Source organism: Parvibaculum sp., from assembly GCF_019635935.1.
Lineage (GTDB): Bacteria > Pseudomonadota > Alphaproteobacteria > Parvibaculales > Parvibaculaceae > Parvibaculum.
The window spans coordinates 1066544-1118383 of record NZ_JAHBYN010000001.1 but is presented as its reverse complement, the minus strand read 5'-3'; the positions used below and the strand labels follow the sequence as shown (position 1 = coordinate 1118383).

Below are 51840 nucleotides of genomic sequence, written 5' to 3'. Positions count from 1 at the left end.
CGGCCTGGCGCTGCCGCTGCTGCAGCGCGAGCGCGCGACGCTGGTCGAGTGTCACTCGACCTTGCGCGGGCGCCGGGACGGCACCATCGAGCCCATTCCCGGCACGCTGGACGAGGACGTCGTCGATGAGGTCGCCGCCTACGACGCCGCGATCGCGGCCGTGGCGGCGGCGCAGGGGGAAGGGCGGGAAGGCGATCTTTCCCTCCGCGAGGCGGACACAAACAACGGAGAACGCGATGAAAGTCTTTGACGAAACCGCACCGGGTGTTTTCGAGGAAACGGCCGAAACCATCACGCTGCACGGGCTCGGCTTTCTGCAGGTGAAGCTCGGCGGCGGGCAGCGCCTGCATGTCTGGCATCCGGCGCTGCCGCGCCGAAGGTGCTTCCAGCATTCCTCGATCCACGATCATCGCTTCAGCTTCGAGAGCCGGGTGATCGTCGGCACGGCGATCAATCATCTCTACGGCGCGCGCGAAGCCGACGCCGGCGAACCGCCGACGCATATCGGCTATCTGCATGAAGGCCCGCGCACGGCATTCGGCAACCGGCCCTGGCTGCCCGACCTCAAGCTGGTGGTCGAGAAGATCGGCGCTATGAACGTCCCGGCCGGTGCGGGCTACCGGATGCTCGCCTATCGCTATCACGCGACCGAGCCCGGCGGCGACGGCCGCGTCGCCACGATCATGCGCAAGACCGGCGAAAGCATGGCCGGCGCGCATTCGCTGTGCGAGGCCGGCGTGACGCCCGACGCGGATTTCGACCGCAAGCAATGGCTGGAGGATCGGCTGTGGGCGATCGTCCGCGACGTGCTGGGCGGCGCCGCATGAGCGGGCTGATCTCGCCCGTTTACGGCTTCGGGCCGGGCAACCGCCGCGATGAGGGCGGCGGCGAACGGCGCCGGCTGCGGCCGGTGCCGGTGCCGGTCGATGTGCTGGAAGGCCTGCTGGCGGCGGCGCGCGAGCGCGGCATATCGGCGCCGGAGCTGGCGCGGCTGCTGCTGGAGACGATTGTCGCCGAGAAGATGGTGACGGCGGTGCTGGACGATGCGGCGGAGCTGGCGGCGCGGGCGAAACGGACGGATCGGTAAAAAGGCAGATTGTTCAAAGAGTTGGGGCCGGGTTTGACAGATCGAGCAAATCGCAGCATCGTCCGGGGCAGGGCTCGTAACCCTGTTCAGGCGGATGGCTGCTCCGTTAATGCGGCCATTTGCATGCCCGGATGCCGGGCGTGTGCCCCTTTGGCGGGGGCGCGGCGAAATAAGGCGCGCAAGCGCACGAATAAGCCCGCCTGTCCTGAACAGGTTACGAACCCCCGCCACCCGGTGGGCCTCGTAAGCCGTCCGTGTGGCGATCATGAACGCCATTCAGGAGGGCTTTGCGATGCTTCCCACCGATCAATACAGCGTGCCGCGCGACACTGCCGAACGCCTCAACCCGCTGATCTCCTCGTCCTGCGTCGACACGCTCGGCCTTGTCGCCGACGTGCTGGTGTTCTGTGCCGAGGGCGCGCCGGGCCTTGCGAGCCCAGAGGGGCAGCAGGGTCTCGGGCTGGTGCTCGAGGCGGTGCGGCAGGCTGTCAAATACGAGGCCTTCGCGCTCGAGGCACTGGCCGAAGAGCGCCGCGCGGCGCGCGCGGGGCGCTAAACTCGTTTTCCCCAACCATGGCGAAAGGGAAAACAGGATGACGCGGCCTATCGACCTCGACGAAAGAATGCCTGTCAGACATGCGCTTTTCACGACGGCGTCCTGCGCGCTGTGCGGGGCGGAAATTCATGTCCAGTTCGAATATCAGCAGCGCGGGCTTTGCGGCTTCTGCGCCGATGCGGCGGCCAATCTGTTCATGCTGGCCCATGCCGGGGAGCCGCTGACCTGGCGGGAACAACGGGCGAGCGGCAAGCCCAAGCCCGTGCCGGAGCCGATGCGCTGGATCGTGTGGCAGCGCGACGGCTTCAAATGCGGCCGTTGCGGCTCGTCCGACATGCTGCGGGCGGTGCCGAAGGAACGCGGCGCCGACGGCGACAAGCTGCCGCCGGAGGCAATCGAGACTGTCTGCAATCGCTGTCTCAGCGGGCGCGGACACCGGAAGAGGAGGCGCGGCGGGGGTGAGTGAGGATCGGTCAGTTTACGGACGATTTTGCCGTGTGCCGCCGCGGGCGCGGCACGACGCCCGGCTTGTGGCGGGCGATTTCCGCCTGCTGCTCGAATGCGCCTTCCGGACGAAACCCGACGGGCAGTTCGTGCTCGCCCAGGGCAAACTCGCCGCCGAGTGGAACGTGACGCGGCAATATATCAGCCGCTGCATGATGCGGCTGGTCGGCTTCGGCTATCTGCGCCGGGGGGCTCCGCGCGAGGGCACACGCGGCGTCTGGGCCTATGAAATGATCTTCGACGAGGACGCCGATCCGGTCGACTTTCCGGCGGCGACTGTCAACGCGGGGGTTGCGGGTACTGACAACCCCGAGGTTGACAAAGAGGGCACGACTGACAACCCCGAGGTTGACAAACATCCGGCCACTGACAACCCCGGCGTTGACAAAGAGGCATCGACTGTCAACGCGGGGGTTGCGGGTACTGACAACCCCGAGGTTGACAAACATCCGGCCACTGACAACCCCGGCGTTGACAAAGAGGCATCGACTGTCAACGCGGGGGTTGCGGGTACTGACAACCCCGAGGTTGACAAACATCCGACGACTGACAACCCCGGCGTTGACAAACCGGCGCGACTGTCAACCTCGGGGGTTGACAGTACTGTCAACCTAGTGGGTTGCACAAAACAGCTAAGTCTAACAGCCAAGAATCTGAATTCTGAGCCGCGCGCGCGTACGCGAGGCACGGCGGCGCTTGAGGCCCTGCAAGCCGAGATCGGGCCGGCGGCGTTCAATTCGTGGTTCGCCAAAGCGCGGCTCGACGTACCGGACGATCCGGACGATCCGGCACAGCTGAGCGTGCCGACGCGCTTCCTCGCGAACTACATCCGCCAGAACTTTGCCGACAGGCTCGAAAGATTGCTCGGCAGACGGATCGAGTTCGCGGCGCACGGCGTGCGTTCCCCGGGTGAGGCGGCGGGCGAGGACGGGTCGGCAACCAAGGGGAGGCGGCGCTCATGAAAACCGAGATCATCGACTGGACGGGCGTGGTGGCGCCGTCGGGCTTTCCGTTGCCGGTGTGGATCGACCTGCTGACATCGGGCGAGCGCGGCGCGGTCGAGCGGCGGGGCGCGGCGGCGGTGCGCATGGGCTTCGTCAAGGTTTCGGAGGCGCGGTTGATGAACGCGGCGCCGGCCTTTCCGGGGTTTCAGGCGGGGCGGCCTCCGAAGCGGCGCGGCCGCAATGCGCACAAGGTCGCGGCGGCGGTGGATCGCGGCACGCCCGAAACGAGGGCCAAGCTCCGGGCCGATGTCGTCGCCGGTTTGTTCCGCCGCGCGGCGCTCGACGCGGTGCATGTGACGGCGGCGAACCGCATCGCCTCGGTGCGCGAGGCGCTGGGGCGCGGGCTGACGCCGGGCGCGGTGCAGCTCGGCGAGCGCGTCGATGGCGGCGGCGGACAGTTCCGCGATCCGATGGCGCGGATGAGCGCCAGCGAGGGGCGATGGTGGCTCGGCGAATACCGGCCCTGGCTGCTCGATCTCGTCGGCGATCCGCCGGTGCGCGTGACGGCGCGCAAGCGGCAGGTGATGCTCTGCGCGATCGGACTGACGATGGCGGTGGTCGTCGACAACTGGGGCGTGCAGGAGGCGGAAGAATTCTGCGGGCTGCCGAGGAAGATGGGCGTTGGGCAGGCGTTGCTGCGCGTCGCGCTCGACCGCTACGCGCTGATCGCGGGCTTGCGGTCGGGCGCCAAGATCACCGAATTCGCGGGCTTGTCCGACGCCGCTTGACCCGCCGCACGAATCGGTCGCAAATTGCCACACTGCAATCGAAGCGCCTCGACGGGAAACCGCCGGGGCGTTTTCGTTTCCGGCGGCGTGTTGCGCCGCGCAACTTCGACGGGTCCTTCCCGGCCCAAAGCGCAACACGGGCGGCGAGGGCGCGCGGGTTTGCTAGTGCGAGGCTTGTTTTTTGATGCAACATCCTCACCCCCCTGCAACTGACGGCCGCAACGGGGCGCAACGGCGCAACATCGTCGATGGTGCCGAGGCGGCACGCGTCCTCGGCCTTCACCGCTCGACGATCACGCGGTACCTCAACACGCATCCGGAGCTGAACCACGCGCGGGAGCCGGGCCGCATTGCGCTCGACCTCGAAGAGTTCCGCCGCCACCGCGACGAAAACGTCAACCGGCTGATGACCGGCAATCACGCCGGCCGGCTGTTCGACGAAGCGCGCCCGCCGCTTCGGCCGGCCGCGCGCGACGATACGGAAGACGACGACACCGCCGAGGCGGAACCGGCCGGGCCGCAGGATCAGACGGTGGCGCGCCTCCGGGCGCGCGCCGAGCTGATCAAACTCAACCGGCTCGAGCGCGAGGAAGCCGTCGAACTGGGCGCGCTGACGCCGGTGGCCGAAGTCGACCAGGCGACGGGCGAGGCGCTGACCAAGCTGCGCGACGCGCTGATGTCGCCCGATCTCGACCTTTGCGAAAAGCTCGCCGCGACGACGGACGCGGGTGAGGTGGCGACGATACTGCGCGATGCCAACCGCGCGGCGCTGACAAAGCTCGCCGAGGACTTCGAGAACGATGCTGAACGCGGAGACCCTGCATAGGCAGTTTCCCGGCCTCGCGCATGGCCGTGAGATCGTCGCCCGCAGCTTCGCGACTTCCCTGCGCCCCCCGCCCGATCGCAGCGTCGCCGGCTGGTCCGAGGCCAAGCGCCATGTCGCCGCCGAAAGCGGCTCGCCCTTCCCGGGGAAATGGTCGAACGACCTGGCGCCGTATCTGAGCGAACCGATGGCCTGCCTGTCGCCGTCGCATCCCGCGACCGACGTCACGCTGAAATGGTCGGCGCAGACCGGCAAGACATCGGTGGGCGAGAACTTCTTCGGCTTCACCGCCGACGAAGACCCCGCGCCGATGCTGATCGTGCTGCCCTCGCTGGATGAGGCCAAGAAGTTCGTCCGCCTCAAACTGCAACCGGCGATCGACGCGACGCCGGCGCTGCGGCACAAGGTGGCCGAGCAGAAGAGCCGCGACGAGGCCGGCTCGACCTCGTCCTTCAAGCGCTTTCGCGGCGGCTTCGCGCAGATCACCGGCGCGACGTCGTCGAAGGGCTTGCAGATGATTTCGGTCCGTCGCCTCTGGGGCGACGAGATATCGGAATGGCCGGCCGATGTCGACAAGCGCGGCGACCCGCTGGACCTCGCCATCGCGCGCACCAAGGCCTGGGCCCGGCGCGGCGTCAAGCGGCTCTGGTCATCGACGCCGGGCATGGCCGGCGAGTGCCGCATCAGCGATCGCTTTGATGCCTCGGACCAGCGGCGCTATTACGTGCCGTGCCCGCATTGCGGTCACCGGCAATTGCTGCGCTTCGAGAACCTGAAGCCGGGCCCGGACGGCAGCGGGCGCGGCGCGCATTTCGTCTGCGCCGCCAATGGCTGCGTCATTGAGCACAGCGACAAGCGCGGCATGGTCGCGCTCGGTCGCTGGATCAAGTGTTATCCGGGGACGGAGGATAATCCGGCGCCGCCGCCGCATTTCGCGCCCGAAGAGACCGAGCGCTGGCTGGCGCGCCGGTCGGGTGGCCGCCAGCCCGGCTTCCATTTATGGCAGGCCTATTCGCCCTTCGTCGCCTGGGAAGAGGCGATCGACGCGCATCTGGCGGCCAAGGGCAAGCCGCTGAAGGAACGCGTCTTCTCGCAGCAGGTACTGGGCGAGGCACATGAGGAAAAGGGCGAAGCGCCCGATCACGACAAGCTGCTGAAGGCGGTGCTGCCCTACCGGCTGCAGTCGATCCCGCTGGGTGGCCTTGTGCTCACCATGGGCGCGGACGTCCAGGTCAACCGGCTCGAATGGGCGGTCTATGCCTGGGGCGTCGGGCTTTCCTACTGGCTGGTCGATTTCGGGATCATCGAAGGCGACCCGGACACGGATGGACCGTGGCGCGCGCTCGACACGATCCGCGCCCGAACCTACGAAAATGTCTTCGGCCGCGCCTGGGGGATCGAAGCCGCCGGCGTCGACAGCGGCTACAAGTCGCAGCGCGTCTACAATTACGCCCGCGCCCGGCCGAACGTGCTGGCGACCGACGGCCGCGATGGCTGGAACAAGCCGGTCCTCGGCCTGCCGAAACGCGTCGATGTCAAGCAATCCGGAAAGAGCGAGAAACACGGCGCGATGCTCTGGCCGGTCGGCACCTTCACCGCGAAGAGCGAACTTTACGGCAGCTTGCGCAAGACGATCGGCGGGCCCGACGACAGCGGCATGTTGCCGCTTGGCGCCGGGCACTTCCCGGACGTCTGCGACGAGAATTTCTTCAAGCAGCTGACGGCGGAATCGTTGGTTCTGCGCGAAAAGCGCGATGGCGGTTCGCGGCGCGAATGGGTCAAGCCCAAGGATCAGCCCAACGAGCAGCTCGACATCTGGGTGATCGCTCGGGCGATGGCCTATCACATGGGCCTCGATCACTACACGCGCGATCAATGGCAGCGGCTGATCGCCAAGCGCATGGACGCGCCGGAAGAGTTGCAGGCGGATCTGGCGCGCTTCTGGTCGCCGAAGCCCGGCGACGATGCCGGCGGCAAGGCGGCGCGCGAAAAATATCTCGAGACGATGCGGCGCGCGGCGCAAGCGCTGAATTCCTGATCTGTGGGGTGGAGCAGCGGTAGCTCGCCGGTCTCATAAGCCGGAGGTCGCCAGTTCGAACCTGGCCCCCGCAACCAATCAATGGCGCACGCCGTGCGCCGTCCCGAACCGAACGGAGCCCCCATGGCGACGAATGCGGAATTGCTGGCGGAGGCCGAGGCCGCCCGTCATCGCCTGCTGACCGGCACGCTCGAGGCCGAGATCCGCACGGCGGATGGCGAGAGCGTCAAATATGCCGCCGCCGACGTGACGCGCCTCGACGCCTATATCGCGCAGCTGCGGTCGAAAATCGCGCCGCGGGCGCGCAGCATCCGGGTGCTCTACTGATGGCGCGCCTCTCCTCGATCACAGATCGTCACGGCCGGCCGATGCGGCTGCCGCGCGCTGCGGCGACCGGCGCCCAGGGCTGGCCGTTGAGCGCCTATACGGCGGCCTCGACAACGGACGTCTCGGTCGAGCAATGGATGCCGCGCCTCGAAAGCGCCGACAGCGCCAACAGCATCGAGCGCGAGCGCATCGCGGCGCGCGTTCACGACCTGGCGCGCAATGACGGCTGGGCGTCGTCGGGCGTGCAGAAGCTGGTCGACGCGGCGATCGGGGGCGGCTGGCGTCTGTCGTCGAAGCCGGACTGGTTCGCGCTCGGCCAGACAAAGGAATGGGCGCGCGAATTTGCCGAGCGCGTCGAGTCCTTGTGGCGCGGCCACGCCCACGACCCGCGGCGCTATGTCGATCTCGAACGCAAGCTCGACTTCGCCGGGCTGCTGGCGCTGAAGTTCCGGCATCGCGTGATCGACGGCGAGAGCCTGTCGGTCATGCGCTGGCGCGAGCGCGGCGGCATGTTCGCGACCTGCGAGCAGGTGATCGATCCCGACCGCCTGTCCAATCCGAACTGGCGCAGCGACACGGAATTTCTGCGCGGCGGCGTCGAACTCGACAGCGACGGCGCGGCGATCGCCTATCACATCCGCTCGGCGCATCCGGGCGAGATGTGGCGCGGCGCCTCGGCCGCGCGCTGGGACGCGGTGGAGCGCGAGACCGATTGGGGCCGGCCGATCGTCATTCACGATTTCGAGCCCTCCCGTGCCGGCGAGACGCGGCCCGTGTCACCGCTCGCGCCGGTGCTGGCGAAGTTCCGCATGCTCTCGCGCTACGACGTTGCCGAGCTGCAGGCCGCGATCCTCAATGCGGTGCTGGCGGCGTTCCTCGAAACGCCCTTCTCGGCCGATGAAGTGCTCGAGTCGATGAACCTCGACAAGCTCGAGCAGTACCAGCTGCTGCGCACCGAAACGCACAAGGCAACCGGCCTGCGTCTCGACGGCGTGCGCCTCAACACGCTGGCGCCCGGCGAGACGGTGACGATGCCGCAGGCGACGCGCCCGTCCGTCGCCTTCGCCGCTTTCGAAACGGCCTGCCTGCGCAACATCGCCGGCGCCATGGGGCTCTCCTATGAGCAGCTCGCCATGGACTGGAGCAAAACAAACTATTCCTCGGCGCGCGCGGCGCTGGTCGAGGTCTGGCGTTTCATCGTTGCGCGGCGTTCGCGCTTCGCGGCCGGCGCGGTGATGCCGCATTACATGGCCTGGATGGAAGAGGCCTTCGAGCGCGGCTATCTCGAGACGCCGCCGGGCGCGCCGTCCTTTGAAGAGATGCCGTTCGCCTATCTCGACTGCAAATGGATCGGCCCGCCGCGCGGCTGGGTCGACCCGGTCAAAGAGGCCCAGGGCGCGCAGCTGCGCATGGAGGCCGGCTTCTCGACGCTCGAGCACGAGAACGCCGAACAGGGCCTCGACTGGGAAGAGACGCTGGAGCAGCGCCAGCGGGAGCTGGCGGTGATGAAGGAACTCGACCTGCCGATTCCGGAATGGGGCCAGGCGGTGGCGCTGCAATCGGGCGGCGACGACGAGACCCGCGAACGCGAAAGCGAGGCGACACAATGAAATCCGGATTGCTGCCGATGATGATGCCGCAGCGCTTCGCACGCTCGCTGCCGGCGGCGCTGGCGGTCGCCGCTGACCCCGCCGGACACAAGCTGATGCAGATCGGCGACGCCGGGGGCGAAGCGCGGCCTTATGCGCTGGCCGAGGGCATTGCCATCATCGGCGTGCAGGGCGCACTGATCGACAAGCTCGGATGGTGGGGCAGCTCTTACGTCACTGGTTATGACGCCCTGCGCTGGCAGCTCGCCGGCGCACATCAAGACGCCGATGTCCGTGGCATTGCGCTCGATGTCGATTCCTATGGCGGCATGGTCGCCGGCTGTTTCGATCTCTGCGACTTCGCCCTTGCGGCCAAAAAGGCATCGGGCAAGCCCGTCGTCGCCATCCTCTCCGAGGAAGCCTACAGCGCAGGTTATGCGGTCGCCTCGACGGCGGACAGCATCGCCGTGCCGCGCACCGGCGGCCTCGGCTCGATCGGCGTCGTGACGATGCATGTCGACATGTCGGGCTGGCTCGAGAAGGTCGGCGACAAGATCACACTGCTGAAAGCCGGCGAGCACAAGACGGACGGCAATCCCTATGAAGCGCTGCCCGACGATGTGCGCGTGCGCGTCGAAGCCGAGCTGGAGGATCTGCGGCAGCTCTTTGCCGCGACGGTGGTGCGTAACCGCGCCGGCGCGCCCAGGGCGCCGTCGCTCGACCAGGTGCTGGCGACCGAAGCCCGCACCTATTCAGGCCCGGCGCAGCTTGCCGAGGCTCTCACCCTCGGCCTGGCGGACGCGGTCCTGTCGCCCGCCGATGCCTTCGCGGCCTTCGCCGCTCATGTCAACGCCGCGTAGCGGCTTTCCCGAAAGGAACGATCCGATGAAATTCAATTTCGCGCATCTCTTCGGCGGCGCCGAGGCCGGCAAGAAGCCGAAGAAGCCGGCCGCCGGCAAGGTCAAGGCCGAAGAGGAAGACGAAGACAAGGACACCGGCGCCGAAACGGATGACGACGATCCGGACGCCGAGGGCGACGACGACGAAGACGCCGAGGGCGACGACAAGGAGAAGGACGCCGAGGGCGACGACGACGAAGAGGACGCCGAGGGCGACGACAAGGAGAAGGACGCGAAAGCGGCCAAGCCCAAAAGCGTCAAGCAGCGCGTTGCCGCCGCCCGCGCGGCCGGCGCCAAGGCCGAACGCGCGCGCATCGCCGGCATTCTCGGCGACAAGGCCGCCACCGGCCGGGGCGAGCTGGCACTGTCGCTGGCGATGAACACCGACATGAGTGTCGAGGCGGCCGTCAAGGCGCTGGCGGCATCGCCGAAAGGCGCCGGCCGCCTCGCCGGCATGGCGGCGCGCGATCCCGAAATCGGCCCCGCCGCGCCGGCGGCGGCGGACAAGCGCGTCGCCGCCGTCTCCAGCACCTATCGCGCCTCGCGCGGCCTCAAGGACTGAGGCTTGTTTGCGGCCCGGTCGCGGACGAACGCTCGCGACCGCGCCGGCTTTCTCCCCATCGAAACCCCTGACTGAAAGGAGAGCGCCATGGAAGGCCTCACCGAATCCGCGACCCTGACAAGGGACAATCTGATCACCGGCGACTTTCCGCTGGTCCACAAGCCCTTCAACATCCTCGCCGGCAATCTGAAGCGGGGCACGGTGCTCGGCCTGGTGCTGCTCGGCGCCGTGGCTTCGGCGGCGAAGGATGGCGGCAACACCGGCAACGGCACGCTGGTCGTCGACGCGACGACGCCGCGCCTCGCCAACTGCCAGGCGGGCGTCTATACCGCGCGCTGCGTCGCGGCCGACACCCATGAAGCGACGTTCCAGGTACGCGACCCGCGCGGCCGCGACATCGGCACCGTGTCCTTTTCGGGCTCCGGCGCTTCCGGGACTTTCGCCAACGAGATCAAGTTCGCCGTCACCGACGGCAGCACCGATTTCATCGTCGGCGACGGTTTCGACATCACGGTGGCCGCCGGCTCGGGCGGCGCCGTCAAGTCGCTGACGACCGCCAGCGACGGCTCGCAGAATCCGGTGGCGATCCTCGCCGCGCCGGCCGATGCCACCGCGGGCGCCATCGATGCGCCCGGCTATATCTCGGGCCAGTTCGATCCGAACCTGCTCGACCTCGCCGATACCGGCCACACCGAAGCGACACTCGCATCGGCCTGGCTGGGCACGCCGATCTTCCTGCGCGCCGCCGCCTGACGGCCGCGCGTTTTCCTTTTCATCACTTGCCTTTCAACTGTCGGCCTCCGCTGCGGCGGCGCGCGCGACCATGGAGACTGCCATGACCGATGTGTTCACAACGCGACAGCTTGTGAAGCTTGTCGAGGATCTGCGCCGCCCGCGGAGCTTTCTTCTCGACCGCTTCTTCCCCGAAATCCAGACCTTCGACACCGAGGTGATCGACTTCGACGTGCTGACCGGCGGGCGCAAGCTGGCGCCCTTCGTCTCGCCCTATGTCGCCGGCAAGCCGCGCAAGGAAAGGGGCTTCGTCACCAAGACGTTCAAACCCGCCTATGTGAAGCCGAAGACGCCGATCAAGATCACCGGCGCCTTCCGCCGCCGCCCCGGCGAGCGCTATGCCGGCGAGCTGACGCCGGACATGCGGCACGATCTCGCCGTCATGGAGGCGCTGGAGGATCATGCCGAGGAAGTGCTGCGGCGCAAGGAATGGATGGCGGCGGGCGCGCTTGACGCCGGCAAATACGATGTCGAGGGCGAGGACTATCCCAAGGTCGAGGTCGATTTCGGCCGGCACACCGATCTGACGGTGGCACTGACCTCGGGCGACCGCTGGGGCGAAACCGGCGTCAAGGTCATGGACACGATCGAGAGCTGGGCCGAGACGGTGCAGGGCCATTCCGGCGCCGTCGTCACGGATGTCGTGATGGACCCCAAGGCCTGGAAGCTCGCCCGCAAGGATGAGGACTTCCAGAAGCTGCTCGACAACCGGCGCCAGGCCAGCGGCAACGTCGAACTCGGGCCGATCTCGCTGTCGAGGGAAGGCGCGCGTTATGTCGGCAATGTCGGCGACTTCGATTTCTTCGTCTATCAGGAGATCTACGAAGACGAAGCCGGTGCGCCGCAAAAGCTGCTGGCCGATCATACGGTGCTGATGGGCGGCAGCGACATCGAGGGCGTGCAGGCGCATGGGGCGATCCAGGACCCGCAGGCCGGCCTCGCGGCGATGGAACTCTTCCCCAAGAACTGGGTCGAGAACGATCCGCCGCTGGAATTCGCCATGACGCAGTCGGCGCCGCTGGTGATCCCGTCGCGGCCCAATGCGAGCTTCCGCGCCCGCGTCCGCTGACGCCAGCCCGCCCGTCGATCGACACCCGGCGCACGCCGTGCGCCGGGTGCGGTGACGCCCTCTTTCCCTCTTCACAGGAGTGTCCGTCATGGACAAGAACAGAAAAGGCGCGGCGGTCGAGCTTGTCGCGCGCGAGACGCTGCATCGCGACGGCAAGAAGATCGCGCCGGGCGAAAGCTTTGGGGCTTCCCGCGCCGAAGCCGAGGATCTGGTCGGCCGCCGCATCGCGGCCTGGCCCGAGGACGGCGCCGCCCCTGTTCTCGAAGCGGCACCACTCGACGATGCCGCGCGGGAGGCGGCGATCCGCGCCGCCTTGCGGGCGGCGGCCTCGGAGAGTGTCGACAACGAAGCCTTCACGCCGGACGGCCGGCCGTCGATCTACTGGCTCGCGCATCGTCTCGGTTTTCCGGTGCCGGTCGCGGAGCGCGACGCGGCGCTCGAGGCGCTCTTCGATGACGCGCCGGAAGACGATCTTTTCACCCGCTTCGCTGACGAAGAGCCGCAGGAATCGGCCCCGCATGATTTCGGCGATCCGCTGCTCAACGCGATCCGCGATCTCGCACCCGGCGAAGTCGGGAACTGGACGCGCGATGGCCGCCCCTCGGCGACGGTGCTCAGTGAAATCCTGAAGCGCAACGTTGCGGCCGAGGAGCGCGACGCGGCCTGGGCGCGCTTCCAGTATCTGCAGAAGGACCTGGCGGCAAAGTGAGCGACGCCCGCACCCAGGCCGCGCTCGACGCCGCTTTCCGGCATCACGGGCGCGATGCGCTCTACACGCCGGCCGGCGGTGCGGCGCGGACGGTGCGTGTGCGGGTGACGTCGCCCGATCAGGTCTATTCGCCGATGGGTGCGCCTTCCGTCGCCGAAAATCCTGTCGTCGAGCTGCGCTATGCGGAAGTGCCGGAGCTGAAGGACGGCGACATTCTGAATTTCGCGCTGCCCGAAAGCGATGCCCCGCGCAACTGGCGCATCCATGGCGCGATCCGTGCCGATGGACGGCGGCTGAAATGGAAAGCCGAGCTGCGGAGAGTCTAGAAGTGGCGTCTCGGTCAGGGACATTTTGAGAAGTGGCGGCTCGGTCGCGGACTGGCGCTCGCGCCCTCGCCGCTGGAGGATGTCATGCGCCTGAAACTCGCGGTCGACGGCGATCTGGTCGCCACCATGGACGACTGGAAGCAGAAGCTTCGCGTCGCCGTCACCGACAGCATCGACGAAGTGGCCGAGGAAGCGCGGCAAAAGCTGAAGGCGCAGACCGACAGCGCCGGTCTCGGCAAGGTGTCCCGCACCTGGCGCAAGAAGCGCTATCCGTCGCGGCCTTCGCTCGGCGCGGCGGCGATGATCTGGTCGAAAGCGCCCGAAATCGTTGCCGCTTTCGACGCCGGCATCACCATCGTGCCGAAAATGGGGCGCTATCTCGCGATCCCGACCGGCTTCAACCGGCAAGGCGGGCGTCGCGCGTCGCGCGGCCAGCGCGGGCAAGGCGGCTGGGCCGGCGTGCGCGTCACGCCGCAGGAAATGATCGCCTCGGGGCTCGCTTTCGTCCGCCCGCGCGGCAATGGCAAGCCGGGCCTGATCTGGTTTCTGAAGGTTGCGCGCGCCCAGCGCCGCTCGAAGGCCGGGCGCGTCTCCGATCTCGCCTATGCCGGCGGGCTGGTGCAGGTCGGCGGGCGTTCGCGGCGCCGGATCAAGGGCGCGCTCGAGGCCGGCGCCGTGCCGATGTTCGTGCTCGTCCCGCGCGTGCGTCTCGACAAGCGCCTTTCGGTCGCGCGGGTCGCGCATGAGGCCTCGGCGCGGTTGCCGCGTGTGTTGAGACATCGCATCGCCAAGATTGGCGATGCTGTTTAGGGGAGTGGCGTCTTGGTCAGGGACTGCGCGGCCTTCTTGAAGAAGCGGGCGCTCGGTCGCGGACTGCGCTCGCGACCTCGCGCCTGTCAAGGAACCCGCCATGCCCGACCCGGCGCTGAGTAAAAAGGAAACCGCGCTGCGGGCGCTGCTCGCGGCGCTGGAGACGCTGCCGGCACTGTTCGAAGACGACGACTGGTCGCTCGCCGTGGCGCGCAACGCGACAGCGCTGCTCGATTTCCGCGAGGGCGGCGCCGAGGCGCATCTGGTGCTGCGCGACGGCGATACCGGCGAACCGGTCGAAAGCGAATTGTCGCCGGTGCTGCATCACTACGAGCATGTCGCGAAACTCGTGCTGCAGGTGGCGAAGCATCGCGCCGATGCCGACGCGATTTTCGACCGCGTGCAGCTGGCGGTCGCACATCTGTTCGACGCGGAAGCCGATTCGGCGGGCGATCCGACGATCGGCGGCGCGGTCGACTATGCCGAGCTGGGCGGGCTCAACACCGAAGAGATCGACGAGGCTTTCGAGATCGACTGGAAGGCCGCGATCCTGCCCCTGACGCTTTTCTATTCATCGCCGGTGCGGCTGGGTTGATTTTTTCAAATATATCCCCTTCGAACATGGACCCGCCGGACTCCCGGAATCGGGAGGGTCGGCTATGATCTCTAGCGCCAACCTGTTACTTGTGACGCAAACAGGCTGTTCAAAACCACATGTAAATGCTGTCATGTTTCTCCGAAATACTTGGGGGGACGTGAAATGCCAGAGGTTGTCGAAGTGAGTAGGCACCAGTTTTCAATTGCCTACACGGGAGATGAGCGCGGCGCGGATCACTCAATCAGCGTGGAGGCGTTGGCCCCGGCGTTGCTGGCCTTTGGCAAGCTCTTGCGCGAAGCCAATTCAGAACTTAATGGGCCGAAAGCAAAGGCGAACGTCTATGTCGTCTCTGATTTCGAGCATAAATGTTTCAACATCAATTTTGATCTAGCTCTCGGATTCTACGAGCAAGTCAAAAGCCTCGTTCAAACGACAGAAATAAAAGACGCTAAGGAAATATTGGAATGGATAGGGATTCTGAGCGCTCCGGTGGTGATCCCTTTATCTTTTCTTGGGTACCTGCGGTGGAAAAAGGGGCGCAAAACAACACAGGTAGTTCAGCTCACTGACAAGAGTCAGCTTGGGAATGTTGTTGTTAGTGTCGAGGGTGACGGAAATTCAGTTACGATAAATCAAAACGTTTACAATTTATCTCAGAATGCCAATGCTTTGAAGGCAACCCGCGACGCATTCTTGCCGATTGGGCAGGACGGCTTTGATAAGGTGGAAGTAAGACAGGGCGAAAGTGTTGTTGCCACTATTGAACCTTCCGAAGTCGAAGATATCGTCGCGTCCTGCACTACAGCCCTAGCTGAAACAAAAGAAAAAAAGCCAGAGGTCGATACAACGACCGCTTGGCTGAGTGTTTACTCCCCTGTCTACGATGAAAAAGCAGAGAACTGGCGCTTCCGCCTCGGCACTGAGGTGATTTATGCCGACATCTCCGAGACATCAATTTCACACGATGCACTGGAACGCGGCGGTGCGCTTACAGACGACACGTATCAAGTGAGGCTTGAAATCACTGTTGGGGTGGACGAGAAGGGAAATCGCACTAAGCCTCACTACAGGGTTCTTGAGGTCATTAAATTTTTTCCCGCCAGCCCGAGAATGAGGCAGCAGTCGTTGTTGCCTACACCGCCCGTAGAGTCAGGAAATGATGAGCCAAGCGCATAAGGGGTTTGATCTTCTGTTATCCAAGATGCTCAAGGGCGAGGAAAAGCCTGCAACAGACGCTCGAACATCAACTCGGGACGCTTCCGCAGGTTATGACGGAACTCGAACTCGCCAAGGTAAGAAGGCAGATGCTTCCGTGCTTATCCGTTTATCACCCACAGGAGCTAGATGTTGATGTCAGATATCAATGAATTGTCCGACGCGGCCGTCGTGTCGCCACTCACTGCGCTGGTTGAAAGCGAGTGGCAGGGCCTGCTCGATAAGGATGACCGGACCAGCCCTGCCGAGTATCCAGACATGGTCTTGGTCACGAGAAACGAACTGGCGGGCGCGATGAGCGAGGCATATTTGCTCAACGTGCCCTTATACGTTGCATGCGACGGCATCGCCGACGATTACACGACCAGCGAAAAACACCATCCCGGCTACGTCCTTATCCCCGCCGCGCGATTTGAGGCCATAACCACCGTCCTCAGCGATAGACACAAGGGGTAGTAGTTGTGGGTGATAAACGGATAAGCACGGATGCTTCTTCGAAACCCAAACGTGCGTCCCGTAAATCCCGCGCTTGATCGTCGCCCAGAAGCTTTCGATTGAATTGGTGTGAATGGGACCGCGCACGTATTCCTTGCGGGCGTGGTTCACCGTTTCGTGCTCATAGCCATACTCTTCCAAGCGAGCAAAGGCACCGGCCTCATCGGTCGCAACCCATGCGCCGGGGCGGACGTGCTGCAAGATCGAGGGGACGACACTGCGGCCACGGCGATCCTCGACAACGCGGGTCAGAACGTTTCCGCCGCGTTCGATCATGCCGAGAACAACCATCTTGTCCTCTTTCCCCTGCTTGTCCTTACCGCCGATGAAAGCCTTGTCGATTTCAACAATGTGATCGTGGCCGAGCGTATCGTCACCATCAACCCAACCCATGTACTTGCGGATTTCGTGGCCCATGCGCCATGCCGTCTTGTAGGTGGTTCCGATCTGGCGCTGGATTTCCTTCGCGCTGACGCCGTTCCGCGTCGTCGTGAACAGATACATGACGAAAAACCAGTCCCGAAGGCTTGTGCGGGTGCGCTCAAAGGGCGTTCCGGCGGTCGGATAGACCTGATGGCCGCAGAACTCGCACTCATAGCAGCGGCGTCCTTTGACCCTGTGATGCTTGGCTTCCGCGCCGCAGGTGCCGCAATGGAACTTGTGGCCATAGCGAACTGCCATGAGGTGATCTAGGCAGGCGTCATCGTCCGGGAAGCGGGAATTGAATTTCTTGAGGGTCATCTTGGTCATGGGCGTCTCTCCTATGACCTGAATATAGCAATTCCCGCCCCATGTTTCAAGGGGATATATTTGGATTTTTTTGGTGGCGCTCGGTCGCGGACTTCGCGCACGGTGTGCGCTGCGCTCGCGACTTCGCGCTGAAACATTCCTCCGCACACAGACAAGGCCGAGGTCGCGAGCATCGTCCGCGACCGAGGCCCATCAAAGGAGCTACACATGAGCGGACAGACATTCGGCTGGGATCTCGAGGCCTATCTCGGGCCTGAGAGCGCCTTCGGCCTGCCGGCGGCCGAGGATAGCTACCGGCGCGTGCCCTTCTATACGCATGGGCTGTCGCGCAACAAGGCGCGCGAGGACGATCCGGTGCTCGGCATGGATCTCGGCCGCCGCCCCCATGAAAGCGTCGAGGGCCTGCCCGATCATGGCGGGCCGATGTCGGTGCCGTTCGATCTCGGCAATCTTGGGCTCTACCTGCGCGCCGCCATGGGCGTGCCGGTGACGGCCGAGGATGTCGAACCGGAAGGCGAGGTGCCGGGCGACTATACCCATGTCTTCAAGTCGCGCGGGTTGGTGCTGCCCTCGCACACGCTGATCGTTCGCCGCCGCGCCGACCGCTTCGACCGCCATACCGGCCTGATGCTCAACGGCCTCGCCGGCGCCGTCGCGCGCGAGGGCGGCTATCGCCGGCTCAATCTCGACTGGAAAGGGTCGAACGAAACGATCCTCGCCGCCTCGGGCGCCGGCACGGTGCAGGGCGCGCTGACCGTCGACCGGATCATGGGGTTCAAGGGGCAGATCCGGAAGGACGCCTCGGCCATGGCCTCGGTGACGGCGGCGAGCTGGAACTTCGTCAACAACCTGACGGGTTTCGACGTGCCCGACCAGGAGACGGTGGGCGGCTACGATCCGGGCCGCCCGGCCTTCACCGGCGAGGTGACCGCGCGCACCACGGCGGCGGGCGATGCGCTGTATGACCTGGCCAATGCCGGCACGCATTTCGTGCTGGAGCTCGTCTGGTCGCTGGCCGCCAATCGCAGCCTCACCTTCCGCGCCGGCCGCGCCGTGCTCGAGCCCTCCTCGAGCCCCGTCAACGGCCCGGACGGGCAGGAGCGCAGCTTCCGCTTCCGCTGCGATCCCGATCCGGACGAAACGGACGGCGCCTTCCTGGTCGCGACGCTGAAAAATCACGTCGCGAGCTACGGGCTGGCGTGATGAAGGGTCTCCGCATCGATCTGCCGCAGCAGCCGTTCTGGATCGCGCTCGGCTACAATATCGAGATGAAATGCCGGCCGCTTTCATCCGCCACGATCGGCTCGCTGCAGGCGAAAGCCGCGCGTCTCGCCCGCGAAATGACGACGCTGGCCGAAGCCGAGAAGCTGGCCGCCGTCGTCGACGCGAAGGATCTCAGCGACGACGAGATCCGCGCCGGCCTCGGCGAAATGTACACCGCCGTGCTGATCGGCCAGGCGGTCATCGTCGAATGGAGCGGTGTTTTCGCGGGCGCTGCCGCCGCGCCGGTCAATGACGAGACGGTGGCGGCGGCGATGCGGCTGCCGCTGATCGGTCCGCGCTTCCTCGCCGAATATTTCCGGCCCTATGGCCTCGTGGTCGAAGAGGGAAACGGGTCCGCGCCGCCGCCAGCTGGCTCCAGGGCGGCGGCGCCGACTATTGCAACGGATGCCGAACACAGCGAGACGACCCCGGCTGGCAATGCCGCGACTGCCCGGCCGCCCTCAAAGGGCCGCACACGGCGGAAGGGCAAGCCGCGCTGACGCTGCTGATGAACATGGCCTGCTGGCGCCGCGCCGGCATGTCGGGCGTCGAGACCGGGCTCGACCTCGAACAATGTCTGGCGCGGATGCCGGAGGATGTCGAGGCGCACGCCGTGCGCCGCCTGCTGCTGGCCGCCGAGGCCGGCGTCGCCGCCGCGATCGCCGAGCGGCGGAAGAGCCTCGATAAGTAGTGGCGGCTCGGCCAGGGACTGCGCGGCCGTGGGCCGCTGCGCTCCTGACCTCGCCGCTGTGCAGGCCGAGGTCGGGACTGGTTTTGAAGAAGTGGCGGCTCGGCGCGGGACTGCGCTCCGCGCCTCGCCGCTCGCGCAGGCTGAGGTCGTCGAGCGAAGCCGAAAGCGAAGTCCGCGACCGAGGCCCACCGCCTTGAGCCCAGCGAAAGGCTAAATGCCATGTCGAAGCGGCAGGATGTCACGATCCGCCTGTCGGCCGAGGGCCAGGCGCAGCTGATCGCCAGCTTGCGCGCGGTCGGCGGCGAAGGCGAGCGCATGGCGCGGCAGATCGAGCGCGCCTCGGTGCCGCCGACACGCGGGCTGCTGGCGGTCAACGCCGCCTCGCGCCAGCTGCAGGGCAACATGCAGGGCCTGTCGGGGCGCGCCGGCGTGCTGGGCGCGTCGCTGACCGCGCTCGGGCCGATCGGCCTCGGCGTCGCCGCCGCGCTCGGCGCCATGGCGCTCGGCATCGGCAAGGCCTTCTCGATCGCCAGGGAAGGCATGGCCTTCGGCGACGAACTCGACACCGCCTCGAAGCGGCTGAAGATCGGCACCGAGGCGCTGCAGGAATATCGCGCGGCGCTGACGATCTTCGGCGACGCCGATGCCGATTTCGATCGTGGCGCCAAGGTGCTGCTGGAGCGCGTCGGCGAGGCCAATCGCGGCACCGGCGAGGGCGTCATCCTGTTTCGCCGTCTCGGCATCGAGATCCGCAACGCAAAGGGCGAGCTGAAAGGCGTCGACGATCTGCTGCCCGAGATTGCCGACAAGATGCAGGCGCTCGGCTCGGAGGCGGAACGCGCCGATGTCGCCGGCAAGCTGTTCGGGCGCGGCGCCGGCGCCAGCTTCATCAACCTGCTGCAGGACGGCTCGGAGGGTCTGGCGCGGATGCGCGGCGAAATGCGCGAAGCGGGCCTTGTGATGGACGCCGAGCTGGTGCGCCGCTATGCCGAGGCCAGCGACCAGTCCGAGATCCTGACCACCGCGATCGGTGTGCATCTGAAATCGGCCTTTGCGAGTTTTCCGGCCGGGTTGAATGCCTCGCTGGAGTTCATCAAGAACTTCGCGGAGCGCCTTGCGCAGATCGCGGACGGAATCCGCGACATCGAGGACAAGACGGAGGCAGGACTCGCCGCCCGCGAGCAGCGGCTTCACCGGCAAATGTTCGCCTTTGTCGATGCGCTCGCCAAGGCCGAGCGGCTGGAAGGCCTGGGTATCGACCCGGGCTTTGGCGGCCGTTCTGCCGATATCAAGGCGAGGATGGCCGAGGTCTCGGCGGAACTCCGGCGCATCGACGACACCCGCGCCGGCCGCGTGCGCGACACCGGCACGGGCGGCGGTGACGATCCCGGCGGCGACACCCGGTCGGCGCAGCAGATCGCCAATGCCGAGCGCGACGCGCAGGTGCTGGCGCGGCTCCGGATGGAGATCGAAAATTTTGGCGATGCCCGCGCCAAGGCGATCGACGGCGCGCTGGCGCGCCTGTCGAAGGACGCTTCGCCGCAGTTGCGGGCCGAGATCGAGCAGCTCGCCGGCACGATCCACGATCTCAACGAGGCCGAAAAGGTCAACGCGAAAATCCGCGCCGAACTCGATGCCATCGAAAAGGCTGGCGCGGCGACGCGCAAGGCGCTGATGACCGATGCCGAGAAGCTCACCGAGCGCGAGCGGGAACTCGGCGAGCAGCTGGCGCACAACGCGATCACGGCCGAGGAATATGCCCGCGCCATGGGACAGGCGCGCGAGCAATATGACGAGAGCACCCGCGCCAACAAGGAGCTGTCGGCGGGCCTGGCGCGGATGTCGATCGACGCGATCTCGACCGGCCGCGCCTTCACCAATCTGGGCGATGTCGGCGTCGAGGCGCTGCAGCGCCTGCTCAACAAGATGTTGGAAGTGCTGGCCTTCAAGCCGCTGGAGGATGCGTTTTCGGGCTTTCTGTCCTCGACCTTCTCCGGCGTCTTTCACCAGGGCGGCGAGGTCGGCGCGGCGGGGCCGGGGCGGCATGTCGATCCGGGCGTGTTTTTCGGCGCGCCGCGGATGCATCGCGGCGGTTCGATTGGCGGGCTCGCCCCCGGCGAGCACCCGATCATCGCCCAGGCCGGCGAGAAGATCTTCACGCCGCGCCAGCTCGACAATGCCGACGCGCTGTTCCGGTCGCTCGCCGGTGCCGGCGGACGCGGCGGCGGCGATGTCGTCTTCAACCTCAAGGTCGAGCCGCCGGCCGGTACGCAGGCCGAAACGCGCGAGCGCCGCAATGCGTCCGGCGGCATGGATGTCGAGGTGATGCTGCGGCAGATCGACGGCTATCTCGCCGACGGCATCGCGCAGCAAAGATCGCAAACCGGCGATGCGCTCGAACGCCGCTACGGCCTCAATCCCGCGGCGGGCTTGCAGCGGTAGATTCCTGGGAGTGGCGCGTCGGTTGCGGACTTCGCGGCCGTGGGCCGCTGCGCTCGCAACCTCCGCGCTCCTGACCGCGCCGCCGCGCCAGGGCCGAGGTCGTCGAGCGAAGCCGAAGGCGAAGTCCGCGACCGAGGCCCCTCTGCCTCGCGCATAGCGAGAGGCAGAAATCATGGCCCTGCCCGAATGGCCTGCATCGCTGCCGGCGAAGCCGATGCGCGAGGGCTTGCGCGGCGTGGCGCATGCGCCGGGGCGGCGGACGCCGATGGAAAGCGGGCAGGCCCGCGCCCGGGCGCTGGGGCCGCGCTCGCCGGCCGCGCTCGATCTCGGCTGGCGGATGACGGCCGAACAGTTCAGCCGCTTCAAGGCCTTTTACACCGGGCCGCTCGATCGCGGCACGCAATGGTTCACCTGTCCGGTCTGGACCGGTGGCGAGGTCGCGGCGCGGGTGGTGCGTTTTGACGGCGCCTTCCGTGCGGTGCCGCGCGCCGCCGCCGCCGTCACGGTGACGGCGCGGCTCACCCTGCGCGCGCTGCCCTATGACGATCCGGGGACGGAGCTTCTCGAAAGTTTTCTGGATGCGGATGGCGCACCCGTCTGGCCGGATGTCCTGCCGCTGCCGCTGCAGGAGGGGACCGCGCTCGATCCGCACCGTCCGCTGCCGGCAACCGATTTCGAGACGGGGCCGAAAGCCGCCATCAATCCCTTTCCGCCGTCGCCGGCCGAGCAGCCGGTGCGCTGGTCGATGAGCGTCGAACAGTTCGAGATCTTCAAGGCGTTTTATTTCGAGGCGCTGGCGCAGGGCACGGTCTGGTGTCCGCTGCCGCTCTGGTTCGGCATCGGTCTCGAAACGGTCGATGCGCGGTTCATCGGCCCGTGGTCGTTCGAGCCGCACAAGGCGGATCGCATTCTCGTTTCGGCGCAGCTCGAGCAGCGCAAGCTGGCGGTCGCCGATGAAGGCACGCTGGCGCTGATCGACATGATGGGCTTCGCCGGGCTTTCGGCCTTCGGCCCCGGCATTCACGGCTGGGTGCATGAGACCTGGCCGGGGGTTTTCGAAGAGTAGATTTTCGCACGCGGAGGCGCGGAGGCGCGGAGAAGAGCAAGGCCCGCGAGGACGCGAAGACGCGAAAAGAAAGATGTGCTGGCGGCTTCGCCGCCGAAAGAGTCTTCGCGCCGCAGGCGCAACAATCTTTTCTCTCCGCGCCTCCGCGCCTCCGCGTGAAACCCCTTCCTTCCTTCGAGGTTGCTCCATGGCATTGAACGAAGCCCAGGCGGCGGCGCTGGTGGACCAGCTCGAGGAAGACGCCGCGACGCTCAATGCGATCGTTCAGGGCGCGGACGATGCGGTGGTGCCGACCGAGGGCGGCGACGTGCCGACCATCGCCAAGGCGATCAAGGACGCGGCCGACACGATCCCGGCGGAATTCGCCGCCGCGATGGCCGCCTATCTCGCCGAAAGCGAGGACGATCTTGCGGCTGCGGTGACGGCGGCGGAAGAGGCAAAGGATGACGCAGTTTCCGCGAAAACCGTATCGGAAACGGCCCGCGACGAAGCGGGCGCGGCGCGCAACAAGGCCGAAGAATGGGCCGACAAAGCCGAAGACGATCCTGTCGAGGAGGGGCCCGACCGCTTTTCGGCCCGGCATCAGGCGGCCAAGGCCGCCGCTTCGGCCGCCGCCGCGCAGGCGATCGCCGAGAACCTCGTCAATGTGCTCGATTTCAAGGGCGGCTGGGACGCCTCGACCGAGGCCTATCCGGCCGACCCGGAGGTGGGCGACCTCTACACGATCACGACCGCCGGCACGATTTCCGGCACCGACTGGCGCGTCGGCGACGAGATGGTCTATGCGCCGAGCGAGACCTGGATACAAGTCGGGCGCGATCTGACGGCCGCCGAAATCGTTACGCTGCTGACGGGCACGTTCACCGATGCCGCGCATGGCACGCGCGGCGGCGGCACACAGCATGCCGAGGCGACGGAGAGCGTGGCCGGCTTCATGTCGGCGGCGGACAAGGTGGCGCTCAACGGCGTCCCGGCGGCACTCGCCGCCAAGGCGGATGCAAGCGCCGTCACAAGCGCGCTCAACGGGAAGATGAATGATCCCACTGGCACCGGGCTGGTGGTGAATACCGGCGCTGACGGCGCGTCCGTTGCGCGGGCGGTGGCGGGCGTCTTCGGCCAGACACTGGTGACCAATGGCGATGGCGTGGCCGCAAATCCAACCGTCGGTCTGCTCGCCTTCTCGCTGTCGATTGCCGACGACTCGGCGGTGACGGTGGACCTCGGCGCGAACTGGGTCGGCGACATCGACCTCATCACCCGCGCCGCCGCCACCATCAGGCCGACGACATATTATGCCCGCCTGCATTCAACCGGCAGCCGCAGCATCGATGTCAAATCGGCGGTCGGCTCTCTCGGTACCGCGGCGACGCTGCTCACCGATACCGAGCTGACCGGCACCACCGGCGCTGACGGGGTGTTCACGCTGTCCGGGCGCAGCCTTGGCAGGATCGACGTGCAGAACCGCACGGACGCCCTGCGCACGCTCGTCCTGATATTCAGAGGAGCCAACATATGACGACAGCTTCGCGCAAAGCCCTGCCGGTTGATGATCCGCGCATCAAGGGCAATGTCTGGGTCGTGTTCGATGAGGAAGGCACGCCCATCGGAAACTTCGCGCTGCGCGAAGGCGACGGCGCGGAAGAGGCCATCGCGATGTCGTTCGAAGTCAAGCCGTCACCGGCATGAGCGATCTCCATTCCGAAGCGCTGGAAGAGGCCTATGCCTCGGCGCCGGCGGGCGTCGAGGGTTGGGAGACGATCGAGGTGCGGCACCCGCTGCTGCCTGCGCCGGCGCGCTTCGTGCTCGATCACGGCGAGAAGATCGGCGAGACCGAGCCCGATGCGGCCGGCCATACGCAGGATATTTACGGCCGCATGCTGCGCCTCGAGGACGGCGCGCCGGAAGATGGCGGCGAACTTGTGATGTTCATCGCCACCGCCTTCGAGGTGCGCCGGCCCTCCTCGGAAGCCAACCGCCCGCCCGAACTGGCGATCCTGCTCGACAATGTGCCGGGCGATCTGATGGACGTGCTGGGGCCCGCGGCGGCGAGCGGCGAGCCGGCCTCGCTCACCTATCGGGAATATCTGACCGACGATCCCGACACCGTGCATTACCGCCTGGCCGGGCTGACGCTGAAGCGGGTCGCGGTGACGCAGCTGCGCATCGAGGGCCGGGTCGGTTTCATGGATCTCTTCAACCGGAGTTTTCCGAATGCCGAATACACGATCGAGGAAACGCCGAGTCTTGGAGTCTGAAGAAGTGGGCTCTCGGTCCGGGACTGCGCGGGCGAGGGCCCGCTCCGCTCCGGACCTCGATCCTGCGGCGGCGAAGCCGCCGGAGAAAGCCGCCGCGCGCGACCTCGCGCCTGCGGCCGCACGCGCGATCGCCAAGCGGCGCGGGACGGAGCGGAGTGAGCGGAGCGAACGCAGTCCCGACCAAGCCGCCACTTCTTCAGATTCCCGCGACCGAGCCGCCACTTCTTCAAAGACTCCTCCGCGCGACATGACGCTGAAGCTTCCACCCGGCTTGCCGGCATTGACCGGCGCGGCCCGTGCCGATGCGGCGGGTTTGTGCGAGGCGCTGATGCGGGCGGGCCTGCGCGCCGAACTCGGCGCCTGCGGGCCGGACGCCTTCGATTGCTGGTCGATGGCGCGGCTGATCGAAACGCATCTCTTCGGCCGCGCGATGGCGGAAGTCGACGCGACGGCGGCGCCGCTGAAAGGCATGGCCGCCCGCGCGATGCAGGCCGCCGGGCAATGGCGCGAACGCGGATCGATGGAGCGGCCGGGGCATGGCGACGGCGTGTTGCTGACGACGCCGGCGGCGCGGCCGCATGTCGGCGTCTTCCTCGATCTCGATCGCGGCGTCGTCGCCCATATGGACGAGCATCGCGGCTTCTCGATCGAAAGCCTGCCGGCGCTGAAGATCCAGGGCTACAGGTCGCCGAGATTCTTTGTCTGGCGCGAGTCTTGAGAGCGCGGCTCGGCGCGGGACTGCGCGGCCTTTGGCCGCTGCGCTCCGCACCTCGCCTGGGTGCGGCCGGCCGCTGACCATAAATCCTGTGTCACCCCGGCCGATCCCGGCTTTCGCCGGGACAGGAGCCGGGGTCCATCTGACTCTCCCGGTTGCCGGCGCCGCCCATGGTTCCCGGCTTTCGCCGGGATGACAGCGTTGGGTGGTGGGCCGGCAGTGCGGGCCATCCTTTCTTTTCCGAGGACGATGAATGACCGAGCGGTTAAAGGGTGCGCCTCGGCCGCGGGCCCCTGTGAAAAAAGGTGCGCTCGCGGCCTCGGCTGGCGCCGTTGGCCGCATCGGGGGCACAGGCGCACGGCGTGCGCCGGGGGGGCGGCCCCCTGTGAAAAAAAGAGGGCGCGCCATTCCGGCATCGCGCGAGGTGTTTCCGCTGGCGCTGCCGGGCCGGCCGGTCGAAGCCTTCAGCGGCGAGACGCTGGCGGCGATCGCGGCGCGCGCGCGCTTTCGCGGGCCGGTCGTCGCCTATGTCAATGGCCGCCCGCGCCTGCGGAAAAACGGCGGCTGGGCGAAGCGGCTGCGCGCCCGCGACCGGCTGCTGTTTCGCGAGCTGCCGGCGGGGGGCGGCGGCGGCAAGAGCCTGCTGCGCATCGCGCTCAATATCGCGATCGTGCTGACCGCCGGCTGGGCGCTGGGGCCCGCCGGCCTCGGCCTGACCGGGCTCGCCTTTTCGGGCGCGCTGGCCGGTGTGCATATCGGCGCCTCGCTGCTGCTGAACGCGCTCTTGCCGATGCCCGGCCCGCAAGGATCGGGCTTTCGCGGCGCCGACAGTCCCTCGCCGACCTATTCGCTGTCGACCGCGCAGAACCGCGCGCGGCTCGGCGAGGTCAAGGCGCGGCTTTACGGCCGCCACATCCTGGTGCCCGATCTCGACGCCGCGCCCTATACCGAATTTTCCGGCAACGACCAGTATCTGATGCAGGTGCTGAATTGCGGTCTCGGCGACTACCAGGTCGAAAAGCTGCTGCTGGCCGACACCGATCTCTGGACCGACAGCGCAGGCGACACGGGCGCCTTCGAGGGCGTGACGCTGGAATTCTGCCCGCCCGGCACCCCCGTCACGCTCTTCCCGACACAGGTCGTCACCGCCGCCGAAGTGACCGGGCAGGAACTGACCGGCGCCAATGAGGACGGTGCCGCCGAAGCGGGCGGCGCCTGGTCCGGCTGGTTTGTCGCCAATGCCCCCGGCACGGAGGCCAATTACCTGGCCTTCGATTTCGAGTGGCGCGGCGGCGCCGGGCGGCTGACCGATGCCGGCGGCATCGCGGCGGTGGAGACGCGGCTCCGCATGGAGGCGCAGCCGATCGATGCGGCGGGCGACCCCGCCGGCGACGCGGTGCTGCTGAAGGAGGAGACCTACAGTTTCGCGACCTGGACCGCGCAACGGATCTCCGAGCGCTTCGCGGTTGCGGCCGGGCGCTGGCGGGTCCGCGCGCGGCGCATCGACGATGCCGGCCATGTCGCCGACAACCGCGTGCGCGACACCGTCAACTGGACGGGCCTGCGCGCCTACCTGAAAGGCGCGCCGGGATCGCTCGACTGCTATCGCATCGCGGTGCGGATGAAGGCCGGCAATCAATTGTCGGGCCTGTCGGCGCGGCTCTTCAAGACGATCCAGACGGCGAAGCTGCCGGTCTTTCTGGGCTATGACGAGGGCGGCGCCCCGCTCTGGAGCGCGCCCCAGGCGACGCGGAAAATCTCGGCGGCGGCGGGCGACCTGCTGCGCAACGATGAATATGGCGGCGAGCTTCCCGATACCCGCCTCGATCTCGACCGGCTGGCCGCGCTCGACGCGACATGGGAAGCGCGCGGCGACACTTTCGACGGCGTCTTCGACCGGCGCACGACGCTCTGGGCCGGTCTCGCCGACATTCTGCGCGTGGGCCGCGCCGAGCCGCAGATGCTGGGCGATGTCGTGACCTTTGTGCGCGACGAACCGCGCGAGACGGTGCGGGCGCTGTTCGGCCCGCAGAACATCGCCGCCGGCAGTTTCAATCTCGATTATGTGTTTGCCGACGAGGACACGCCCGACGATGTGATCGTGCGCTTTTTCGATGAGGCAACCTGGAAGCCGGCACAGGCCCGCGCCCAGGCCGGGGGGGGCGCCGGCACGAAACCGGCGCTGCTCGATTATTTCGGCATCGTCGATTACGAACAGGCCTGGCGCGAGGCCGCCTATCAGGCGGCGGCCAATCGCCGCCGCCGCGTCTTTCCGGGCTTCGCGGCGGGCCTCGAAGGGCGGCTGATCGCCCGCGGCGACGCGGTGCTGGTCGCACATCCGCTGCCGCAATGGGGGGGTGCGATCGAGGTCGAGGGCTGGTTTGCCGCGAGCCGGCTGCTGCGCCTCGACGAAGCGCCGGTGCTCGCCGAAGCCGGCAACTGGCTCTATCTGCGCCGCCGCAATGCGCGGCCCTGGGGCCCGGCGCGGGTAACGGCCGGACCTGGCCCGCGCCAGCTCGTGATCGACGAAGACGACCTCGCGGCGCTGGGCGACCCGTCTGCTTTTATTTCGACCGGCGGCGACCGCGACCGCACCATGGCGGTCGTCGGCCATGCGCCGGCAAGCGGCGAAGCCGGCAACCAGGGCGCGGCGATGCGCGCCATCGTGGTGTCGATGCTGGGCGGCGGCGGCGACCGCGTGCAGCTGGCGCTGGTCAATGACGATCCGGCGGTCTATGCGGCCGATGAAGGCGAGGCGCCGCCGCGCGAGACGGCCGCGCCGGTGCCGCTGGTGCCGGCAAAGCCGGCGCTGGGGCCGATCGTGCTCAGCCAGAATCTGGGTACGCGCTATGCGCCGCGCCTTGCGGCCTCGGTGCTGCCGGCGGCCGGCGCCGTCAACTATGTCTGGGAAATTTCCTACGACAATGTCAGCTGGGAAACGCTGAAGGAAGGCTCGAACGCGACGCAGTGGCAGGGCGATGTCGAAACGGGGCTGGTCTGGATCGCCGTCACCGCCTTCGGACAGGGCGGCGCGCGCACCAGGCAGGTCGCGCATCGCAACCTGACCGTCAGCGAGGAAGTCCCGGGGGAGGTGACGGCGGTCGACAAGACGCCCTTCGCGCAAAGCGCCTTTGTCGATTTCACGCTGCCGAAGGAAGCCGACGGCCGCACCGAGGAAGGCCTGCGCGGCGTGATGGCGCGCTATTCGGCGGCGAGCGGTTTCGATCCGGAAGACGGCGGCGCACTCGGCGAGACGGTCTTCACCGTGCGCAACGAGCCGGCAACGACCCGGCTGCTGGTGCCGCTGATCGCCGCGCCGACCTATGTCCGCGTCGCGGCCTATAACGCCTTCGGCGAGGCCGGCCTCAACTGGTCGAGCGAGATCTCGGTCTCGCCGCTGGCGCTGACGGCCGGCGATTTTTCCGAAGCGGTGCAGGAAGCGCTCGCCAATGCCGAGGCGGTGGGCGCGGAATATGTGGTAAGGATCGCCGACAACCGCGTCGTCGGCTTCGCGCTGACCGGCGGCGCGACGGTCGATCTCGGCTTCCTGGTCGACAAGCTGATGATCGCGCATCCGTCGATCGATGGCGGCACGCCCTTCCCGGCCTTTGTGGTCGAGGGCGGCGTCGTCACCATCAACGAGGCGAAGATCGGCGTGCTGACGGCCGACAAGCTGGCCGCCGCGCTGGCCGAATTCGGCACGCTGACGGCGCTGAAGTTCCATTCGCCGATCGGGCCGGGCGAGACGATCGACGACGCGCTGCTCGCGATCGATCTCGAAGCGCCCTACATCCGGATGAAGCTGCCGTCTTGAGTGAGGCTCGGTGCGGGACTGTGCTCGCGTGGCTCGCTGCGCTCCGCACCTCGCCTTGTGACCGGAGCAAGCAATGAAATCGATCCTGATCGCCGGGGCCGACGACAAGCCGGTGGCGGGGGTGCGCGCCGGCACGGTGGCGGTTTACGAGGCGGGGTCGCAGGGCAAGGATCATGGCCCCGCCATCGCGCCTTACGACAATCTGGCCGATGTCGACTTCCATACCGACTTCGACTATCTGCGCGTGACCTCGATCGTCACCAGCCGCGATGCCGGCATGTCGTCGATCTCGCTGCCGGCGACGGCCTGGAATTCCAGCATCAGCCGCACCGACACGCTGTTCGCGCATGGGCTCGGCTACAAGCCGCTTCTCTCGGCCGACATCGAGATCGGCTCTTATGTGCAGCCGGCCGCCGGCACGATCAATCCGCTGCCCGGCGGCAACACGGCCAATGTCAACAAGCGCTTCATCTATTTCGTCGCCGACACGACGAATGTCTATATGCGTACGCGGGGCTGGGTGGCGCCTTCAATGACCGTGCACTGGGTGGTGCGGGTCTATGCCGAGCGCTTCCAGACCGTCGAGCCCGGCGAATATCTGATCGACTTCGATCCGGCCGGACTCGAGATCGCGCAGTTCGGCAAGATCGACAGCGAGCATCGTTTCGTCCGCGAGGTCGCGAGCGGGCCGGGCGATTTCCGCCTGATCGGCAAGCGCAATGTCGCGCATGGGCGGCAGTCGCAAGCGCCGCATGGCACGGTCAACAAATACGGGCAGTCGGACGGCGCGACCGACTGGGCCTGGCTGCAGGCGACCAGCGGCGTCAACCCGGTGGCGGGGACGGCGACGATCTCGGTCGACGCGATCGAGGCGGCGACGTGAGGGGGCTCAGCATGGGCCCCGATGTCGGCGGCATCGAACTCAGGGACGCCGCCGACAATCTGATCTTCGCCTCGCACCGGCCGCAACAGGCCGTGCTGCAGGTGCTGACCGGTCAGATCGTCACGTCGGCCCATGCACCGGACGGGTTTTACGCGGCGGGTCATATCGCCGATCACCCCATCGGCTCGACATCGCTCTCGGTGTCGCGCGTCATGGGCTGGATCAAGATGAACACGGCGACCGGCATCATTCCGGGCGGCGACGAATTCGAATTCTCCGGGTCGGCGACGATCGAGGGGCTTGAGCGCGTGCTCTCCGATCGCGCCGAGACCGCGATCCTGCTGACGCTGAGCCCGCTGATATCGGGCGGCAATGTCTATATCCGCGAGGAATGGTGGAACAACGCCAATGCCGGGCCGGGCTTTCCGAACGTGACGATCCCGGCACTGACGGTCGATTACGACGTCCGGCTCTACACGATGATCGGCGGGAGCTAGCCATGAAACGATGCCATCGCGATATTCTTTTTCATTTTGCGGTGGCGCTCGCCATCGTCGGACTGACCTTGCTGACATGGGGGTTTCAATGAATTTCTGGGCGGGGGCGGCGGCGTTCTGGCAGATGGCGACCGAACAGGTCAACGGGTTTTTCGCCTCGCTGCTGGCCGCCGCGCTGGCCGGGCGGCTCGCCTGGCACACAAGGCTGGTGCAGAAGGGCGAGCGGCGCTTCTTCTCGAAGGAGATGGGCTTCGAAGCGCTGGCCGTGCTGTTCCTCTTCTATGTCGCGCAGGCGACGATCGCCGGCGCGGCCTATTTCCTGAAGCTGCCCGATGACGTGACCGCCGCGATCGCGCCCGGCGTCGCGGCGCTGATTGCCTATTTCGGACCGGGCGGCATCCAGGCGGCCGTGGTGGCGCTGTGGCAGAAATTCGGAGGGAAGACATCGTGAGCGATCTCGTCAACGGCTTGACGGCACCGGATGGCCGCGTCCTCTTTACGCGCAGCGAGCTTGCCTGCAGGGGCACCGGCATGTTGCGGCTGGCGCCGGGCTTCGGCGACCACCTGATTGCGCTGCGGCTTGCCTTCGGCCAGCCGATGACGCCGACCAGCTGCTGCCGGGCGAAGAGCCATAACGACAAGCCCGCACGCGAAGGCGGGGCGGGTGGCCACCCACAAAGCCTCCACGTTTGCGACCAGCCCTTCCACCCGACCGGCGGCTGCGCAGCGATCGACATCGCGATGCGCGACGGCGTCTATGCGCTGAAGCTGGTCGGCACGGCCGAACGGCTCGGCTGGGCCGTCGGCATCAACTTCGCGCGCAACTTCATCCATCTCGACCGCCGCGCCGATTTCGGCATCGGCGATCCGCGGCTGTTTTCATACTGACGATCGGGGAGACCAACGTGATCTCGAAGCTGATCCCGCCGCAGTATCAGATGCTGGCGCTCGCCGCCGCGTTTGCCTTCGTGGCCGCCGGCAGCGCCGCGGCCGGCTGGCAGGTCAATGGCTGGCGTCTCGGCAAGGCGGCGGCGGAGGAACGTGTCGACACGCTGTCGGCCGCGATCGGCAAGATCGGCGAGGACATGACGGCGCTCGGCAATATCTCGCGGGGCAATCAGGAAGCGGATGCCAGAGCCGCACAGGCGGCGGAGGAGGGGTTCGATGCGATCAAGGCCTATCTCGATGCGCAGGGCGGCGGCTGCACTCTCAGCGAGTCTGATGCTCGCTTCCTGCGGGACAACGCGGATCGAAGACGCGCCGCGCGCAAAGGTGGATGAAAGCCTGCTCGCGCCCTGCGCGGCGCTGAAACCGCCGCAGGCGGGCGATGCGGCACTCGCGGTGATCGACAGGCAGGCAGCGGCTTATGAGGCCTGCGCGGCGCGGCAGGAGGCGCTGGCCGCGTCCGCGCGGGTGATCACGCGCGACTGACCATGTTCCTGCCGCCCGATCGAGATCGGCCGCTTTCATGGGCGGCCGATGCGCGTCGCTCCTGACGCGCCGTTCCTCCCTGAGACTGCCCGCCTCCGGTACCCCCGGGGGCGGGCTTTTTTTATTGTGCTCGTGGAAAGGGCTCGGGCCCGTGACTTCCCATCATCGAGGGCGCGCGGATCGAGCTGTTGCGGCCGCCGCATTTCGAGCAGCGGAACTTCGTGTGCAGCCAGTCGCGCGGTGCCTGCGGACCCCAGCGGAGAACGAGCGGCACCAGCGCCACCGCCGTATGATGGCCGCAACCGATCGTGTCGCAATAAAGCCGGACCCAGCGCGGCTCGGCCTCGGCGAGCTGGCCGATGGTGGCGATCGGTGCATCGTTCGGAAAGTGATGACGGGACATGGCCGGCAGGATAGACCCTGCCTTCGCCGCCGCAAGCCTCAGACCCGCGCCTGCAGCAGGAATTTCGGCCCCGGTTCCCTTCCGTTCCCAGACCGTGGGAATCGGCCGTAGCGGGCCTCCGCTACCATTTCTCTTTTAGAAACATAGACTTGTCTGTCCGGTTGTCTTTCGTGGCATCCGGCACGGGTCCTGCATTTTACGGTCCAGGAGCCCCTTTCGGGGCGCGGATCGTCGCTGCCTTGTGCCGGAATGGCGCAGGCGTGTCACAGGATGGAGCAGATGAAGGTACTTCTTTCCCGGACCGGGCTGACGCTGGGCGCAATCGTTGCGATTGCTGCGGCGCTTGCACTTTATGCGTTTGCCGGCGCTTCCTCGGCCTATGCGTGCTCGGCCAACGTCAATTCGAATTTTAATTCGAACTTCAATTTCAACAGCAATTCCAACGTCAATGTGAACGGCAACAGCAATTCGAACTCGAACTCGAACTCGAACTCGAATTCGACGACGACCAGCCTGCGCGTCAGCGTTTCGAGCTGATCTTGCAGGCGGCTGTCGCCGTACTGTCAAAAATCTGTCAAAAATGCACTTATCCCCGGCCGCCGGCGCCGTCATGCGACGGGTCCGGGGGCGGGGATAAAGCGGGGATAAGTCCTCGCGGCCGCCGCTAGAAAGGACAGGCATCCCGGAAGGTGCAAAACCGGCCGTCCGCAGGGTGGAGGATGGTCAGTTCGAGGGCGTGAAGCTGCAACCGCCCGGCTGCCCGCAGCGCCTCTTCATGGGCATAGAAATTGTCGCCGAGGACCGGGTGGCCGAGATGCGCCATGTGGACCCGCAACTGGTGCGAACGGCCCGTCAGTGGACGGAGCATCATCCGGGTCGCCATCGTCTCGTGCGCCATGACCTGCCACTCTGTTTGTGCGGGTCTGCCATTTTCAGTATCGATCATCTGTTTCGGACGGTTCGGCCAGTCGCAGGCTATGGGTGCATCGACGCGGCCGCTTTCGCCCATGACATTGCCCCAGACGCGCGCGACATAGGTTTTGCGGGTCATGCGCCGTTCGAACTGCAATCCGAGGTGGCGCTGCGCCGGCCGGTTGCGCGCCATCAGGACGACGCCGGAAGTATCACGGTCGAGGCGGTGGACGAGCAGCGCGGCCGGGTCGGCGGCCTGGGCGCGGCGCTCCAGACAGTCGCCATGTTCCAGCGGTTTGCCGGGAACGGTCAGCAGGCCGGCCGGTTTCGAGAGGACCAGAATGTCGTCGTCGCGATGGAGGATCGTCAGGGGCTCCATCGGCGGGGCGTAGGCGTAGGGTGCGGGCTGCATCGCGCGGTCAGTAATGCGGCGGCGGCGGCTCGGTGCCTGCCGGCGCGTCGGCGCGTTCCTCGACGGCTTGCAGGCGGCCGCCCAGTGCGCCGAGGCGGCGGGTCAGATCGTCGATTGCCTGCCATTGCCGGGCGACGATTTCGTTGAGCTCCTCGATCTCGCGTTCGCGGTGGACGAGGCGTGCTTCCAGAACGTCGATCCGTTCACCGAGGGCTTTCTCGTCCATCATCGTTCCGCCTTGCCGACCAGTTTCCATTTTTCCGCCGCGCTGAGTTTCTTGACCGCATATTCGGCCTTCAACGCCTCGGAACGGCTGGCGAAAGTCTCGACCATCGCGAGCCGCACCGGCGGGTAGCTGCGCGTGAACTTCGCGCCGCGGCCCTCTGCATGCGCCTTGTAGCGCGCTTCCGGATCGAGCGCGATGCCGGTGTAGAGCCTTCCGCCGGCGCATTCCAGAATATAGAGATACCAGGGCTTGCTCATGCGGGTTTCCGGCTCCGCCTGGAAGTGTTCCCGTGCGGATGTCAAATGCCATAATGGCGCAGTGACGGCCCTCGTCAAAAGGTGTTAGATGCGTGCCGGTCCGGCTGGGGTATCGCATTCGATGAGACGCCGATGAAACAAAGAAGAAGCGGCGCGCTGCGGGGTCTCGCCCAGGTCGGCACTCGAAAGCGTCCGAACGGAAGCACGCTCGGCGAAGTTCTCGAATCGCTCGGCGATCGCAGCTTCGGCTGGGGCTTTGTACTTGTCGGTCTCATCAACATGCTGCCGCTGCCGCCGGGCGCCAATCTCGTTCTCGGCTTGCCGGCCATTTTCATCGCCGCCCAGATGGCGCTTGGCCGACCCGCATTGTGGCTGCCGGACATCATCTCGAAACGATCTTTCACCCGCAAACGCTGGCGGGCCGGCGCCTTGAAGGCGTTGCCTCTGGCGCGGCCGTTGTCGCGCATCATGCGGATGCGGATGTCCGGCGTCTTTCGCGGACCGGCGGAACGGCCGCTCGGCGTGCTGCTGCTGGCGACCTCCTTGGTTTTGTGCGTGCCGGTGCCGTTTACCGGGTGGCTGCCGGCGATTTCGCTTTTCGTCGCGGGGCTCGGTCTTGTCGAGCATGACGGACTTGTGGTCGGCATCGGGGCCAGCATTGCAAGCGCGGCAATCGGCGTGGCGATGTTCGTTGTCGCGGCGATCTGGTTCGGGCTCAACTACGCCGCGCAATAACTTCCACCGCTCCTGTTAGCCGCCCAGATCGTACTGGCCGCCGCGTTCGACGCCGCGCTTGTAGGCGGGGCGGGCATGAACCGCGTCGAGATAACGGTTGAGATTGGCGAAGGGCCTCAGCAGGCCGAGCGAGCGGGCGGCCTCAAGCACGAAGACGATCTGGAAATCGGCGCCGGTCAATGCGTTGCCGACGAAGAAATCGTTCTTTCCGAGCGCCTTGTCCATGTAGCCGAAATGATTGGCGATCTCGCTTTCGAGGCGCGGCCGCAAGGGCGCGGCGGCGTCGCCGAGACGCATCGTGTAGAGCGTCAGCATGACCGGCAGCATGGCCGAGCCTTCCGCATAGTGCATCCAGTGGAGCCAGGGGACGAAGTCGGCCGAATTTTCGGCGGGCATGAATTTGCCTTTGCCGTATTTCCGGATCAGGTACTCGACGATGGCGCCGGATTCGGCGACCGTGACGCCGCCATCGGTGATGACCGGCGACTTGCCGAGCGGGTGGACCTTCACAAGCTCGGGCGGTGCGAGGTTGGTCGTTGCGTCGCGCTTGTAGCCGGCAATCTCGTAGTCGAGGCCGAGTTCCTCCAGCAGCCAGAGGATACGCTGGGAGCGCGAATTGTTGAGGTGGTGGACGGTGATCATGGGGGGTGAATCCTTCAAAATCGGCGGTAAGAACGACAATTCGCAGGCGTTGCGTCGCGGCGCGGCGTATAGTCGAAACTGCAAGCAAGTGCATCGATGCCGGCGCGGAACCTTTGCGCTGCGATCATGCGTTTCAACAGGAGGTCGATTTTGGCCAAGGGTCAGAAGAAGAGCAATCGAGAAGCCAAGAAACCGAAGGCGGAGAAGAACATAAAGAAGAAGGGCGGGCCTGTGCCCGCGGCTTCACCCGTTGCCGCCGTCGGCAAGGGCGGCAAGAAGAAGTAAGCAAGACGAAAATGGCCGGGCGCAAGGCCCGGCCATCCGATCCATCGAAGGATAAAGGCTTACTCCACCGTCAGGTTGGCGGCGGACGTCTTGCCTTTTTCAGTCACGAGTTCGTAGTTGACCTTCTGGCCCTCGTTCAGCGTGCTGAGGCCAGCGCGCTCCACGGCGCTGATGTGAACGAACACATCGCGGCCGCCGTCGGACGGCTGAATGAAGCCGTAACCCTTCTGGCCGTTGAACCACTTCACGATACCTGTCGCCATTTCTTCGTCTCCTCAAACGCATTTGCATGCGTCAATAACCGCGCGCCTATCGCGCGGCGTCGTACAACCTGATCTTTTGGGAGTCTTGAAAGGGCCCGAAGGGCGGAGCAGCCAAGCCAGGCCAAAATTCGATTGCCTGAAAAGACAACAGGATAAGGGTTGCCAAGTCAACGGCTTTGTCCGCGGGCGGACGCCGGAGAATGGCGGAATCCCGCGAAAATAATGACCTTCATCAAGGGCGGCGCGCGAGCTTTTCCTGAAGCGCATCGAGCGCGCGGTCGATCGCATCCTTGGCGTTTGCCGTTACGCCGCCGCGCTCGTACTGGCGCTTGACGAGATCCTCGACGCGGTCGATCAGCGTGTCGATGCTTTCGCCTTCCTGCCCTTGCGCAAAATGCGGGGCCGGAATGCGGTCTGCGTCTCCGTATTTGTCGAGCCAGTCCTCCATGCGCCGCGCGGCATGGAGGACGTGATAGAACTGGCGGCCGGTGTCGCCGTCGCGGTTGAACAGGGAAATGGCGGCGGCGCCGATCGAGATGGGCACCAGCACCAGATCCTTGACGTTATCGAGAATGAGCTTGCCCTGAAGGACGGCGACGTCGCGAAACAACGTCCAGCGATCTATCCGGTTTTCCCCGCTCGCCGTTTCGCCGCCGGCGCGCGCCTCTTCCGCCCTGTCGAAGGGCGGCGGGGTCACTTCTCGATGCCCTTGCGGACAAAGGTGACGGCATAGAAGGCTTCGCCGTCGAAGAGGTCTTTCGGCGCACCGAGCCCCTCGATCATCTGGAACTTGCGCTGCACGATCTGGCCTTCCATGCGATAGCCCTTCTCGCTCATGTTCCGGCGGTGGAACTCCATCGCGGCGGGGGTGAAATCGCGCGCGAGGACGGTGATGCGCTCCGGGGCGTCGCTGGTCTTCTCGTCGGCCATCGTTTGTCTCTAGCTTGTTTGTTCGTCTTCGGGAGCGCCGTTCGCGCGGAAGCGCGGCGCCGGTTTTCGGGGGCAGTATGGGGCGGGGGGCAGGGCTTGTCGATAGGGCCGGGCGCTCAGAAAAGGGGCTGGCGCGGCAGCGTGAAAGAGCCCACCAGCAGGAACAATCCGAAGATCAGAATGAAGCCGCCACCGGCGATCCGGAGGATGCGTTCCAGACGCTGCGTCCAGGGGCTGTCGATGCGGCCGGCAAGGCGCAGCGCACCGTTTTTCGAGGCGACGGTGAGCAGCGCGAGGCCCGAGACCGTGATCGCGGTGCCGACCGCCATTGCGAAGGCGGAGAGGACGCCGATATGGAATGCCTGCTGCGTGACCGCGAAAAGCAGCACCAGTATCGCGCCGCTGCACGGGCGCAAGCCGACCGAGAGGATGACGGCCGCCATGCCTTTCAGGCCGCGCGCCTTGCGAATCTCGACCGGTGTCGGCAAATGGGCGTGATCATGCGCATGGTCATGGTGGTGGTGCGCGTGATCGTGGCCGTGATCGTGACCATGATCGTGAGACGGGCGGAAGGCACGCCAGATGAGCCAGGCGCCGACGCCGGCGATCAACGCGAAACTGGCGCGCTCTATGATCGGCACGATGTCGGCGGTGGCGCGCTGCGTCATGCCGAGGGCGAGTGCCAGGATGCCGACGACGAGAATCGCGGTGACGGCCTGTGCGAAGGCGGAGAGGAAGGCGATCAGGATGCCGCGCTTCACTTCGCGTTCGTCGGCAAGCAGCCAGGAGGTGACAATGACCTTGCCGTGGCCGGGGCCGGCGGCGTGGAAGACGCCATAGAGGAACGAGATCGAGACGAGGCCCCAGGCGGCGGCGAGCGAGCCCTGCAGGTTGACCGCGCGCAGCGCGCCGGCCATGGCGCGGTAATATTCCTGCTGCATGCCCATGATGTAGCGCATGAGGCCGGCGAAGAGACCGGGTTCGGGCGGCGGCGTTTCGGCGCCGGGCACCGCGAACGGGCTCTGCGCGAGCGCCGCCGTTGCGGCGCAGGCGGCGGCAAGGACGAGCGCCGCCAGCAGGGGCTTTTGCCGCAGGCTTTTCATTCGGCCGTCTCGCAGATCAACGTCGCGGTCGCCGCAAACATCGCCCCCATCTGCGACTGTCCGCTGGTGAAGGCGGATTCGGGCAGCGTCATCCAGACGTTTTCGACATTGGGCGTTTCGATGGCGGTCTTGCAGCGCCCGGCCGCCTCGCCGACGACGCGTAGCGGGTCTTTTTCGGTGTAGTCGATCGAAATGTAATAGGAGGGATCGTAGACGCGGAATGTCGCCGGCGCCGCGGCGGTTGCGGCGCGCGGTTCGGCGATCGGCAGCGTGAAGCTCAGCGACAGGCGGCCGCTTTCCTCGTCCCATGTCGAATGCGCGTCGCGCGGTTCGCCAAAGGCCGCCGGTTCGCCGCCTTGCGTCACCTCGGCGAAGTAGTCGAACTCGGCAAGGTTCGACATATTGACGTCGGTGAGCGCCGCGAGGTCTTCGGACTTGTAGTCGCCGCCCGGCTTTTCGAGGCCGTCGAGGGCGAAGGCCGAATAGAACTCGTCGAAAATCCAGACAATGGTGACGGCGGCGAGGCGGCCTTCGGCATCGACATGGGCTTCCGTCCGCAAGTCGATCCAGACATGGGGGTGGGCGCTGGCCGGCGCGGGCATCGCGACCAGCGCCAGCGCGAGGGCGAAAAGCGGCCATACACCCGCCGCCATTCCGGACCGGACCTTCAACATTTTACGAACGCATGCCCCCGGCGTGTGAACTTGTGGGCGAACGCGCCCCGAGGGGCCGCGTTCGCAGGATCGTCAGTAGCCTTCCAGCGATGCATAACGGTCGCGGTGGAAATTTCCGTCGCCGAAACTCGCCGTGGCGACGCGGGCGCGCTTCATGAAGAGGCCGACATCGAACTGGTCGGTCATGCCCATGCCGCCATGCATCTGCAGGCCTTCATTGGTCATCAGGGTCGCGGTGTCCGAGAGGCGGGCCTTGGCGAGGCTCGCGATCAGCGGCACGTCGTTGCGCCGGGCTTCCAGCGCCGAGAGCGCGTCGAGCACGACCGAGCGGCAAAGCTCGATCTCGGCAAAGAGCACCGCCATGCGGTGTTGCAGCGCCTGGAAGGAACCGATGACCTTGCCGAACTGCTTGCGCTCCTTGAGGTAAGCAAGCGTCGTGTCGAAGACCTCCTGCACGAGACCCAGCATTTCGGCCGAGATGCCGATGCGGGCGATGTCGAGCACCTGTTCGAGCACGTCGATGCCGCCATCGACCGAGCCGAGCACGGCAGTGGCCGGCACCGACACGTTGTCGAACGAGATGTCGGCGGCGTTGCGGCTGTCGACCATCAGGGTGCGCGTGATCTTGACGCCTTCCGATTTCGGATCGACGAGGAAGAGCGTGATGCCGGCGCGGTCGTTTTCGTTGCCGGAGGTGCGGGCGGCGACGATGAGCTGGTCGGCGACATGGCCGTCGAGCACGAAGGTCTTCTTGCCCGAAATCCTGAAGGCCTGGCCGCTCGCCTCGGCGCGGGTGGCGATGCGGGTCGGGTTGTGGTGCGGGCCTTCCTCCAGCGCCAGCGCCATGATGCGGTCGCCGGCGGCGATGGCCGAGAGGATGTCCTGGCGCTGCGTCGCGTTGCCGGCAAGCTGCACGGCCGAACCGCAGAGCAAGACGGTGGAGACGAGCGGGCTTGCGGCCAGCGTGCGGCCGGCCTGTTCGAGCACGAGGCCGAGGCCGACGGGCCCGAAATCGGTGCCGCCGTATTTTTCGGAAATCATGATGCCGGCGAAACCGAGATCGGACATTTCCTTCCAGATCGCGCGGTCGAAACCGGTGGCGTCCTTTGTGTCGCGCAGTTTGCGCAGATTGGCGATGGGCAGCCGCTCCTGGAAAAACTGCGTTGCGGTGTCGCGCAGGAGCTGCTGCTCCTCGGTGAGTACAAGTGCCATTTCGTTGCTGTGTCTTTTCTGTCTTGTGTCAATTGGCGGTGCGCGCGCCGCGCGGACGCGCGTGAATGCGGTATGGCGTTTCTCAGTCGGGCAGGCTGAGGACGCGCTTCGAGACGACGTTGAGCTGCACCTCGCTGGTGCCGCCCTCGATCGAGTTTCCCTTGGAGCGCAGCCAGGAGCGGGTGACCGTGATTTCGTCGCCGGTGAAGCCTTCGCCTTCCCAGCCGAGGCCCTTGGTGCCCATGATTTCGAGCAGCAGTTCGAAGCGGCGCTTGTTGAGCTCGGTGCCGTAATATTTGAAAATCGACGAGGCGGCGCCGGGACCCTGACCGGCTTTCGCTTCCTCGGCCGAACGCTGCATGGTCAGCGCGAAGGCCTTGCCGTCCATCTTCTGGCGGGTGATGTGGTCGCGCAGCGACGGGCTGGCGACGCGGCCGTTCTGCTCGCCGTAATAATCCTTGGCCGCCTGTTCGAGACCGCCGAGACCGGCGCCGGAGCCCGCGCCGCCGAGGCCCATGCCCGAAATCATCTCGCGCTCGTGCTGCAGCAGGCGCTTGGCGATGGTCCAGCCCTTGTTGAGTTCGCCGACGAGATTGCCCTTCGGCACTTTGACGTCGGTGAAGAAGGTTTCGCAGAAGGGCGAGGCGCCGGAGATCATGCTGATCGGGCGCGCCTCGACGCCGGGCGTCGCCATGTCGAAGAGCAGGAAGCTGATGCCGTCGTGCTTTTTTGTGGGGTCGGTGCGGACGAGGCAGAAAATCCAGTCGGCCTTGTCGGCATAGGAGGTCCAGATCTTCTGGCCGTTGACGAGGTAGTGATCGCCCTTGTCCTCGCATTTGGTCTGGAGGCCGGCGAGGTCGGAGCCGGCGCCCGGCTCGGAGTAGCCCTGGCACCAGCGGATTTCGCCGCGAACGATCCTGGGCAGGTGTTCCTTCTTCTGTTCCTCATTGGCGAATTCGAGAAGGGCCGGCCCGAGCATCCAGATGCCGAAGCTCGACAGTGGGGGCCGCGCCTTGATGCGGCGCATCTCCTGCTGGAGAACCTGGTTTTCCTCTTTCGAGAGACCACCGCCGCCATAGGCCTTGGGCCAGGTGGGCGCGGTCCAGCCGCGTTCGGCCATGCGGTCGAGCCAGAGCTTCGCCTCGGGGTTCGCGTATTTGGCGTTGCGGCCGCCCCAGACCGTCTCGTCCTCGGAGGTCATCGGCGTCCGCATCGAGGGCGGGCAGTTTTCCCCCAGCCAGGCCCTTGTTTCCTGACGGAATTTCTCCAGCGCTTCCATGAACGTCTCTTTCTTGAAGGTTCGATTTTTGGGTGGCGACAGCATAGCAACCGGTCCCGGCGAGGCAACCGGCATCGGCGGGTGAGAAGGGCAGCTTTTAAGGGTAAATGCGGGCGTTCAGGATTTCAGGTAGCGGGCGACTTCGGGGCGCTCGCGCAACTGCCGGGCCCATTTGCGCAACACGCCGGCAAGCCGCGGCTCCTCGACGCCGAGTTGCGCCATCGCGACGCCGCCATTGACGCTTTCGCGGTAGTCGGCGATCAGGCCGTCGCGGAGCTCGAAGCGGCTCATGCCGTCGATCACGACCTGATTGCCTTCATATTGCGGGAGCGTCGAAACGAATTTCGACAGCGACCAGGCATAACCCAGATTGCCGTTGCAGACGGGATCGATCATCCGCCAGTCATAATCGCGCGCGTCGCGGTGGAAGAGCTCTTCCAGCATGTGGGCGATTTCGTCGCGGCCCTTGTGATCGCCATAGATGTAGTCGTGGTAGACGCCATCCTCGGTGAAGCAGGCGGCGAAGGTCTTGCCGTCGCCGGCCGTGGCGGCGGCGGAGAAGCGCGCGAGCAGGTTTGCAAATTCATCCGGCGTCATCGCGCTTCTCCGTTTTCGTATTCAGGCGGCGCCGAGTTCGCGCTTGGCAAACTCGGTGACGGTCTTGTAGTCGGCCTTGCCGTTCGGCGCGCGGAAGGGAACCGTGCCGATCAGGATGCGCTTGGGCGTCTTGTAGCCGGCAAGCATGTTGCGGACATGGCCGCGCAACGCTTCCTCGTCGAAGGCCGCGCCATTGTTGAGCTTGACGACGCCGGTGACCGACTGGCCCCATTTTTCGTCGGGCAGGCCGACGACCAGCGCATCCTCGACAGAGGGATGCGTTTTCAGCGCTTCCTCGACTTCTTCCGGATAGACCTTTTCGCCGGCGGTGTTGATGCAGGCCGAGCCGCGGCCGAGCAGCGTCAGCGTGCCGTCGGCTTCGACGGTGCACCAGTCGCCGGGGATCGCGTAGCGCTCGCCGCGAACGGTCTTGAAGGTGCGGGCGCTTTTTTCGGGGTCCTTGTAGTAGCCGACCGGGATCGGCGCGCCGAGCGCGATGAAACCCGGTTTGCCGGAACCCGGCTCGATCGGCTCGTCGTTTTCGTCGAAGACCTTGCAGCGTTCGCCGATCTGGAATTTCGCGGTGGCGATCTCACCGTCCTTGGTCATCAGCGACGAACCGAGGCCGACGGCTTCGGAGGCACCGAAGCTGTCGGTCATGATCGCGTTCGGCATGTATTTCAGCAGTCCGCGTTTCACCTCCGTCGACCACATGACGCCGGACGAGATGATGGTGACGATGGACGACAGGTCGTATTTTCCCGGCTCTTCCTCAAGCGCGCGCAGCATGGGCTTGGCAAAGGCGTCGCCGACGATGGCGACCTGCTGGACCTTGTTGCGGTCGACTGCCGCCCATAATTCGTGCGGGTCGAGCGACTGGTTGTCGAGCGTGACGACGCAGCCGCCCGAGACCATGTTGCCAAGCGCGGTCAGGAGGCCGGTGCCGTGCATCAGCGGGCAGGCCGGGATCATCGGGCCGGCGGGGCCGACTTCCTTGATCGCCTCGATCAGGGCGGGAAGCGATTCCGGCACGGGGCCGAGGCGGCGCAGCGCCGCGAGCTGCACCTCGCGCAGATCGTCGTGACGCCACATCACGCCTTTCGGCATGCCGGTGGTGCCGCCGGTATAGATGAAGAGCATGTCGTCGGGTGAACGCTCGATGCCGAGCGGCGCGCCGTCGCCGGCGTTCGCCAGCGTTTCGTAACGTTCGGCGAAGGGCGCGATGTCGCCGCCGTCATTGACCTCGATGAACGTTCCGACCTTTGTGAGCCGCGGACGGATTTCCTCGATGATGCCGCGAAACTCGCTGCCATAGACGACGGTTTGCGCGTCCGAATTGTCGAAGATGTAGAAGACTTCGTCGGGCTTGTAGCGATAGTTGACGTTGACATGGGTCAGGCGCGATTTGAAGCCGGCGGCGAGCAGTTCGATATATTCCGGCCGGTTGCGCATGTAGAAGGCCAGCTTGTCGCCGGGCTTTGCGCCGCGTTCGATCATGGCGCGGCCGAGATTGTTGGTGCGTTTCGTCGTTTCGCCCCAGGTGATGCGGCGTGTCCCGTGAATGAAGGCCGGCGCGTCGGCCGGCAGCACGGGCGATATGGCGTCGAGAATGTCGCCGAAATTCCAAGGCATGTTTTCCCTCCCGGAAAGCTTGTTCTGGCGGCCCCCCGGCGCGGCGGCCGGGCGGGGCCAATTCTTTTGCCGACAATATAGGGAGGAAATGGCGGCCGGTCATCCGGCGTCGCGGTGCCGCAGGGTTAGCTTCACGGTCAGCAGGGAAGGGCCGGCAACTCATCCTTGCTCGCGACGAGGCATTTGGCGGTGACGCCGGTCGTGCCGGCGCGCAGCAGGCGGTCGATGGCGCGTTTGAACTGGTCGTCGACGCGGATTGCGACATTGGGGTTGAGGCTGCCGCTATAGGCCCGGCCGGACGAGTGGGTGATCGCGTTGGAGGCCTGCGAGTTGACCGCGATCATGTAGTTGATGCCGTTCTCCTGCAAAATCAGCGGGCCGCCCGACCAACCCGGCATCATGTCGCAATCGTGATTGACGACGCGGGGATCGAAGCGGTTGAGATGGGAGCTCAGCTTGCGCGCGGGCCCGCAATTTTCGGACATCTGCAAGGGACCGCGCTCGCCATTGTGGCCGGCGAGGATGAAGCGGGAGCCGGATTCGCGAAGTGCGACGGCGGTGTCCTCGTCGATCACGCGCGGTTCGATCCGGTCGAGTTCGTCGGGGAGGCGGCGGTCGAGGACGGCGACGGCCCAGTCGTTGTGCCAGTCGCGATCGCGATAGGGGGTGTGGCTGCCGCTTTCGATGTAGAGGATGCGCGCGCCCGGCCCGGTCTTGGATTGCGGCCGGAACTCGCAATCGGTCAGGCGGCCGCGCGGGCCGATGAAGACATGCGCGGCCGAGGTGATGACGTCGTAGTCGCGCTCGGGCGGCAGGAAGGGCGAGGCGATGAGCACGCCGGTCGGCCGGCGGGTCGTGCCTTCGCAGACAATGACGCCGACGCCGCTGAGACCGTCATCGGGGCGGATGTCCCGGCGATCGTCGACACCGTATATGTTTGCCTGCGCCGTGCCGGAGAGCAGCAGCATCAGGAAGCCAAGGCCGATCGCGGGGGCCGTCCGCCAGCCCCTGGCATTCGTCGCATGCATTCTGCGTCTCCGGGGGCATCAGGCCCTGCCGGTATGCAGAATAACACAGGCGACGCTGCGTCAACGAACAACAGCTTGTGATCGGGCGCGGCGGCGGGCGATCCAGGCGGTGACGCGCAAGCCCAGCACCAGAAATCCGAGGCCGGCGGTAATGGCGAAGATTACCTTGGGCTCGGGCGGCGTCTCGCTCGTCAGGCGGCCGATATAGGAATTCATGAAAATCAGCCAGACATAGGCGATGCCGACGAGATGCAGGCGGCGCCAGATTTTCGGGCCGAGCGTTCTCACCGACCAGTCGTTGGAGGTCAGCGCCATTGCCGCGATCAACACATAGGCGCCGCCGCCGCCGATGATGGTGACGATGTCCGGCGCTTCGCCGATGGCGATGAAGAACGAGGTCAGCGCGCCCAGATGGATGAAATGAGCCAGCGCGAAGGACAGACCGAGATAGCGGCGGTTGCGCTTCAGCCAGCGCGTCGTGGCGGACGGGAAAAGCTGCGCCAGTGCGCCGGTCGCAAAGACCACGATGAAGATCAGGAAGGCGAAGCGCGCCGTGTAGCGCGTGATGTGGACGAGGCCTTCGCTGCCCGTGCCCCAGAAGGCGAGGCTGCCTGCTGCGATGGCGGCGGCGACGCCGAGGACGGCGGCGAAAAGCCACCAGGGGATGCGCTTGCCGGCCGGACGGGGCGCGGCGGTGCCCGGAATCGTGGTGTCGGTCATTTTGTTTCGCCCCCGAATTTTTCATACACGGTGTATGAGATACAGGTTGTATAATCCGAAACGAGTTTCCATACAAGCTGTATGAAAGAGGAAATGACGCGCGAATCCCCCGCCAAACGGCCCTCGAAGAACCGCGACAAGCTGCTGAAGGCGGCGCGGCGGCTCTTTGCCGAGCGGGGTTATGCCGAGACCGGCACCGAGGACATCGTGCGCGAAGCGGGCGTGACGCGGGGCGCGCTTTATCATCAGTTCGCCGACAAGCGCGATCTCTTCCGGGCGATGCTGGAGGAGATGCTGCCGGAAATCGGACAGCGGCTCTTTGAAGAGACGATGGCGCGGATCGCGCATGACCGCGAGGATCTGCAGGTCGGGTGCCGGGTGCTCTTGGGCATCTATACCGACGCGGAAGTGCGGCGGCTGTTTCTGATCGAGGGACCGGCGGTGCTGGGGCTTGCCGACTGGCAGGCGCTGCAGGCGCCGCTGTCGACGCTGTTTCTCGACCACGCGTTGCAGCATCTTGTGGACGAGGGTTTCATCGCGGCCGGCGAGATGCGTTCGATGAATGCCTTGCTGTCGGGCGCATTGCAGCAGGCGGCGCTCGGGATCGCGGCGGCCAACGATCCGGAGTCGGCGCGCGCCGACTATACGGCCGGGCTCGACCGGATTATTGAGGGGTTGATGCGGCGGACATGAAAAAGGCGGCAACCGGAGTTGCCGCCCTTTCCGTTTCGATTTTGCGTCCGCTTTATTCGGCGGCCGACATGCGGTCCAGCGAATAGGCGCCGCCGCCCTGGCCGTTGAGCTGGCGCAGAAGCTTGATGCCTTCCTCGGCGATGTCGTCGCCGATCATGCGGTCGCCCTCGCCATAGAGTTCCTTCATGTCGATGAAGGCGGCGTAGTTCATGGCCGTGCGGTCGGTGATGATGCCGGCCTTCAGCAGCGTCTTGATCAGCACACGGAAAATGTTGGACGATTCCTGCATGCTTTCGCGGATATGCACGTCTGTCAGTGCTTCCATGAACGCGCCCTGCACCCATTCCCAGTCGAGGCCGACGGCGGCATAGATATGCTTCTTCTGCTCGGGGCTGCCGAGGTTGTAGAGCAGCACCTGGAAGACGTCCCAGGCCCAGTCCTCGATCGCGTTGCGCTGTTCTTCGTCGAGGTTCGGGATGGTGCGGTCGGCCCAGATCTTGCCGAATTTGTGGTGGAAGGCCTCGTCCGTCATCGTGAGCTGCATCAGCTTCACCATCAGCGGATCGCGGCCCCATTTGTAGAAAGAGGCGAAGGCGCCCATGGCGAGACCCTCGACCAGCATCTGCATGCCGACGAGCTTCTTCCAGACCAGCGGCGTGTTGACGAGTTCGGTCAGGATGTCGCCGAGCGCCGGGCCGACGGGCACGGGCTTGCCCCAGCGGGCCTTGATGTAGTTGGAGAAGCCGGCGACGTGGCGCGCTTCCTCGCGCGTCTGGTTGGCGGCGTATTCCTGCGCGCCCGGATCCTTGAGGATGTGGCAGAGGCTCGCCGACAGCGCCAGCGCGCCCGCTTCGCCGTGCAGGATGGAGGAGAGGCCCCACTGCACATCCATGTTGACGAGTTTGATCTTCTGCTTCTCGTCGAGCTTGTCCTTCACCGCCGTCTTGAGGTCGGTGTTCTGCTGGGGGTCGATGAGGTACTCGTTCTCCATGTCGAAGGGGGCGGAGAAGTCGATGTACTTCTTGTCCATCGGATCCCAGAAGTGATCGTGGGTGGCGGAGATGATCTTGTCGAAGGCGGTGGAGCGCTTGCCGTAGCGCTCGACTTCCATCATTGCCGGGAAGTCGTCCGGCGCGACCGCCTCATAGGCTGCGTCGACCGTGATATTCGTCGTGATCTTTGTCATCTCTGCTCCTACCCTGATGGGGAATGCCGGCCTCCGGCGCTTCGCTCCGACGGCTCCCGTTGAATACCAATATAGGGTCAGGGGTTAATGGATGCAAAAAATAATGACGCCTCTGTCATTTTTTGGGGAAATGAACCGAAGAGCGGCGTGGGCGCCAAGCCATTGAAATTACAATAAAACTCACGGGGATCAGGGCGATGAAGAACGGAACGGTCGAGACGGCGCATGGCCGGCTCAGCTATCTGGACAGCGGCGGCGCGGGCCCCGCGGTGCTGTTCATCCACGGAAATTCCTCCTGCAAGGAGATTTTCGGCCGTCAACTCGAAAGCGGGATCGGCCGCGATTTCCGCTGCATCGCCTTCGACCTGCCGGGGCACGGGGCAAGTTCCGACGCGCCGGAGCCGGAGAAGACTTATTCGATCCACGGCTTTGCCGATGCGTCGATGGCGCTGCTCGAGGGGCTCGGCATCGAACGCGCAACCGCCGTCGGCTGGTCGCTGGGCGGCCATGCGGCGCTTGAAATGATGGGGCGCTGGCCGGGGACGGTCGCGGCCTGGATCACCGGCACGCCGCCAGCCGGCGGCGCCGACATGGGCGAGGCGTTTCTGCCGTCCGAACACATGGCGCTGACCTTCGCCGAAAGTTTCACGGCCGAACAGGCGGCGATCTATGCGCAGGAAACGATCGGCGCCGGCGTTGCGCTGGAGCCGTGGATGGTGGAGGGATGCGCGCGCGCCGACGGACGCTTCCGGCCGCTGATGCTGCAATCGGTGGCCGCCGGGCTCGACATGGACGGGCGCGAGATCGCGGCGACATCGCCGCTGCCGCTGGCGGTCGTGTCGGGCGCGCTGGAGCCGTTCGTCAACAATGCGTTCCTGACAAGCATCAGCTACCGCAATCTCTGGGACGGGAAGGTGCATATTCTGGAGGGGCTGGCGCATATGCCGTTCTGGCAGGCGCCGGATGTCGTCAATCCGCTGCTCGCGCGGTTTCTCGCCGAGGTGAACTGAGGCTTCAGCGCGCCGTGTCGTCGATGCCGCGCGCGGCGAGGTGGCGCTTCGGCGAGGGGCCGCGATAGCCCGGCGTTTCGACGAAATGGATCGGCTTCGAGACGGCGGCGACGATGGCCTCGTAGAGAACCGAGGCGGAGAGAGGCTTGGGGAGATAGTCGGTGACGCCCTGGTCGCGCGCATGGACGACATTTTCGCGCTCGATATGGCCCGAGATCATCAGGATCGGCACATCGGGGTTGGCGCCGTCGGCGGCGCCGGCGGCGCGCACGCGCTGCGTCATCTCGTAGCCGTCCATCGGCTGCATCGCGCCGTCGGTGATGATGATGTCCGGCTTGTGTTCGATGAAGGCGTCGAGACCCTTCAAGCCGTCGCGCGCCTCGACGACCTGCTCCACGCCCATCGACTCGAGCGGCGCCGCCAGCAGCCGGCGCATTTCGGCACTGTCATCCACCACAAGCACCTTCAGCTTGCGGAAGAATTCCGGATCGGCGCTGGTCGGCCTGGGAATCATCCCATCCGCCTCCGCTCCGCCGCACTGGCCGCAATCAGTTTTTGCAACGCATTGAGCGTTTCAAGCGTGATCGCCGGATCGGCGCCGGGGCTGTCCAGCGCCTCGCGGATCGCATCGATGTGGAAGCGGAAAACGGTGTCGTCGCGCCAGGCGTCCATGCCGGCGCTTTCGACATAGCTGCACAGCGAATTGGCGAAGCGGCCGACCATCGGATGGCCGAAGGTGCCGGCAAGGCCGCGCATGTCGTGGACGATGGCGTAGAGCCGGCCGCGCGCTTCGGTGTCGCCGCCGCAGGCCGGTTCGACCAGCGTCAGCAGCGTGCGGACCTGATCGCGCAGCGTGTCGCCGTAGCGCGCCTCAAGACCCTTGATGGTCGTCTGCATCTGCTCGAGAACGCGGGGGTCGAGACGCATCGGCGCGACATAGTCGGTGCCGAGCTTGCGCTCCGCGATCGAAGGTACACGGACGAAACGCACATCGGCCGGCTTTTCGCCGTTCGACGTGCCGCGATTCTTGTTTTTTCGGTCGGTCATCGGTCAGTCCCTCACAAAAGTGCCACCGCGCCGCGACGGTCGACGCCGTCATAGGGCTGGTTGCGGCGGCGGCGGTCGGGGCCGCGATAGGTCGGCGTTTCGACGAACTGGCGCGGACGGTCGATCACCTGGATCAGACGCTGATAGAGGCTGCGGGCGGAGATGGGTTTGGACAGGAACTCGGTGATGCCGACGTCGCGTGCGCGCTCGATCGACGCAAGATCGGTGTGGCCTGACACCATGATGATCGGCACCATGCCGAGCCCGCCGCCGGTGATGTTGCGCAGCCGTTCGGCGAAGGAAAAGCCGTCGACCGGCAGCATTGCCGCGTCGGTGATGACGATGTCAGGCTCGTAGCGCCGGAACATTTCCCACGCCTCGTCGCCTTCGGCCGCCACGTGAACGTCGCTGACGCCCAGCGCGTGCAGCAGCGTCATCAGCAGATGCCGCATATAGGCGCTGTCGTCGACGACCAGAACGGTCAGCGATTTGAAGATCGATTGCGTCATGCCCCCACCCGGATACGAAACGGACAATGACGGCTGCACAGACGTGCCGCTCATCATTCCCCCCGTCTCAACCTTTACCGGAATCAACCTTAATCGCCGTTCCTTAAGAAAAAGGAACCGGCGGCTGGCGGATGGGAGACAAATTTGCCGGGAAATCGGCGGTTTCGGCGCTCAGGCGCGTGCCGTTACGAGCCAGACCGCGCCGCCCATGACCACGCGTCCATCCGCGACATGACGGGCCAGCGCCTCGCGCACGGCGGCGGTCGACAGGCGGCGCTGCTCGTCGTTCAGCTCCCTGAAAATGCGGGCAAGCGGACCGATGTCGAGCGTCTGTTGCAGCGCGTCGGCGACGGGATCGGCGCCGGTGCCGACCGAGAGGGGAGCGTCGAAGGGTTCGATCTCGACGGCGCTGTAGCCTGCTTTTGTCAGAACGCCGTGCAAGCGGTCGCGGTCGTCGAAGGCGAAGGGGCCGGGCGCGCCGGGGATCGCGGGCTCCTGCTTGGGGATGTGGGGCAGGGCGGCGAAAAGCGGCGCCGCGATCCAGGGGTTTTCCTTCATCGGCCGCCAGCAGGCGAAGGCGACCCGGCCGCCGGGCGCGAGCGCCTTGCGCATATGCGCGAAGGCTGGCACCGGCTCGAGAAAGAACATGATGCCGAAGCGCGATGCCAGAAGATCGAAGGATGCCGGTGCGAAGGGATGTGACGATGCGTCGGCCAGCATGAATTCGGCCGGGCTTTTCATTTCCTCCGCGCGTTGCCGGGCGCGGGCGATCATCGGTGCGGAAATATCGACGCCGAGCGTCTTTCCGCCGGCACCGGCGCGCGCCGCAAGCTCGAGTGTCGTGGCGCCGCAGCCGCAACCGACATCGATGGTCCGATCGCCGGGCTTCACCGCGGCGATGCGCAGCATCGCGTCCGAGAAGGGCTGCAGCAGGCCGTCGAGCTTGTCCTGATAGCGCGCCCAGCGGGAACCGGCGTCGCCGTTCCAGTATTCGATCTGTTCGGCGTTGGGGCCTTCATGGGCCAGGTTTTCACCCGCATTGTGCAGCGTCATCTTGCGCGACCTCCTGTTTTGGAGGGCATGCTAGCACAAGGCGGGCGGCGATGCGGTCAGCTGTCCGCGTCGCCGCCCGGCTTGTCGCCGTTCAGGCGGCTGGCGAGCGCACGGAGCTTTTCCTCGACGGCACCCATGCCGAGTTCGTATTCGGTGTCGGGGTGGGCCGGTGCATCGGGATCTTCGGCATCGGCGCCGGTCGGGAGCTGCGTTTCGACCGGATGGGAGCCTGCAATGGCGATGAGGCGGGCCAGCCGGTCGGCGATCAGCGCCGCGTGGTCGGAAAAGCGTTCGGCGGCGGCTGCCGCCGTGGCGCGGGCGGCGGCGATTTCGGCCGAGATGGCCTCGATTTCGGCATCGCCGGCAAAGGCGTCGCGCGGCGGGGACAGCGACAAGCCGCCCTCGCCGGTCGTCAGGTTGACGACCGAGATTGAAATACCGGCGCGGTCCTCGCCGTCGAGCGCGATTTCGAAACTTGTGTGCTGCCCGCCGATGCGCCGGCCCCCGATCAGGTTGACGCGGTTGTGCGAGGCCGATCCGACGATGGCGTCGATCTCGGCGCGCAAATCGTCGTAGCGGCCGGCCAGCAGGGCACGGCGTCCGATGTCGGCATTGCGGCCGGCGTCGGCCACCAGATCGGCCGCTTCGCGCAGCCGCTCGGTCACGGCGTCGATGGCGAGCACGGCGGTTTCAACGGTGCTGAGGGCGGTGGCGATGCGCTGGCCGAGTTCGGCGGCGAATTGCGAGCCGGAGGCGCTGGCGGTGCTGCGCAAGGCGCGCTTCAGCGCCGCCTGCGTCACGCGCGGCGTTTCGACCGGCTCCGGCGGTTCGAGTTTCCGCCGGGCGATCAGATTCGAAAAAAGGCCCATACCGTTCTGCCTGTCCCGACGCAAAGACGCGCCGCCCGCACCGAGACTACGCGGCGAGGGTTGACGACATCTAAAGGCGGCCGCGGCCGGACCCCGTGCTAGATTGAGGCGATGGCCGATTTTCGTGTCCTTGCGTGGAAGATTGCCCGCCCGATGGCGCGGCTTTACTGGCGTGTCCGGCGGCCGCTGACGGCCGGCGTGCGGGCCGTCGTGTTCGACGCGGAG

The 51840-nt window shown here is 66.2% G+C and carries 64 protein-coding genes, 1 tRNA gene and 2 pseudogenes (2 of these 67 only partly in view); 43 read left to right on the top strand and 24 right to left on the bottom strand.

Going from position 1 to position 51840, the window contains the following annotated elements; all coding sequences use genetic code 11:
- The 21 genes from KF719_RS05705 to KF719_RS05605 all read left to right on the top strand — a co-directional run.
- Window positions 1-250: the final stretch of a hypothetical protein gene (locus KF719_RS05705; RefSeq protein ID WP_293507757.1), read on the top strand. Its footprint begins 581 nt before the window's first position; 250 of the gene's 831 nt are visible here — the last part of the coding sequence; its start codon lies off the left edge, out of view; the stop codon is at window positions 248-250.
- A complete protein-coding gene (locus KF719_RS05700) occupies window positions 237-827 on the top strand; it encodes a hypothetical protein (protein WP_293507756.1) in 591 nt (196 codons plus the stop codon). Before KF719_RS05705 ends, KF719_RS05700 begins: the two co-directional genes overlap by 14 nt.
- Window positions 824-1087, top strand: coding sequence for a hypothetical protein (locus tag KF719_RS05695; protein WP_293507755.1), 264 nt, complete (start codon window positions 824-826; stop codon window positions 1085-1087). Before KF719_RS05700 ends, KF719_RS05695 begins: the two co-directional genes overlap by 4 nt.
- A gap of 265 nt (window positions 1088-1352) precedes the next feature.
- Entirely contained in the window at window positions 1353-1643 is a 291-nt protein-coding gene (locus tag KF719_RS05690; RefSeq protein WP_293507754.1) for a hypothetical protein, read from the top strand.
- A gap of 37 nt (window positions 1644-1680) precedes the next feature.
- Window positions 1681-2109 carry a hypothetical protein gene (locus tag KF719_RS05685; RefSeq protein ID WP_293507753.1) on the top strand — a complete coding sequence of 143 codons (429 nt, stop codon included), beginning with the start codon at window positions 1681-1683 and terminating at the stop codon, window positions 2107-2109.
- Window positions 2102-3109, top strand: coding sequence for a DnaA N-terminal domain-containing protein (locus tag KF719_RS05680; protein WP_293507752.1), 1008 nt, complete (start codon window positions 2102-2104; stop codon window positions 3107-3109). The genes KF719_RS05685 and KF719_RS05680 overlap by 8 nt, the downstream gene beginning before the upstream one ends.
- Entirely contained in the window at window positions 3106-3879 is a 774-nt protein-coding gene (locus KF719_RS05675) for a hypothetical protein (protein WP_293507751.1), read from the top strand. Before KF719_RS05680 ends, KF719_RS05675 begins: the two co-directional genes overlap by 4 nt.
- Before the next feature lie 184 nt (window positions 3880-4063).
- Window positions 4064-4705 carry a hypothetical protein gene (locus KF719_RS05670; protein WP_293507750.1) on the top strand — a complete coding sequence of 214 codons (642 nt, stop codon included), beginning with the start codon at window positions 4064-4066 and terminating at the stop codon, window positions 4703-4705.
- Window positions 4680-6740, top strand: a complete 2061-nt coding sequence (locus KF719_RS05665) for a terminase gpA endonuclease subunit (protein ID WP_293507749.1) — start codon at window positions 4680-4682, stop codon at window positions 6738-6740. The genes KF719_RS05670 and KF719_RS05665 overlap by 26 nt, the downstream gene beginning before the upstream one ends.
- Before the next feature lie 2 nt (window positions 6741-6742).
- Window positions 6743-6817, top strand: a tRNA-Met gene (locus tag KF719_RS05660).
- A gap of 46 nt (window positions 6818-6863) precedes the next feature.
- Window positions 6864-7067 carry a gpW family head-tail joining protein gene (gene gpW, locus KF719_RS05655; RefSeq protein ID WP_293507748.1) on the top strand — a complete coding sequence of 68 codons (204 nt, stop codon included), beginning with the start codon at window positions 6864-6866 and terminating at the stop codon, window positions 7065-7067.
- Complete coding sequence (locus KF719_RS05650; protein ID WP_293507747.1) at window positions 7067-8677, top strand: phage portal protein; 1611 nt, start codon at window positions 7067-7069, stop codon at window positions 8675-8677. The genes gpW and KF719_RS05650 overlap by 1 nt, the downstream gene beginning before the upstream one ends.
- Window positions 8674-9516 carry a S49 family peptidase gene (locus KF719_RS05645; RefSeq protein WP_293507746.1) on the top strand — a complete coding sequence of 281 codons (843 nt, stop codon included), beginning with the start codon at window positions 8674-8676 and terminating at the stop codon, window positions 9514-9516. Before KF719_RS05650 ends, KF719_RS05645 begins: the two co-directional genes overlap by 4 nt.
- Before the next feature lie 25 nt (window positions 9517-9541).
- On the top strand, window positions 9542-10117 hold the full coding sequence (locus KF719_RS05640) for a hypothetical protein (protein WP_293507745.1): 576 nt from the start codon (window positions 9542-9544) through the stop codon (window positions 10115-10117).
- Between the two features lie 87 nt (window positions 10118-10204).
- The gene (locus tag KF719_RS05635) at window positions 10205-10870 is read left to right on the top strand and encodes a hypothetical protein (protein WP_293507744.1); all 666 of its coding nucleotides are present in this window, start codon (window positions 10205-10207) and stop codon (window positions 10868-10870) included.
- Window positions 10871-10952: 82 nt separating this feature from the next.
- Window positions 10953-11978, top strand: a complete 1026-nt coding sequence (locus tag KF719_RS05630; protein ID WP_293507743.1) for a major capsid protein — start codon at window positions 10953-10955, stop codon at window positions 11976-11978.
- An 88-nt stretch (window positions 11979-12066) separates the two neighbouring features.
- Window positions 12067-12687 carry a hypothetical protein gene (locus KF719_RS05625; RefSeq protein WP_293507742.1) on the top strand — a complete coding sequence of 207 codons (621 nt, stop codon included), beginning with the start codon at window positions 12067-12069 and terminating at the stop codon, window positions 12685-12687.
- Window positions 12684-13013 carry a hypothetical protein gene (locus KF719_RS05620; RefSeq protein ID WP_293507741.1) on the top strand — a complete coding sequence of 110 codons (330 nt, stop codon included), beginning with the start codon at window positions 12684-12686 and terminating at the stop codon, window positions 13011-13013. Before KF719_RS05625 ends, KF719_RS05620 begins: the two co-directional genes overlap by 4 nt.
- Before the next feature lie 84 nt (window positions 13014-13097).
- Window positions 13098-13823: a DUF6441 family protein gene (locus KF719_RS05615; protein WP_293507740.1), complete on the top strand. Its 726-nt coding sequence runs from the start codon at window positions 13098-13100 to the stop codon at window positions 13821-13823.
- Between the two features lie 100 nt (window positions 13824-13923).
- A complete protein-coding gene (locus KF719_RS05610) occupies window positions 13924-14418 on the top strand; it encodes a hypothetical protein (protein WP_293507739.1) in 495 nt (164 codons plus the stop codon).
- Between the two features lie 165 nt (window positions 14419-14583).
- Window positions 14584-15597, top strand: a complete 1014-nt coding sequence (locus KF719_RS05605) for a hypothetical protein (protein ID WP_293507738.1) — start codon at window positions 14584-14586, stop codon at window positions 15595-15597.
- A gap of 29 nt (window positions 15598-15626) precedes the next feature.
- Here KF719_RS05605 and KF719_RS05600 read toward each other — a convergent pair.
- Window positions 15627-15737: pseudogene (locus tag KF719_RS05600) on the bottom strand (IS1595 family transposase); the annotation flags it as partial.
- Between the two features lie 367 nt (window positions 15738-16104).
- Window positions 16105-16881 (bottom strand): annotated as a pseudogene (locus KF719_RS05595) (IS1595 family transposase); the annotation flags it as partial.
- Window positions 16882-17088: 207 nt separating this feature from the next.
- On the opposite strand from KF719_RS05595, the gene KF719_RS05590 reads away from it, so the two are divergent.
- From KF719_RS05590 to KF719_RS05515, 16 genes are all read left to right on the top strand, one after another.
- Window positions 17089-18084, top strand: a complete 996-nt coding sequence (locus KF719_RS05590; protein ID WP_293507737.1) for a phage tail tube protein — start codon at window positions 17089-17091, stop codon at window positions 18082-18084.
- The gene (locus KF719_RS05585) at window positions 18084-18644 is read left to right on the top strand and encodes a hypothetical protein (protein ID WP_293507736.1); all 561 of its coding nucleotides are present in this window, start codon (window positions 18084-18086) and stop codon (window positions 18642-18644) included. The genes KF719_RS05590 and KF719_RS05585 overlap by 1 nt, the downstream gene beginning before the upstream one ends.
- Before the next feature lie 8 nt (window positions 18645-18652).
- Window positions 18653-18835, top strand: coding sequence for a hypothetical protein (locus tag KF719_RS05580; RefSeq protein ID WP_293507735.1), 183 nt, complete (start codon window positions 18653-18655; stop codon window positions 18833-18835).
- A gap of 219 nt (window positions 18836-19054) precedes the next feature.
- Window positions 19055-21277, top strand: a complete 2223-nt coding sequence (locus KF719_RS05575; protein WP_293507734.1) for a hypothetical protein — start codon at window positions 19055-19057, stop codon at window positions 21275-21277.
- 172 nt (window positions 21278-21449) lie between these two features.
- Window positions 21450-22343, top strand: a complete 894-nt coding sequence (locus KF719_RS05570) for a hypothetical protein (RefSeq protein ID WP_293507733.1) — start codon at window positions 21450-21452, stop codon at window positions 22341-22343.
- Between the two features lie 187 nt (window positions 22344-22530).
- On the top strand, window positions 22531-23859 hold the full coding sequence (locus KF719_RS05565; protein ID WP_293507732.1) for a hypothetical protein: 1329 nt from the start codon (window positions 22531-22533) through the stop codon (window positions 23857-23859).
- Entirely contained in the window at window positions 23856-24029 is a 174-nt protein-coding gene (locus KF719_RS05560) for a hypothetical protein (RefSeq protein WP_293507731.1), read from the top strand. The genes KF719_RS05565 and KF719_RS05560 overlap by 4 nt, the downstream gene beginning before the upstream one ends.
- Window positions 24026-24598 (top strand): DUF1833 family protein, encoded by a 573-nt coding sequence (locus tag KF719_RS05555; RefSeq protein WP_293507730.1) that lies wholly within the window; start codon window positions 24026-24028, stop codon window positions 24596-24598. The genes KF719_RS05560 and KF719_RS05555 overlap by 4 nt, the downstream gene beginning before the upstream one ends.
- A gap of 247 nt (window positions 24599-24845) precedes the next feature.
- Complete coding sequence (locus KF719_RS05550; protein ID WP_293507729.1) at window positions 24846-25316, top strand: hypothetical protein; 471 nt, start codon at window positions 24846-24848, stop codon at window positions 25314-25316.
- 382 nt (window positions 25317-25698) lie between these two features.
- Window positions 25699-29127, top strand: a complete 3429-nt coding sequence (locus KF719_RS05545) for a host specificity factor TipJ family phage tail protein (RefSeq protein ID WP_293507728.1) — start codon at window positions 25699-25701, stop codon at window positions 29125-29127.
- A 73-nt stretch (window positions 29128-29200) separates the two neighbouring features.
- Entirely contained in the window at window positions 29201-30010 is an 810-nt protein-coding gene (locus tag KF719_RS05540) for a hypothetical protein (protein ID WP_293507727.1), read from the top strand.
- Between the two features lie 11 nt (window positions 30011-30021).
- Window positions 30022-30507, top strand: a complete 486-nt coding sequence (locus KF719_RS05535; RefSeq protein WP_293507726.1) for a hypothetical protein — start codon at window positions 30022-30024, stop codon at window positions 30505-30507.
- 88 nt (window positions 30508-30595) lie between these two features.
- Complete coding sequence (locus tag KF719_RS05530; RefSeq protein ID WP_293507725.1) at window positions 30596-30958, top strand: hypothetical protein; 363 nt, start codon at window positions 30596-30598, stop codon at window positions 30956-30958.
- Window positions 30955-31395 carry a hypothetical protein gene (locus KF719_RS05525; protein WP_293507724.1) on the top strand — a complete coding sequence of 147 codons (441 nt, stop codon included), beginning with the start codon at window positions 30955-30957 and terminating at the stop codon, window positions 31393-31395. Before KF719_RS05530 ends, KF719_RS05525 begins: the two co-directional genes overlap by 4 nt.
- Window positions 31396-31412: 17 nt before the next feature.
- The gene (locus tag KF719_RS05520) at window positions 31413-31787 is read left to right on the top strand and encodes a hypothetical protein (RefSeq protein WP_293507723.1); all 375 of its coding nucleotides are present in this window, start codon (window positions 31413-31415) and stop codon (window positions 31785-31787) included.
- Window positions 31780-31938: a hypothetical protein gene (locus KF719_RS05515; RefSeq protein ID WP_293507722.1), complete on the top strand. Its 159-nt coding sequence runs from the start codon at window positions 31780-31782 to the stop codon at window positions 31936-31938. The genes KF719_RS05520 and KF719_RS05515 overlap by 8 nt, the downstream gene beginning before the upstream one ends.
- 121 nt (window positions 31939-32059) lie before the next feature.
- Here KF719_RS05515 and KF719_RS05510 read toward each other — a convergent pair whose 3' ends face one another.
- Window positions 32060-32341, bottom strand: coding sequence for a hypothetical protein (locus KF719_RS05510; RefSeq protein ID WP_293507721.1), 282 nt, complete (start codon window positions 32339-32341; stop codon window positions 32060-32062).
- 279 nt (window positions 32342-32620) lie between these two features.
- Between KF719_RS05510 and KF719_RS05505 the strand changes: the two genes are divergently transcribed.
- A complete protein-coding gene (locus tag KF719_RS05505) occupies window positions 32621-32878 on the top strand; it encodes a hypothetical protein (protein ID WP_293507720.1) in 258 nt (85 codons plus the stop codon).
- A gap of 127 nt (window positions 32879-33005) precedes the next feature.
- Here the strand turns inward: KF719_RS05505 and KF719_RS05500 are convergent, their stop codons facing one another.
- Genes KF719_RS05500 through KF719_RS05490 form a run of 3 tightly spaced genes read right to left on the bottom strand, consistent with a single transcriptional unit; the run spans window position 33006 to window position 34148 of the window.
- Window positions 33006-33665 carry an RluA family pseudouridine synthase gene (locus KF719_RS05500; RefSeq protein ID WP_293507719.1) on the bottom strand — a complete coding sequence of 220 codons (660 nt, stop codon included), beginning with the start codon at window positions 33663-33665 and terminating at the stop codon, window positions 33006-33008.
- 7 nt (window positions 33666-33672) lie between these two features.
- Window positions 33673-33891 carry a SlyX family protein gene (locus KF719_RS05495; protein WP_363318009.1) on the bottom strand — a complete coding sequence of 73 codons (219 nt, stop codon included), beginning with the start codon at window positions 33889-33891 and terminating at the stop codon, window positions 33673-33675.
- Entirely contained in the window at window positions 33891-34148 is a 258-nt protein-coding gene (locus KF719_RS05490; protein WP_293507717.1) for a GIY-YIG nuclease family protein, read from the bottom strand. The genes KF719_RS05495 and KF719_RS05490 overlap by 1 nt, the downstream gene beginning before the upstream one ends.
- A 132-nt stretch (window positions 34149-34280) precedes the next feature.
- Here KF719_RS05490 and KF719_RS05485 point away from each other — a divergent pair, with 132 nt between their 5' ends.
- Window positions 34281-34883: an exopolysaccharide biosynthesis protein gene (locus KF719_RS05485; protein ID WP_293507716.1), complete on the top strand. Its 603-nt coding sequence runs from the start codon at window positions 34281-34283 to the stop codon at window positions 34881-34883.
- Window positions 34884-34898: 15 nt separating this feature from the next.
- On the opposite strand, the gene KF719_RS05480 is transcribed toward KF719_RS05485, so the two are convergent.
- Complete coding sequence (locus KF719_RS05480; protein WP_293507715.1) at window positions 34899-35525, bottom strand: glutathione S-transferase; 627 nt, start codon at window positions 35523-35525, stop codon at window positions 34899-34901.
- Window positions 35526-35675: 150 nt separating this feature from the next.
- Here KF719_RS05480 and KF719_RS05475 point away from each other — a divergent pair, with 150 nt between their 5' ends.
- The gene (locus tag KF719_RS05475; RefSeq protein WP_293507714.1) at window positions 35676-35810 is read left to right on the top strand and encodes a hypothetical protein; all 135 of its coding nucleotides are present in this window, start codon (window positions 35676-35678) and stop codon (window positions 35808-35810) included.
- A gap of 59 nt (window positions 35811-35869) precedes the next feature.
- Here the strand turns inward: KF719_RS05475 and KF719_RS05470 are convergent, their stop codons facing one another.
- From KF719_RS05470 to KF719_RS05420, 11 genes are all read right to left on the bottom strand, one after another.
- Window positions 35870-36073 (bottom strand): cold-shock protein, encoded by a 204-nt coding sequence (locus KF719_RS05470; protein ID WP_293507713.1) that lies wholly within the window; start codon window positions 36071-36073, stop codon window positions 35870-35872.
- Between the two features lie 232 nt (window positions 36074-36305).
- Complete coding sequence (locus KF719_RS05465; RefSeq protein ID WP_293507712.1) at window positions 36306-36770, bottom strand: hypothetical protein; 465 nt, start codon at window positions 36768-36770, stop codon at window positions 36306-36308.
- The gene (locus tag KF719_RS05460; protein WP_293507711.1) at window positions 36767-37003 is read right to left on the bottom strand and encodes an AMP nucleosidase; all 237 of its coding nucleotides are present in this window, start codon (window positions 37001-37003) and stop codon (window positions 36767-36769) included. The genes KF719_RS05465 and KF719_RS05460 overlap by 4 nt, the downstream gene beginning before the upstream one ends.
- Before the next feature lie 116 nt (window positions 37004-37119).
- A complete protein-coding gene (locus KF719_RS05455; protein ID WP_293507710.1) occupies window positions 37120-38106 on the bottom strand; it encodes a nickel/cobalt transporter in 987 nt (328 codons plus the stop codon).
- Window positions 38103-38759: a DUF1007 family protein gene (locus KF719_RS05450; RefSeq protein ID WP_293507709.1), complete on the bottom strand. Its 657-nt coding sequence runs from the start codon at window positions 38757-38759 to the stop codon at window positions 38103-38105. Before KF719_RS05450 ends, KF719_RS05455 begins: the two co-directional genes overlap by 4 nt.
- A 93-nt stretch (window positions 38760-38852) precedes the next feature.
- Window positions 38853-39992 carry an acyl-CoA dehydrogenase family protein gene (locus tag KF719_RS05445; protein ID WP_293507708.1) on the bottom strand — a complete coding sequence of 380 codons (1140 nt, stop codon included), beginning with the start codon at window positions 39990-39992 and terminating at the stop codon, window positions 38853-38855.
- Between the two features lie 82 nt (window positions 39993-40074).
- Window positions 40075-41271, bottom strand: coding sequence for an acyl-CoA dehydrogenase family protein (locus tag KF719_RS05440; RefSeq protein WP_293510585.1), 1197 nt, complete (start codon window positions 41269-41271; stop codon window positions 40075-40077).
- A 117-nt stretch (window positions 41272-41388) separates the two neighbouring features.
- Complete coding sequence (locus tag KF719_RS05435; RefSeq protein WP_293507707.1) at window positions 41389-41868, bottom strand: nuclear transport factor 2 family protein; 480 nt, start codon at window positions 41866-41868, stop codon at window positions 41389-41391.
- 21 nt (window positions 41869-41889) lie between these two features.
- Entirely contained in the window at window positions 41890-43500 is a 1611-nt protein-coding gene (locus tag KF719_RS05430) for an acyl-CoA synthetase (protein ID WP_293507706.1), read from the bottom strand.
- A 137-nt stretch (window positions 43501-43637) separates the two neighbouring features.
- Window positions 43638-44528 carry a hypothetical protein gene (locus KF719_RS05425; RefSeq protein ID WP_293507705.1) on the bottom strand — a complete coding sequence of 297 codons (891 nt, stop codon included), beginning with the start codon at window positions 44526-44528 and terminating at the stop codon, window positions 43638-43640.
- A gap of 60 nt (window positions 44529-44588) precedes the next feature.
- A complete protein-coding gene (locus KF719_RS05420) occupies window positions 44589-45248 on the bottom strand; it encodes a hypothetical protein (RefSeq protein WP_293507704.1) in 660 nt (219 codons plus the stop codon).
- Between the two features lie 93 nt (window positions 45249-45341).
- On the opposite strand from KF719_RS05420, the gene KF719_RS05415 reads away from it, so the two are divergent.
- A complete protein-coding gene (locus KF719_RS05415) occupies window positions 45342-45941 on the top strand; it encodes a TetR/AcrR family transcriptional regulator (RefSeq protein ID WP_293507703.1) in 600 nt (199 codons plus the stop codon).
- A 52-nt stretch (window positions 45942-45993) separates the two neighbouring features.
- Here KF719_RS05415 and KF719_RS05410 read toward each other — a convergent pair whose 3' ends face one another.
- Window positions 45994-47127 carry a ferritin-like domain-containing protein gene (locus KF719_RS05410; protein WP_293507702.1) on the bottom strand — a complete coding sequence of 378 codons (1134 nt, stop codon included), beginning with the start codon at window positions 47125-47127 and terminating at the stop codon, window positions 45994-45996.
- A 197-nt stretch (window positions 47128-47324) separates the two neighbouring features.
- Here KF719_RS05410 and KF719_RS05405 point away from each other — a divergent pair, with 197 nt between their 5' ends.
- Window positions 47325-48137 carry an alpha/beta hydrolase gene (locus tag KF719_RS05405; protein ID WP_293507701.1) on the top strand — a complete coding sequence of 271 codons (813 nt, stop codon included), beginning with the start codon at window positions 47325-47327 and terminating at the stop codon, window positions 48135-48137.
- A gap of 4 nt (window positions 48138-48141) precedes the next feature.
- On the opposite strand, the gene KF719_RS05400 is transcribed toward KF719_RS05405, so the two are convergent.
- The 5 genes from KF719_RS05400 to KF719_RS05380 all read right to left on the bottom strand — a co-directional run bounded on the left by KF719_RS05400 (window position 48142) and on the right by KF719_RS05380 (window position 51615).
- A complete protein-coding gene (locus KF719_RS05400) occupies window positions 48142-48651 on the bottom strand; it encodes a response regulator (protein WP_293507700.1) in 510 nt (169 codons plus the stop codon).
- Entirely contained in the window at window positions 48648-49184 is a 537-nt protein-coding gene (locus KF719_RS05395) for a hypothetical protein (protein ID WP_293507699.1), read from the bottom strand. Before KF719_RS05395 ends, KF719_RS05400 begins: the two co-directional genes overlap by 4 nt.
- A gap of 11 nt (window positions 49185-49195) precedes the next feature.
- Entirely contained in the window at window positions 49196-49693 is a 498-nt protein-coding gene (locus KF719_RS05390; protein WP_293507698.1) for a response regulator, read from the bottom strand.
- Window positions 49694-49864: 171 nt separating this feature from the next.
- Window positions 49865-50746, bottom strand: coding sequence for a class I SAM-dependent methyltransferase (locus KF719_RS05385; RefSeq protein WP_293507697.1), 882 nt, complete (start codon window positions 50744-50746; stop codon window positions 49865-49867).
- A gap of 56 nt (window positions 50747-50802) precedes the next feature.
- On the bottom strand, window positions 50803-51615 hold the full coding sequence (locus KF719_RS05380) for a hypothetical protein (RefSeq protein ID WP_293507696.1): 813 nt from the start codon (window positions 51613-51615) through the stop codon (window positions 50803-50805).
- Window positions 51616-51726: 111 nt separating this feature from the next.
- On the opposite strand from KF719_RS05380, the gene KF719_RS05375 reads away from it, so the two are divergent.
- Window positions 51727-51840, top strand: the 5' end (the start) of a protein-coding gene (locus tag KF719_RS05375) for an NUDIX domain-containing protein (protein WP_293507695.1). Its footprint extends 363 nt past the window's final position; the window shows 114 of its 477 coding nt (coding positions 1-114); the start codon lies at window positions 51727-51729; its stop codon lies beyond the right edge, outside the window.

Coding starts and splice junctions, on each gene's coding strand:
- KF719_RS05425 (WP_293507705.1), bottom strand. CDS start 44,528: ATGCATGCGACGAATGCCAGGGGCTGGCGGACGGCCCCCGCGATCGGC.
- KF719_RS05650 (WP_293507747.1), top strand. CDS start 7,067: ATGGCGCGCCTCTCCTCGATCACAGATCGTCACGGCCGGCCGATGCGG.
- KF719_RS05390 (WP_293507698.1), bottom strand. CDS start 49,693: ATGACGCAATCGATCTTCAAATCGCTGACCGTTCTGGTCGTCGACGAC.
- KF719_RS05570 (WP_293507733.1), top strand. CDS start 21,450: ATGGCCCTGCCCGAATGGCCTGCATCGCTGCCGGCGAAGCCGATGCGC.
- KF719_RS05445 (WP_293507708.1), bottom strand. CDS start 39,992: ATGGCACTTGTACTCACCGAGGAGCAGCAGCTCCTGCGCGACACCGCA.
- KF719_RS05640 (WP_293507745.1), top strand. CDS start 9,542: ATGAAATTCAATTTCGCGCATCTCTTCGGCGGCGCCGAGGCCGGCAAG.
- KF719_RS05550 (WP_293507729.1), top strand. CDS start 24,846: ATGACGCTGAAGCTTCCACCCGGCTTGCCGGCATTGACCGGCGCGGCC.
- KF719_RS05400 (WP_293507700.1), bottom strand. CDS start 48,651: ATGATTCCCAGGCCGACCAGCGCCGATCCGGAATTCTTCCGCAAGCTG.
- KF719_RS05700 (WP_293507756.1), top strand. CDS start 237: ATGAAAGTCTTTGACGAAACCGCACCGGGTGTTTTCGAGGAAACGGCC.
- KF719_RS05565 (WP_293507732.1), top strand. CDS start 22,531: ATGGCATTGAACGAAGCCCAGGCGGCGGCGCTGGTGGACCAGCTCGAG.
- KF719_RS05485 (WP_293507716.1), top strand. CDS start 34,281: ATGAAACAAAGAAGAAGCGGCGCGCTGCGGGGTCTCGCCCAGGTCGGC.
- KF719_RS05470 (WP_293507713.1), bottom strand. CDS start 36,073: ATGGCGACAGGTATCGTGAAGTGGTTCAACGGCCAGAAGGGTTACGGC.
- KF719_RS05590 (WP_293507737.1), top strand. CDS start 17,089: ATGAGCGGACAGACATTCGGCTGGGATCTCGAGGCCTATCTCGGGCCT.
- KF719_RS05670 (WP_293507750.1), top strand. CDS start 4,064: ATGCAACATCCTCACCCCCCTGCAACTGACGGCCGCAACGGGGCGCAA.
- KF719_RS05560 (WP_293507731.1), top strand. CDS start 23,856: ATGACGACAGCTTCGCGCAAAGCCCTGCCGGTTGATGATCCGCGCATC.
- KF719_RS05615 (WP_293507740.1), top strand. CDS start 13,098: ATGCGCCTGAAACTCGCGGTCGACGGCGATCTGGTCGCCACCATGGAC.
- KF719_RS05460 (WP_293507711.1), bottom strand. CDS start 37,003: ATGGCCGACGAGAAGACCAGCGACGCCCCGGAGCGCATCACCGTCCTC.
- KF719_RS05555 (WP_293507730.1), top strand. CDS start 24,026: ATGAGCGATCTCCATTCCGAAGCGCTGGAAGAGGCCTATGCCTCGGCG.
- KF719_RS05530 (WP_293507725.1), top strand. CDS start 30,596: ATGAATTTCTGGGCGGGGGCGGCGGCGTTCTGGCAGATGGCGACCGAA.
- KF719_RS05380 (WP_293507696.1), bottom strand. CDS start 51,615: ATGGGCCTTTTTTCGAATCTGATCGCCCGGCGGAAACTCGAACCGCCG.
- KF719_RS05395 (WP_293507699.1), bottom strand. CDS start 49,184: ATGACCGACCGAAAAAACAAGAATCGCGGCACGTCGAACGGCGAAAAG.
- KF719_RS05610 (WP_293507739.1), top strand. CDS start 13,924: ATGCCCGACCCGGCGCTGAGTAAAAAGGAAACCGCGCTGCGGGCGCTG.
- KF719_RS05685 (WP_293507753.1), top strand. CDS start 1,681: ATGACGCGGCCTATCGACCTCGACGAAAGAATGCCTGTCAGACATGCG.
- KF719_RS05580 (WP_293507735.1), top strand. CDS start 18,653: ATGAACATGGCCTGCTGGCGCCGCGCCGGCATGTCGGGCGTCGAGACC.
- KF719_RS05410 (WP_293507702.1), bottom strand. CDS start 47,127: ATGACAAAGATCACGACGAATATCACGGTCGACGCAGCCTATGAGGCG.
- KF719_RS05435 (WP_293507707.1), bottom strand. CDS start 41,868: ATGACGCCGGATGAATTTGCAAACCTGCTCGCGCGCTTCTCCGCCGCC.
- KF719_RS05510 (WP_293507721.1), bottom strand. CDS start 32,341: ATGTCCCGTCATCACTTTCCGAACGATGCACCGATCGCCACCATCGGC.
- KF719_RS05450 (WP_293507709.1), bottom strand. CDS start 38,759: ATGGCGGCGGGTGTATGGCCGCTTTTCGCCCTCGCGCTGGCGCTGGTC.
- KF719_RS05420 (WP_293507704.1), bottom strand. CDS start 45,248: ATGACCGACACCACGATTCCGGGCACCGCCGCGCCCCGTCCGGCCGGC.
- KF719_RS05605 (WP_293507738.1), top strand. CDS start 14,584: ATGCCAGAGGTTGTCGAAGTGAGTAGGCACCAGTTTTCAATTGCCTAC.
- KF719_RS05585 (WP_293507736.1), top strand. CDS start 18,084: ATGAAGGGTCTCCGCATCGATCTGCCGCAGCAGCCGTTCTGGATCGCG.
- KF719_RS05540 (WP_293507727.1), top strand. CDS start 29,201: ATGAAATCGATCCTGATCGCCGGGGCCGACGACAAGCCGGTGGCGGGG.
- KF719_RS05675 (WP_293507751.1), top strand. CDS start 3,106: ATGAAAACCGAGATCATCGACTGGACGGGCGTGGTGGCGCCGTCGGGC.
- KF719_RS05455 (WP_293507710.1), bottom strand. CDS start 38,106: ATGAAAAGCCTGCGGCAAAAGCCCCTGCTGGCGGCGCTCGTCCTTGCC.
- KF719_RS05430 (WP_293507706.1), bottom strand. CDS start 43,500: ATGCCTTGGAATTTCGGCGACATTCTCGACGCCATATCGCCCGTGCTG.
- KF719_RS05495 (WP_363318009.1), bottom strand. CDS start 33,891: ATGGACGAGAAAGCCCTCGGTGAACGGATCGACGTTCTGGAAGCACGC.
- KF719_RS05500 (WP_293507719.1), bottom strand. CDS start 33,665: ATGCAGCCCGCACCCTACGCCTACGCCCCGCCGATGGAGCCCCTGACG.
- KF719_RS05415 (WP_293507703.1), top strand. CDS start 45,342: ATGACGCGCGAATCCCCCGCCAAACGGCCCTCGAAGAACCGCGACAAG.
- KF719_RS05630 (WP_293507743.1), top strand. CDS start 10,953: ATGACCGATGTGTTCACAACGCGACAGCTTGTGAAGCTTGTCGAGGAT.
- KF719_RS05385 (WP_293507697.1), bottom strand. CDS start 50,746: ATGACGCTGCACAATGCGGGTGAAAACCTGGCCCATGAAGGCCCCAAC.
- KF719_RS05535 (WP_293507726.1), top strand. CDS start 30,022: ATGGGCCCCGATGTCGGCGGCATCGAACTCAGGGACGCCGCCGACAAT.
- KF719_RS05665 (WP_293507749.1), top strand. CDS start 4,680: ATGCTGAACGCGGAGACCCTGCATAGGCAGTTTCCCGGCCTCGCGCAT.
- KF719_RS05505 (WP_293507720.1), top strand. CDS start 32,621: ATGAAGGTACTTCTTTCCCGGACCGGGCTGACGCTGGGCGCAATCGTT.
- KF719_RS05480 (WP_293507715.1), bottom strand. CDS start 35,525: ATGATCACCGTCCACCACCTCAACAATTCGCGCTCCCAGCGTATCCTC.
- KF719_RS05490 (WP_293507717.1), bottom strand. CDS start 34,148: ATGAGCAAGCCCTGGTATCTCTATATTCTGGAATGCGCCGGCGGAAGG.
- KF719_RS05625 (WP_293507742.1), top strand. CDS start 12,067: ATGGACAAGAACAGAAAAGGCGCGGCGGTCGAGCTTGTCGCGCGCGAG.
- KF719_RS05645 (WP_293507746.1), top strand. CDS start 8,674: ATGAAATCCGGATTGCTGCCGATGATGATGCCGCAGCGCTTCGCACGC.
- KF719_RS05690 (WP_293507754.1), top strand. CDS start 1,353: ATGAACGCCATTCAGGAGGGCTTTGCGATGCTTCCCACCGATCAATAC.
- KF719_RS05635 (WP_293507744.1), top strand. CDS start 10,205: ATGGAAGGCCTCACCGAATCCGCGACCCTGACAAGGGACAATCTGATC.
- KF719_RS05695 (WP_293507755.1), top strand. CDS start 824: ATGAGCGGGCTGATCTCGCCCGTTTACGGCTTCGGGCCGGGCAACCGC.
- KF719_RS05440 (WP_293510585.1), bottom strand. CDS start 41,271: ATGGAAGCGCTGGAGAAATTCCGTCAGGAAACAAGGGCCTGGCTGGGG.
- KF719_RS05405 (WP_293507701.1), top strand. CDS start 47,325: ATGAAGAACGGAACGGTCGAGACGGCGCATGGCCGGCTCAGCTATCTG.
- gpW (WP_293507748.1), top strand. CDS start 6,864: ATGGCGACGAATGCGGAATTGCTGGCGGAGGCCGAGGCCGCCCGTCAT.
- KF719_RS05575 (WP_293507734.1), top strand. CDS start 19,055: ATGTCGAAGCGGCAGGATGTCACGATCCGCCTGTCGGCCGAGGGCCAG.